General features: G+C 70.2%; 32 protein-coding genes and 1 pseudogene. 22 read left to right on the top strand and 11 right to left on the bottom strand.

The genetic code is table 11. The features are described 5' to 3' along the window. Nucleotides 1-170: 170 nt before the first annotated feature. From HUW62_RS15610 to HUW62_RS15595, 4 genes are all read right to left on the bottom strand, one after another. A complete protein-coding gene (locus tag HUW62_RS15610) occupies nt 171-1,229 on the bottom strand; it encodes an SMP-30/gluconolactonase/LRE family protein (protein ID WP_176434921.1) in 1,059 nt (352 codons plus the stop codon). A 197-nt stretch (nt 1,230-1,426) separates the two neighbouring features. Then, nucleotides 1,427-1,690: a hypothetical protein gene (locus HUW62_RS48750; protein ID WP_240356399.1), complete on the bottom strand. Its 264-nt coding sequence runs from the start codon at nt 1,688-1,690 to the stop codon at nt 1,427-1,429. A 241-nt stretch (nt 1,691-1,931) separates the two neighbouring features. Further along, a complete protein-coding gene (locus HUW62_RS15600; RefSeq protein WP_163866072.1) occupies nt 1,932-2,402 on the bottom strand; it encodes an NUDIX hydrolase in 471 nt (156 codons plus the stop codon). Further along, complete coding sequence (locus HUW62_RS15595; RefSeq protein ID WP_368670420.1) at nt 2,399-3,514, bottom strand: DUF2380 domain-containing protein; 1,116 nt, start codon at nt 3,512-3,514, stop codon at nt 2,399-2,401. Before HUW62_RS15595 ends, HUW62_RS15600 begins: the two co-directional genes overlap by 4 nt. Before the next feature lie 538 nt (nt 3,515-4,052). Between HUW62_RS15595 and HUW62_RS15590 the strand changes: the two genes are divergently transcribed. The 6 genes from HUW62_RS15590 to HUW62_RS15565 all read left to right on the top strand — a co-directional run bounded on the left by HUW62_RS15590 (nt 4,053) and on the right by HUW62_RS15565 (nt 10,011). Further along, nucleotides 4,053-4,937: a LysR family transcriptional regulator gene (locus HUW62_RS15590; RefSeq protein WP_176434919.1), complete on the top strand. Its 885-nt coding sequence runs from the start codon at nt 4,053-4,055 to the stop codon at nt 4,935-4,937. Nucleotides 4,938-5,045: 108 nt separating this feature from the next. Beyond that, nucleotides 5,046-5,681 (top strand): CHRD domain-containing protein, encoded by a 636-nt coding sequence (locus tag HUW62_RS15585; RefSeq protein WP_163866111.1) that lies wholly within the window; start codon nt 5,046-5,048, stop codon nt 5,679-5,681. A gap of 73 nt (nt 5,682-5,754) precedes the next feature. After that, a complete protein-coding gene (locus HUW62_RS15580) occupies nt 5,755-6,174 on the top strand; it encodes a DUF2809 domain-containing protein (RefSeq protein ID WP_163866112.1) in 420 nt (139 codons plus the stop codon). 51 nt (nt 6,175-6,225) lie between these two features. Next, entirely contained in the window at nt 6,226-7,827 is a 1,602-nt protein-coding gene (locus HUW62_RS15575; RefSeq protein WP_163866113.1) for an LVIVD repeat-containing protein, read from the top strand. Between the two features lie 219 nt (nt 7,828-8,046). Then, entirely contained in the window at nt 8,047-9,099 is a 1,053-nt protein-coding gene (locus HUW62_RS15570) for a hypothetical protein (RefSeq protein ID WP_176434918.1), read from the top strand. A gap of 171 nt (nt 9,100-9,270) precedes the next feature. Then, nucleotides 9,271-10,011, top strand: coding sequence for an SDR family oxidoreductase (locus HUW62_RS15565; protein ID WP_176434917.1), 741 nt, complete (start codon nt 9,271-9,273; stop codon nt 10,009-10,011). A gap of 23 nt (nt 10,012-10,034) precedes the next feature. On the opposite strand, the gene HUW62_RS15560 is transcribed toward HUW62_RS15565, so the two are convergent. Together HUW62_RS15560 and HUW62_RS15555 are read right to left on the bottom strand one after the other, a co-directional pair. Continuing rightward, nucleotides 10,035-10,703: a metallophosphoesterase gene (locus HUW62_RS15560; protein WP_163866116.1), complete on the bottom strand. Its 669-nt coding sequence runs from the start codon at nt 10,701-10,703 to the stop codon at nt 10,035-10,037. A 100-nt stretch (nt 10,704-10,803) separates the two neighbouring features. Beyond that, complete coding sequence (locus tag HUW62_RS15555; RefSeq protein WP_240356407.1) at nt 10,804-11,703, bottom strand: transcriptional regulator; 900 nt, start codon at nt 11,701-11,703, stop codon at nt 10,804-10,806. Between the two features lie 226 nt (nt 11,704-11,929). Here HUW62_RS15555 and alr point away from each other — a divergent pair, with 226 nt between their 5' ends. After that, the gene (gene alr, locus HUW62_RS15550; protein WP_176434923.1) at nt 11,930-13,147 is read left to right on the top strand and encodes an alanine racemase; all 1,218 of its coding nucleotides are present in this window, start codon (nt 11,930-11,932) and stop codon (nt 13,145-13,147) included. A gap of 7 nt (nt 13,148-13,154) precedes the next feature. Here alr and HUW62_RS15545 read toward each other — a convergent pair whose 3' ends face one another. Next, the gene (locus HUW62_RS15545) at nt 13,155-14,135 is read right to left on the bottom strand and encodes a lysophospholipid acyltransferase family protein (protein WP_368670421.1); all 981 of its coding nucleotides are present in this window, start codon (nt 14,133-14,135) and stop codon (nt 13,155-13,157) included. A 110-nt stretch (nt 14,136-14,245) separates the two neighbouring features. On the opposite strand from HUW62_RS15545, the gene HUW62_RS15540 reads away from it, so the two are divergent. Continuing rightward, the gene (locus tag HUW62_RS15540; RefSeq protein WP_176434915.1) at nt 14,246-17,005 is read left to right on the top strand and encodes a M1 family metallopeptidase; all 2,760 of its coding nucleotides are present in this window, start codon (nt 14,246-14,248) and stop codon (nt 17,003-17,005) included. A gap of 96 nt (nt 17,006-17,101) precedes the next feature. Here the strand turns inward: HUW62_RS15540 and HUW62_RS15535 are convergent, their stop codons facing one another. Together HUW62_RS15535 and HUW62_RS15530 are read right to left on the bottom strand one after the other, a co-directional pair. Beyond that, entirely contained in the window at nt 17,102-17,857 is a 756-nt protein-coding gene (locus tag HUW62_RS15535; protein WP_176434914.1) for an enoyl-CoA hydratase, read from the bottom strand. Between the two features lie 95 nt (nt 17,858-17,952). After that, nucleotides 17,953-18,849 carry a ribose-phosphate pyrophosphokinase gene (locus HUW62_RS15530; protein WP_163866120.1) on the bottom strand — a complete coding sequence of 299 codons (897 nt, stop codon included), beginning with the start codon at nt 18,847-18,849 and terminating at the stop codon, nt 17,953-17,955. A 142-nt stretch (nt 18,850-18,991) separates the two neighbouring features. On the opposite strand from HUW62_RS15530, the gene HUW62_RS15525 reads away from it, so the two are divergent. The 3 genes from HUW62_RS15525 (at nt 18,992) to orn (ending at nt 21,114) form a co-directional block, all read left to right on the top strand. Further along, nucleotides 18,992-19,678, top strand: a complete 687-nt coding sequence (locus HUW62_RS15525; RefSeq protein WP_163866121.1) for a phosphoribosyltransferase — start codon at nt 18,992-18,994, stop codon at nt 19,676-19,678. 57 nt (nt 19,679-19,735) lie between these two features. Continuing rightward, nucleotides 19,736-20,428, top strand: a complete 693-nt coding sequence (locus tag HUW62_RS15520; RefSeq protein ID WP_176434913.1) for a dienelactone hydrolase family protein — start codon at nt 19,736-19,738, stop codon at nt 20,426-20,428. Nucleotides 20,429-20,562: 134 nt separating this feature from the next. Then, nucleotides 20,563-21,114, top strand: a complete 552-nt coding sequence (gene orn / locus HUW62_RS15515) for an oligoribonuclease (protein ID WP_163866123.1) — start codon at nt 20,563-20,565, stop codon at nt 21,112-21,114. Between the two features lie 24 nt (nt 21,115-21,138). Here orn and HUW62_RS15510 read toward each other — a convergent pair whose 3' ends face one another. Continuing rightward, a complete protein-coding gene (locus HUW62_RS15510; RefSeq protein WP_163866124.1) occupies nt 21,139-21,531 on the bottom strand; it encodes a response regulator in 393 nt (130 codons plus the stop codon). 163 nt (nt 21,532-21,694) lie between these two features. Continuing rightward, nucleotides 21,695-23,233 (bottom strand): annotated as a pseudogene (locus HUW62_RS15505) (AMP-binding protein); the annotation flags it as partial. 168 nt (nt 23,234-23,401) lie between these two features. Here HUW62_RS15505 and HUW62_RS15500 point away from each other — a divergent pair. From HUW62_RS15500 to HUW62_RS15450, 11 genes are all read left to right on the top strand, one after another. After that, the gene (locus tag HUW62_RS15500; RefSeq protein WP_255203448.1) at nt 23,402-24,982 is read left to right on the top strand and encodes a DUF5722 domain-containing protein; all 1,581 of its coding nucleotides are present in this window, start codon (nt 23,402-23,404) and stop codon (nt 24,980-24,982) included. A gap of 188 nt (nt 24,983-25,170) precedes the next feature. Beyond that, the gene (locus HUW62_RS15495; protein ID WP_163866126.1) at nt 25,171-26,415 is read left to right on the top strand and encodes an HlyD family secretion protein; all 1,245 of its coding nucleotides are present in this window, start codon (nt 25,171-25,173) and stop codon (nt 26,413-26,415) included. After that, nucleotides 26,412-27,179 (top strand): ABC transporter ATP-binding protein, encoded by a 768-nt coding sequence (locus HUW62_RS15490; RefSeq protein ID WP_163866127.1) that lies wholly within the window; start codon nt 26,412-26,414, stop codon nt 27,177-27,179. Before HUW62_RS15495 ends, HUW62_RS15490 begins: the two co-directional genes overlap by 4 nt. 85 nt (nt 27,180-27,264) lie before the next feature. After that, nucleotides 27,265-29,685: an ABC transporter permease gene (locus HUW62_RS15485; protein ID WP_163866128.1), complete on the top strand. Its 2,421-nt coding sequence runs from the start codon at nt 27,265-27,267 to the stop codon at nt 29,683-29,685. A gap of 12 nt (nt 29,686-29,697) precedes the next feature. Further along, nucleotides 29,698-32,118, top strand: a complete 2,421-nt coding sequence (locus HUW62_RS15480; protein ID WP_176434911.1) for an ABC transporter permease — start codon at nt 29,698-29,700, stop codon at nt 32,116-32,118. A 12-nt stretch (nt 32,119-32,130) separates the two neighbouring features. After that, nucleotides 32,131-34,548: an ABC transporter permease gene (locus tag HUW62_RS15475; protein WP_176434910.1), complete on the top strand. Its 2,418-nt coding sequence runs from the start codon at nt 32,131-32,133 to the stop codon at nt 34,546-34,548. A gap of 7 nt (nt 34,549-34,555) precedes the next feature. Continuing rightward, nucleotides 34,556-36,964 carry an ABC transporter permease gene (locus HUW62_RS15470; RefSeq protein WP_176434909.1) on the top strand — a complete coding sequence of 803 codons (2,409 nt, stop codon included), beginning with the start codon at nt 34,556-34,558 and terminating at the stop codon, nt 36,962-36,964. A gap of 17 nt (nt 36,965-36,981) precedes the next feature. Next, on the top strand, nt 36,982-37,659 hold the full coding sequence (locus HUW62_RS15465) for an ABC transporter ATP-binding protein (protein ID WP_163866132.1): 678 nt from the start codon (nt 36,982-36,984) through the stop codon (nt 37,657-37,659). A 22-nt stretch (nt 37,660-37,681) separates the two neighbouring features. After that, a complete protein-coding gene (locus HUW62_RS15460) occupies nt 37,682-40,084 on the top strand; it encodes an ABC transporter permease (protein ID WP_176434908.1) in 2,403 nt (800 codons plus the stop codon). Nucleotides 40,085-40,125: 41 nt separating this feature from the next. After that, nucleotides 40,126-41,565 carry a sigma-54 dependent transcriptional regulator gene (locus tag HUW62_RS15455; RefSeq protein ID WP_176434907.1) on the top strand — a complete coding sequence of 480 codons (1,440 nt, stop codon included), beginning with the start codon at nt 40,126-40,128 and terminating at the stop codon, nt 41,563-41,565. Continuing rightward, on the top strand, nt 41,562-42,501 hold a 940-nt coding region (locus tag HUW62_RS15450; RefSeq protein ID WP_176434906.1), incomplete at its 3' end, for a PAS domain S-box protein. The genes HUW62_RS15455 and HUW62_RS15450, both read left to right, overlap by 4 nt.

Genomic DNA, 42,501 nt, shown 5'->3' with positions numbered 1-42,501 from the left:
CCCAGTCCCACTGTCCCCCTCCAACTCAGCCCACCGCCCATGTCGCCGTTCTCCCCCGGGCGAAAGCGTCCGCCCCCTGTCTTGGCAGCCAGGAGGTTGGGGAGGCTCTCAAGTCAGGACAAGCCGGTTGCGACTCGGGGGCGAAGGGCCGTTGGATTCCGACGACGCGCTCAGGGCAGCTCGCAGTCGAGGAAGTCCTTCTCGAACACGGGGCCCAGGAGCATCCGCTTGCCGAAGACCGCGGCGGTGGCCGTGCCGGCCGTCTGGCTTCCGTCATCCAGATACACCTCGGTGGCCTTCAGGTCCGCGCCCGTGCCCGTCACGCGCAGCACCTGTGCGGGCGCCCGGCTCTTGCCCGTCAGGTCGCCCGCATAGGAGGCGAAGTCGAGCATCTTGGGGTGGGAGGCAATCCAGAGGTTGCCGTCGGCATCCAGTTCGATGTTGTCCGGGCCGGACTTCAAATCCAGCGTGTTGAGCAGCGTCAGCGCGCCCGTCTCCAGGTTGCGCTCGTAGCTGCGCAGTGAGCGACCCACCGACTCCGCCAGGTACACGGTGCGCCCGTCCGCGGAGCGGTTGATGCCGTTGGCGTACTTCGTGTCCCGGATGACCTCCTGGAAGCGCTGGCCGTCGAAGTAGAGGACGTTGCCCAGGGCGAGTTGGAGGTAGTCCTCCAGCACCTGCCTCGCGCCCGGCGGGTAACCGTGGTCATTCGTCACGTAGAAGCGCTGCGCGTCCACGGCGACGACGTCGTTGGGGGACACGAGCAGCGCGTCGCTCAACGAGGCGCGGTGCACCAGCAGGCCGTCCTCGCCGACCTCGAAGCGCTCGATGCGCTGGCCTTCGGACCGGGAGTGGTTCACCACGAACAGCGTCTGCGCGCCGGACGACGGGTCCACGTGCAGGCCGATGCCGTGCGGATGGAAGTCGGGGGAGAAGCTTCCCGTCAGCAGCACCGGAGGCGTGGTGCCGGAGAGGTCATAGCGGTAGATGCCGCCGGGCACGGGGCGCCCCGCCAGCGTCGCGCGCCGGTCATCCGAGGAGACGTAGGCGTAGCCCAGGCTCGGGTGGAAGGTGATGTCCTCCGCGCCGGGCATGCCCGACACCGGCGTGCACTTGCCGGGCGCGTGGGGGGTGAGGTGCTTGAACTGTCCGGCGTCGGAGAGCGTCTTGAGGACGAGGCCTCCAAGCGCCACGAACAGCACACCCGCGATGATGAGGAGCTTCTTCATGGAGTCTGGAGCCTCGCCGGGAAAACGACGCGACGACGCTAGCAGGGTGCGAGGGGCGTCACATCTCCGGCCCATGACGCGGGCGGCCCGCGAGCCGACACGGCCGGCGCCAGGTGCCCTTCGGCGAGGACGTGACGGCGACAAGGCGACGTCCAAGGGACGTGGCGGACCGAGCCTTTCCCGCGCGGGCCTTCGGGCTACATCGTGAAGAGGGAGAGCAGGAAGGTGTTCGTGCCCGGCACGTGGAGCACCGTCCCGTGTTGGAGCGGAGGCCGGTAGAAGGCGGAGGCGTCATAGGCCCGGGCGCCCGCGAGGGACTTGCGCGTGGAGGCCGGCAGCCAGCCTCCGTCGTCCAGCGTGGGCGGTGCGAGGTCCGTGGGTTTCAGCGTGGCCAGGAGCGCCTGGGCCTCGGCCTCCGAGTACTCGAGGACGGCCAGCACTTCCCAATCGGTGGGGCCCATCCCCGGTGTTCCGCGAATGGCCTTTCGCCACTGGACGGATATGGGGCGACGGGGAAGGTTGACCACCTGCTCCAGGGACGCGAGGTCCGTGCCTGTCCTGGCGGGCTGGGTCGTGGGCGCGGGGCTCGAGTCCTTGCAACCGAGGCCACTCCATCCCAGGGCGAGGATTGCGACGAGGAGACGTGGCGTGGGCATTCGGGAAGGGCGTCGACCTGGCATTCTCGGTGTCTTCCTTCGCGGGTCAGGCTTCTTCGTCAGGGAGGAGCGTGCGGAGCAACTCGTCGTCAGGCCCGAGTGGACGCCAGCCGGCGGGGGGCGGATTCGCACGAAGAGCGGCCATGACTTGATCGGCTCGTTCCTCATACGAATCAGGAATGTAGGCCGACCATGAGCCAAGAGCCTTCCCAATCAGGAAGCGGGTTCCGTCATCCATCACTGCTGGCCACCCGTGCGGGAGGTTCTGGGATAGCAGGCGCACGAGAACATCGCGGACAAACCGTGTGGTGCTCTTGCGCTGCTCTGCCTCGGCGAGCAGCCCCTTCAGTACCTGCACACCGGCGATGTCATCCTCGCCAAGCTCCTCGGCCAGCTCCACCAACGGGACGGCCGGGCGTGCTTCGGCAAAGGCCGTAAGCGAATCGTACCCACGCTCGCGGACACGCTCATACAGGCGGGCCTTCCAGTTCCCCTGCCATGAACGTCCGTCTGTCATCGGCTTCTCCCCTTGGTGAACTTCATCGGGATGTCGTAGAGCTTCATGTTCTCCGCGACGATGTTCAGGATCTCGTTGCGGGTCAACGTCCGGCCCGTCTCTCTCTCGGCCTTGCCCAACAGCCGCATGATCATCCGGTTCCACTCATCGGGCCACATGCGCCCCAGCTTCCAGTTTCCCCCACCGTGAATCGCCTCGTGGTGGGCCTGTTCCAGCCGGACGCAGAACTGGTCGATGTCCATGTCCCCCTTGAAGCCGCGCTGCTCGAACCACTCGCGATGCTCCTTCGGCAGGACATGGTGCTTCGGCGCCTCCGACATGCCCGCTCCTGCCTTGCCCGTCACCCGCATGCCTCGCACTTCCGGGCTGTCGCCCAGCGCATCGCGGACCCCCTTGGGCAGGTCCTGGTGCGCTTGCGCCATCAGCACCTGTCCGCCGTGAATGCGGACGGCCGCGCTGACGGCGGGAACAGAGAGGACGCCCGCCTGCACGAGCCTTCGCATCATCTCCACCCACTCCGCGGAGACGACGATTCGCGAGCCCGCCATTACACCACCTGAACTCATCACCAGCCTCGCGCCGAGCGTCGCGGGAGCAGCGGGCGGCAGCCGAGGCAACGACATCTTCAGCGTGGAAATCAGGGCAAGCATCTCCATCGCCTGGGCCGCCGCCATGACCTGCCCGGCTACTTTCATGGCCTCGCGGGCATCTCGATGGATTGCATCGAACTCATGCGTCAGCTTCCCCATCAGCTCGGGCATCGAGGTCGCCGCCGCCTCGACCCGCTCAGGCTCCAGCGAAGTGAGCTCCTTCAGCGTGGGCTCCATCATTTCGCGCAATCGATGCAGGTCCACGAACAGCCTCTCGAAGCCGTACATGGGGCAGTCCCGGAGCACGGCTTCCGCGAGGTGAAGGAAGTCGACCCAGGTGGCCAGCAACAGGCTTCCGAACAGGACCGACTGGAGCCGAGGTCCCGTCATGCGGAGCAGGGCCAGCTCCATGTCCGAATCGTCGACTTCCGATGCCACTACCGTCAGCGCGGTGGCACGCCCCAGCGAACCACGAAGCGACATCAGTTGATGGGAGCCGTGGTCGAGATAGCGCGTGAACACGCCGTCGAGACTCCCTCGACCATGCGCCGGAGCACGCGCCGCGAGCGTGGAGAGCGCGGCCTCGCTCCCGTCCAATGAGTCCGCTACCTCGTCAATCGCTTGGAGGACTGCCTGCCGAGTCAGTGCGCCGCTTTGTCCCCCAGCTCCAGCCAGACGGCCTTGCCCGGCGTACTCAGTGACCGTATGCGGCGCGTAGTTCAAGGTCCTCCTCCGCCCAGGTGCACGCTCCACGGACGCGCACCCCGTGGACAGCAACAACACGAGCAACAGCAGGACGTCAGCGCGCATGGTCCAACCTCAGGTCCAACGGCTTTCCAGCCGCGTCAGGAATGCGCAGCGTATCCCCGACCCCTGCGCTCGAAGCGCCGCTCCACCACGCGGTAGGATTGCTCCGGAGCAACGACTCCACCTCGCGCGTCCATTGCTTCATGCGCGGTCTGTCGCGGCCCGCCTTGCGGTCGTGGAGGCGCCCGAGGATGCTCACTCGATGGGAGGCGTCTGGGTGGGGCTCGCGAGCCCTCACCGACGAGGCGAGAGCATGGACCTGGAAGAGTTGCGTGCCTTCGTGGGCGTCGCGGAGACGGGCTCGTTCCTGGCCGCGGCCGAGTCCCTCGCCGTGTCACGGACCACGCTGCGCAGACGCGTGGAGGCGCTGGAGGCTCGCGCGGGTGTGCCGCTCCTCACGAGCACTCCCACGGGCATCGTCCTGACGGAGGCGGGAGAGGTGCTCGCCCGTCGTGGCCGGCTGATGATGCAGGAGACGAGCGCGCTGGTGGCCTCGCTGCGCGAGGTGGGCCAGGCCCCCTCCGGCGTGCTGCGGGTGGTGCTGCCCGTGGGCTTGCCGCCACATCTGCTCGCGCCCCTCTTCGCGCTGCTGCGAGCCTCGTATCCGCTGCTGCGCGTGCACGCGAGCTTCAGTGACAATCCCCTGGCGGAGCCGCTCGACGACGTGGACGTGGTGGCGCACTTCGGAGAGGAGCTACCCCGTGGCTCCTGGGTGTCGCAGGTGGTGATGCGGGTGCGCGAGGGGCTCCTGGCCAGCGAGGACTACCTGCGCCAACGCGGCACGCCGGGCTCGGTGGAGGACCTCAAGGGCCATGAGCTGTTCTCCTGGCAGGCTCCGGGCGATGACGCGTCCCTGTGGCCCCAGCTCCGTGGACCTTCGTTCCAGGTGGAGCCCGCGCTCGTGTCGACGGACATCCACTTCATCCGGGTCTGCTGTCTGGCGGGACAGGGCATCGGCCTGATTCCCAGCGTGGCCCTCGCGGACCCGGGCGAAGAGGAGGGCGCGCTGGTGCCGGTGCTCCCCGACGTGGTGGGCCGCGAGCGTCCCCTGCGCCTGAGCGTCCCCGAGGCCCTCAGTGAGATTCCCAAAATCAAGCAGGTGCTCGCACACATCCGAGGCTTCCTCGCGCCCCTGTGAGTCGAGGCGGGCGGGGCGAATCCGGCCACCGGGTGTCCATCTTCGGCCATCCCCGGGCTGAAGCATCCACGCTACGGATGAAGGCGTTCTTCCGCGCCGGAGCCCGCCATGCGAACGCCGCTGCTCTTCACCCTCGCCACCACCACGCTGCTGACGCTGTCCGCTCACGCGAAGGACCCGGCGCTCGGCGCGACGACCTTCACCGTCTACGAGGCCTTCCTCAGCCCCGCGCAGGAGCCCGGCGAGGAGTCCGAGACGCCGAAGCTGCTGGAGAAGAGCCTGGGCGCCACCGCGCCCTCCACGCCTCGCGAGGCGCGCAAGTCCCGGGGCCATGGCGCGCTCAAGTTCACCAAGGACCTGACGCGGGCCTACGTCGAGTTCGAGATGAAGGGCGTCAACCCCGCCGACATCCTCATGTTCCACATCCACTGCGGCCCGCCCGGAGTGCTGGGCCCCGTGGTGGTGGACTTCGGGGAGCTGGGCAACCTGTCGAAGACGCTCTCGGAGGGAAAGCTGTCGGTGGAGCTGACCAACGCCAATGTCGTCTTCATCAAGGACATGAAGGGCATGAAGCCAGGGCTGCCGGAGAGCTGTCCCGCGGAGCTGGGCTTCCTGGCGCAGACGAAGACGCTCGCCAGCCTGGAGTCGCTCGCGCGCAAGGGCGTGCTCTACTTCAACCTCCACACCAAGGCGCATACCTACTACGGCGAGATGCGCGGGCAGCTCTACGCCGCCCAGCCCTGAGGCTCCGTGTCGCGGCTCGGGTAGGCTGGGGCGCGTGACGTCCACTCCGCGCTCCTCCCCTGGCTCCTCCTCCGTGCCTCGCACCCGTCTGCTCTCGCTGGGGCTGGCGGTGTTGGTGATACCGCTGGGGCTCGCGTCGCGCCGGAAGTCGCTGCCGTGGCCCGCCTTCTTCGCCACCTATGCGGGGGACACGCTGTGGGCGCTGCTCGTGTTCCTGCTCCTGCGCTTCCTCGCCCCACGCCGCTCCACGCTCGCGGTGGCCGCCGTCGCGCTCGCATTCTCCTTCGGCATCGAGTTCAGCCAGGACCTTCACGCGCCCTGGCTGGATGCCGCGCGCCGCACGCTGCCGGGCCGACTCGTGCTGGGCGCGGGGTTTCTCTGGAGTGACCTCGTCTGCTACTCCGTCGGCGTGCTCCTGGGCGTGGGGCTCGACGTGGCGCTGCTGACGCGGCGACGTCCGGAAATATCCGCACCCGCCAACGATATGGCCTGACTTCCACCACGTTGGTGAGGGGCCGGGGCCAACACCGTTGGATGGAGCATCATGACGAATGTCGTGAGAGGTGCGCTCGTTGCCTCGTTGTGCCTGGGTATCGGCAGTGGTTGTTCCCGAGAAGTCGCCGAAGTGGTGGAAGTGCCCGTCAACCTGGGACCCTCGCAGGTACTCGAGGACCATGGAGACTGGGCCCCGGAGCCCCTGGCCGCCTGTTCCCTGCTGCCCAGTGACGGCGCCGCCGCCGAGTGCGGTACCCCGGAGTCCTTTGACGTGTCGGCGTGTGAGCTCGGCTCGCTGACGGGCCTGGATGCCAATGGCCACTTCACCGTGCATGTTCTTGAAAAGCACCTCAGCGAGCTCCCCAACAACCATCTCACCGGCGCGCTGAACTTCGTGTCGGGGGGACAGGTGCTCTCCGGCGGCGTCCCCCTGCGCGAGGCTCGCGTGGAGGGGAGCACGTTCTTCATCACCCACTACGGCACGCTCCCGGATGGACGCACGTTCCGCTCATCCTTCATGGGGTGCAAGGCACCGAGCCCCAGCCGGGTGACGGGGTGCTACGTGTCGTGTGTGGCGGGGAAGCCCCTCTACGAGGCCACCTTCGAGGCGGAGAAGGTCCAGCGGCGCGCGGGAGAGGAGGAGGCCTCGGGGCTCACCCTCGTGGGAGAGGGCGTGGTGCCCCAGGGCATCGTCGCGGATGTCTTCGTCGCCAAGGGGCATGCGTATGTCGTCTCGTTGGAGCATGCGGTCGCGGGGCCTGGCGGCCTGTACGTCTTCGACTTGAGTGACCGCACCGCGCCCCGGCTCGTGAGCACCATCACCTATCCGGGCGACAGCTATTGGAATGGCGTGTGGGCCAAGGGCGATGCGCTCTATGTCGCGAGCGCGGCCCGGGGACTGCTCGTCTTCGACATCTCCGAGCCGGCCAACCCGAAGCTCCTGCGCTCGCTGCCCGATGGCCGCTCCATCAACGCGCACACCGTCCACGGCGACAACAACCGGCTCTATGTCATGTCCGCCTCGCCCACGCCGGAGACGCTCATCTTCGACGTGAAGAACGAGCGCGAGCCGGTGCTGCTCGGCCGCTACGCGGACCCGAGCGTGAATCCCCTGGTCGCCTCCTTCCCGCATGACGCCACGTCGTGGGGGCCGCGCCTCTTCCTCAATCACTGGGCCGCGGGGTTGCTGGTGCTCGACGTGAGCGACCCGACGAACGTGGTGAAGAAGGGCGAGTATGTCTATCCACGCGCCACCAGCCACACCAACCGCTGGCACTACGTGAACAACCGGCTCATCGTCTTCGAGGGCGGCGAGGACTGGGGGGCACATGTCCGCGCGCTCGACATGACGGACCTGGAGAACCCCGTGCTCATCGGCGAGTACCGCCTGTCTCCGGGCGTCTCCATCCACAACATGGAGCTGAAGGGCAACCTGCTCTACCTCGCCCACTATCAGCACGGGGTGCGCGTGGTGGACGTGTCCCGTCCCTCACAGATGCGCGAGGTCGCCCACTTCAACACCTGGCGGGGCACGGACCGGGCTCGCGGCACCTTGTTCCATGACGGCGCCATCGGCATGCGCGTCCCGGACGACGGCCATGTCTATGTCATCGACACCTCGCGCGGCCTGCTCATCTTCGAGGAGCTGTAGCCGGTAGGCGGAAGTCCTTCACCGGAGGCGGGCGGGCGCTCGCCTCCGGTGTTGAACGAATGGGCCGGGCGCCGGTACGAGGCCCGTCCGGACGCGTAGCCCTTTCCAGGCCATCTGCCATACGCTGCGGAGCAGGGTGCCGGTGGTCGAACATGGATTCCTCGGGGGATTGCCGCGGGCCGATGTCCCGGACGCCATCCTTCCGCAGGAAACGGAAAGATGGCCTCGATGCTTCGCAATGGGTGTTGGTCGTTGGTGTTGTTCGTGCTCGTCGGCTGCGGTTCGCAGCACCACGGTGCGAAGGTGCATGAGCGCCGCGCCGCCATCCGCGCCTCGCACGCGGAGAAGTACGGCTCGGGCGACGGCTTCCAGTCCACGTCCTGGGGCATGACGCGCGACCAGGTGCGGGCGATGTACCCCGGGACGGAGGAGACCTCCCGCGGGGACCTGGTCCTCACCACGAAGCTCGCGGAACACCCGGCCCAGGTGTTCTTCCTCTTCGCGGGCGGGCGCCTGGGCTCCGTCTTCGTGCGCTTCGCGACGCCGGCGAACGTCCGCGTCGACCACCAGGAGGTGGTGGCGCTGCTGACCGCCAAGTACGGCCGCGCTTCGAAGCGGGGCACGTCACGGCGCGTGCACAAGTACCGCGAGTCGCTCGACCTCGCATGGTTGCTCAACCAGAGCGCTCCTCTCGCGTCCACGAACTTCCCCGCCGCCACGGACTCTCGGGACGAGGAGTCCATGAGCGCCTCCGCGTCGACGGAGTCGGGAGCCCAGGTCGCCGAAGGTGCTCCGCCCGAGGGTGCTGTCACGCAGTCCGGTGGTGCCCAGGTCGCGGGGGCTCCGCCCGACGGTGCGCCCAATGAGTTCCCCGCACCCGCGCGGTCCGAAGCCCAGGTGTCCGAAGGACAGCCTCCGCTGGTCGAGGCGCGCCCGGATGGAGACTCGCTGGACGAGGACGGCTCGCGGGACACGGCGGTGGCCTCGGCGCCCGACGCGAGTGTCTCCGAGTCGAGTGTCTCCGAGTCGGAGGAGGAGGCCCCTCTGTTCGGCCCCATCTCCGAGCCCGAGGTGAACATCGCCCGTCGCGGCCTCGTGGTCGTCGCCAACTGGAAGGCGCCGGGGACGACCGTCCGCCTCGTGGGCTACCAGTTCCCCCGGGAGCGGCTGCTCACGCTCCACTACGAGAGCCCCGAGTACGCGTGGGAGATTCGCGACGGGCTGACGAGCCTCCTGAGGCAGCAGCGCCGCGCCCAGGCCCGGGACTTCTAGCCGTCCCCCGGTGCCCCTCGCTTGGACGGGAGGGGCACTCCAGGGCCTCCGCCTGGTCCGACTGTTCGTTCAGTAGGAACAGTGATGCCCATTTCCGGGCCATTATTTCGGCCGCGCGAAAGCACACTGTTCTCCCATGCCGGTGACGAACCGCCGGCCAGGAGGAACGACATGAACGCACAGACGCAGAAGGTGGCGCTCGTCACCGGCGCTGCTCGCGGCATCGGTGCCGCCATCGCGGAGCGGCTCGCCCAGGACGGCTTCGCCGTCATCGTGAACTACGCGGAGTCGGCCGGGCCCGCGGAGGCGCTCGTCCGGAAGATTGAGCAGGCGAGCGGCAAGGCGCTGGCCGCCAAGGCCGATGTCAGCAAGAGCGCGGAGGTGCGGCGCCTGTTCGACGCGGCCGAGACGGCCTTCGGCGGCGTGGATGTGCTCGTCAACAACGCCGGCATCATGAGCCTCGCCACGCTGGCGGACACCGACGACGCCACCTTCGAACGGCAAATCGCCGTCAACCTCCAGGGCACCTTCAACACCCTGCGCGAGGCCTCCCGCCGACTGCGTGACGGCGGCCGCATCATCAACCTCTCCTCCAGCGTGGTGGGCCTGCTCCAGCCGACCTACGGCGTGTATGCGGGCACCAAGGCCGCGGTGGAGGCGATGACGAGCGTGCTGGCCAAGGAGCTGCGCGGCAAGAACATCACCGTCAACGCCGTCGCCCCCGGCCCCACCGCCACGGACCTGTTCCTCAAGGGCAAACCCCAGGAAGTGGTGGACCGCATGGCGAAGCTCTCGCCCCTGGAGCGGCTGGGGCAGCCCGTCGACATCGCCGCCACCGTCGCCTTCCTCGCCAGTCCCGACGCGGGCTGGGTCAACGGTCAGGTGCTGCGCGCCAACGGCGGAATCATCTGAGCAAGCGATTGCGCGTCACGGCTTCACGGTGACGCATTCACATCCACGTACGCGCGGAGGGCCGGCACGGAGACGAGGCGGCCCTCCGGCATCACATAGGCCGTGAGTCGCCCGCCGTACACGCAGCCCGAGTCCAGGCCCACCGCATGCGGATGCCGCTGCACGCCGCGCATGGCGTCGTGGCCGAAGATGACCAGCTCCGGGCCCTTCCAGCAGCTCGCCCAGGGCACGCCGCCATCCACGCGCTTCGACGGCGTCCCGTCCGGGGCGATGCTGCGCAGGTTGAGCAGCTCGTCCGTGCGCTGCGCTTCCAAGGGGACACCGGGCACCAGTCCGCCATGCACCGCGAGGGCATTCAGGTCCGGGAAGCGGCGGTACAGCGGCTGCGCCTCCAGATATGTCCAGTCCTCGGGCGTCAGCGTCTCCAGCACCTGGCGATGCTCCTTGCCCAGCTTCTTGCCCTCGGGGGCCCGGCCCGCATGCCAGCGCAGCACGTGCGCGTCGTGGTTGCCCCTCACCGCGAGCAGCCCCTTCTCGCGAGCGCACCGCACCACGCCCGCCGAGTCCGGCCCCTTCGCCACCAGGTCGCCCACCAGCACCACGCGGTCGTCCGGCCGCCAGCCACATGCGGCCAGCAGCGCGTGCAACTCGTCCGCGCAGCCGTGGACGTCTCCGATGAAGAGCGTTCGCATCCCGCCTCTTCTTTAATTCGCTTCGACGCTCCGGGGAATCCTCTCGAAAGGGGCTCCCCTCTGCCCGCCTCCACCTCCAGGGAGGTGCGGGGCCCGCGCGTCAGTCCGCCTTCGAGCGCAGCAGGCGACTGAGATTCACGTCGAGCTGGCTGGAGATGAGGCGCAGCACGCTGTCGAGCTGGGAGCCGGTGAGGCGCAGTCGCTCGGTGAGCAGCCGCCGGGTCTCCTGGAGGAGCGAGTCCTGCGCGGACACCACCCAGCGCGCCGCGGTGGAGCGGTGCACGCCGTAGAGCGCGCCGAGCTGGTCGATGCTCAGCCCGTCCAGGTACTTCAGGCGCAGGAAGTTGCGCTGACGAGGCTCGAGGATGCCGAGCGCCGCGGAGAACGAGGTGCTGAACTCCGCGCGGTACGTGTTCTTGAGGTACAGCAGCTCCGGGTCGTCCCCCGGCGCCACGAGCATCGACAGGTCCCCGTCATCCGCCTGGGGATGTCCGCTGCGCTGGCGCTGCCAGTCGAGCGCGAGCCACAGCGCCGCGGCCCGCACCCACCCGCTGAGTGGACCCGTGCCCGGGTAGGCGGCCAACCGGGCGGGCGCGTCCTGGGTTCCCACGAGCATGCGCTGGCGCAGCAGCTGACGGACCTCGTCGAGCCCCGTGGGCGGCAGCTTCAGCCGCGCGACGGCCGCGTTCACCTCGGGGAGGAAGCTCGACTCGAAGGCGTTCAGCGCGGAGGGCAGTTGGTCCGCGGCGGCGCGGGCCAGGTACACGTCCGCGAGGTGGAGCTTCTCCACGTCCTCGGAGGGCGCCTGGGTGGGAAGCAGCCTCGCGAGATGGCCGACGAAGCGCACGCCGTCCAGCTCCACTCCGGGCCAGGCCGAGCGCCCGGTGGAGAGAGCGCGCGCCAGCCGCTCCTGAAGCAGGGGCAGCGACGGCTCCGGCGCGGAGGAGACGCCACGCGCCGCGATGAAGGCCTGGGCCAGGGAAACGTCCGGGGGGGACACGCCGTGGGACGATAGCACCCCCCTCGCGTAATCCGGATTCAACCATTTCCGAAGTGAACTCTTGTCTCCCTCGGTTCGCTGATGGAGGAGGGCTTTCGGGACGACAGGTGTGGCAAGGGGCGGGCCCGGGCGCCTGGTGCGCCTGCTCCGTCCACGGACGCCCGTGTCTCGTGGGCCGCGAAATCCATGGCCCGGCCATTGCTGGTATGGGGCGGGAGTCGACGTGTTGTCGGAGGTGAACGTGGAGTCCATTGGCGGCGGGCCCGGGGATGCGGCCCATACCTCGTGGTTGGAGCTGAGCGCGGGTGCGCTGCGGCACAACGTGGAGGTGTTCCGGGGGCTGGAGGGGCGGGACGGGACGTCGCCTCCGCTGGGCGTGGTGCTCAAGGGCAACGCCTACGGGCACGGGCTGGCGCAGGTGCTGCCGCTGGTCCACGGGCTGGTGGACATCCTCTACTTCATCGCGCCGCAGGATGCGCTGAAGGTGCGCGAGCACGAGCGGGCCCAGGGCCTGTCACCCCGGCAGGTGGTGGTGCTGGGCGCGGTGGCGCCGCACGAGGCGGTGGTGCTGGCGCGCGAGGGCGTGGAGGTGGTGGTGCCGGACCGTGGCTGGGAGGACGCGGTGCCGGTGCTGCGCGCGGCGAAGCTGGAGCGGCCCCTGCGGGTGCACGTCCACATCGACACGGGCCTGGGGCGCGAGGGCTTCACGCTGGAGCAGATTCCGCGTGAGACACAGTTCCTCGTCGACGCGCGGGACGTGCTGGAGGTGGTGGGCGCGCTGAGCCACTTCGCCAACACGGAGGACGTGACGGAGCAGGGCTACGCGCTCGCGCAGGTGGACGCGTTCGAGACGGGGCTGCGCCTCTTGGAGGGACAGCTGGGGCAGGGGCGCTTGCAGCGGCACATCGCCGCGAGCGCCGCGACGCTGGTGCTTCCCCGGGCGCGCTACGAGGCGCAGCGGGTGGGGATTTCGCTGTATGGGCTGTGGCCTTCGGCGGAGACGCGGCTGTCGGCGCGGCTGGTGCTGGGCGAGGTGCCGGTGCTCAAGCCGGTGCTGTCCTGGCGGTGCCGCAGCCAGGTGGTGAAGTGGCTGCCCGCGGACAGCTACGTGGGCTACGGCTGCACGTACCGGACGTCGGAGCCCACGCGCATCGCCGTGCTGCCGGTGGGCTACTACGACGGGTATCCGAGGCTGGCGTCGGGCAAGGCGCACGTGCTGGTGAACGGGCGGCGGTGCGCGGTGCTGGGGCGGGTGATGATGAACCACCTCATCGTCGACGTGACGCGCGCCACGCATGACGAGCGCCCGGTGACGGCCACGCTGATGGGACGCGACGGAGACGAGTCCGTCAGCGCCGAGGCGCTCGCCGGCTGGGCGCAGACGCTGCACTACGAGATTGTCGCGCGCCTGGGCACGCACCTGCGCCGCGTGGTGGTGGAGTAGGGGCTTCTCAGCGCTTCGCGTCCGTCGCGCTGGGGGGCTGCACCTTCCAGCGGCGGTGCAGCCACATCCACTGGTGCGGGTACTTGCGGATGCAGCGCTCCAGCGCCGCGGTGACGCGCGCGGTGTGCTCCGTAATCGGGTCCTCGCACTCGCCCGGCGCGGGCGGGAGGATGGGGCCTTCCACTTCCATCCGCAGGCGCGCGCCCAGCTTGCCGTTGCGCACGCCCATCACCACGAACACCGGCGCGCCCGTGCGCTGCGCGGTCACCGCCATGGCGGGCGTCGTGGACGCGAGCCTCCCGAAGAACGGCACGAACACCGCGGCCTTCGCCGGCAGCGCCTGGTCCAGCAGCATGAAGGGCGACTCGCCGCGCTCCACCGCTTCCGCGAGCTCCTGGATGGCGCCGCGCGGGTAGATGAGCCCCGCGGGAAGGCGCAACCGGTTCTCCGCGATGCGCGTGTTGAGCGCGCCCTTCAACGGACGCACCAGCGCATCAATCGGCACGCCCCGTCGCACCACCATGTCTCCCAGGAGCTCCCAGTTGCCGAAGTGCGCCGTCACTATCAGCGCGCCCTTGCCCGAGGCCACGCGCGCCTTCAGCGCCTCCCAGGCCTCCGTGCCCTCGATGCCCTGCTCGGCCCAGTCGGCCGGCAGCCGGTCTCCCGAGGGCAGCGACTCCAGCACCACGCGCGACATGTTGATGTACGCGCCGCGCGCGATGTCCCGCCGCTCCGCGTCGGTCTTCTCCGGCAGCGCGTGCGCCAGGTTGTCCAACACGACGCGGCGTCGGATGCCCAGCGTGTACGCGAGATTGCCCACGAAGCGAGCGATGGCGTCACGTGACGCGGGCGACAGCCACGTGATGAACGCGAAGACGAAGCGCGTCACGAACTTCACCACCGGGCCAGGCGGCGTGCCGATGATGCGGCGCAGATGCTCGGGGGGCAGCTTCGCGGCGTTCGCTTGCGGGACGGACTGGTCGGAAATGGGAGCGGGCGAGGACACGGCGGCACTCCACCCCGAAGTGAAGATTACGGCAAGAACACACTCATGCTCGGCGCTACCCTGGCTGCTCTTCATGGGCCACTATGCGCGCCATGCCCAACCTGCTCCGACCGGTGGTGATTGCCACCGTAGCCCTGCTCTCCGCGTGCGGTGCCCGGCAGAACCCTCCGGCCGCCGAGCCCGCAGCGACTCCTCCCGCTTCATCTTCCGCGGCGGCCCCGGCCGCTCCCACGCCGCCCACGCTGCGTCTGCCCAAGGACGTGCGTCCCAATGGCTACGCGGTGGAGCTGACGCTGGACCCGAAGACCTCCGCCTTCCAGGGCACGGCGGACATCGGGCTCGACGTGGCGAAGCCCACCTCCATCGTGTGGCTGCACGGAAAGAACCTCACCGTGAAGCACACCTCGCTGATGCAGGCGGGCAGCACCATCGAAGTGACGCCGCTGAAGAGCGAGAAGGGCGACTTCCTCGGCTTCTCGCTGGCGAAGCCGCTGGCCGTGGGCACCGCGAAGCTGCGCGTGGTGTACGAGGGCGCCGCCTCCGAGAAGGAGACGGATGGCGCCTTCCGCGTCAACGAGGGCGGTGACTGGTACATCTACACGCAGTTCGAGCCCATCGACGCGCGGCGCGTCTTCCCCTGCTTCGACGAGCCCGAGTTCAAGGTGCCCTGGCAGCTGACGTTCCACGTGCCCGCTGGCAACGTGGCCGTCACCAACACGCCGCAGCTCGCCGAGGAGGCCCGTCCGGACGGTGGCCGCACCTATCGCTTCGCACGCACCAAGCCGCTGCCCAGCTACCTCATCGCCTTCGGCGTGGGCCCGTTCGACTTCCTCGCCGCCGCCGACTCCGGTCAGAACAAGGTGAAGACGCGCATCATCACCCCGCGGGGCCGCGCCGCCGAAGGCGCCTATGCCGCGAAGGTGACGCCCGAAATCCTCGCCGCGCTGGAGGACTACTTCGGCATCCCCTACGCGTACGAGAAGCTGGACGTCATCGCGGTGCCGCTGCTCGGTGGCGCCATGGAGCACCCGGGTCTGGTGACGTTCAACTCGCGGACGATGCTGGCCAGGCCCGCGGAGGACTCGCTCAACCGGCAGCGCAGGTTCTCGGAGACGCAGGTGCACGAGCTGGGGCACCAGTGGTTCGGCAACCTCGTCACGCTGGCGTGGTGGGATGACTTGTGGCTCAACGAGTCCTTCGCGTCCTGGGTCACCCCGCGCATCGTCGAGACGTGGCAGCCGACGTGGGACGCGCCGGTGGAGCGCGTGCAGGACCGCAGCCGCTCGCTGGACTCCGACAGCCTCCTGTCCGCGCGCCGCATCCGTCAGCCCATCGACACGGCCAACGACATCCACAACGCCTTCGACGGCATCACCTATGGCAAGGGCTCCGCGGTCCTCTCCATGACGGAGGAGTGGCTGGGACGTGAGGTGTTCCGCAAGGGCATCCAGCGCTACATGCGCAAGCACGCGCACGGCAACGCCACGGCGAAGGACTTCCTGGACGCGCTGTCCGCCGAGGCGGGCCAGGACGTGACGGGCGTGCTGGGCACGTTCCTGGACCAGGGCGGCGCGCCGCTCGTCACCGCGACGCTGGAGTGTGGCGCGGGGCAGCCCAAGGTGGTCCTCACCCAGAAGCGCTACCCGCGCCTGGGCTCGCAGTCGACGGTGCCGCAGACATGGAAGGTGCCCGTGTGCGTGGAGTACGCGGCGGGCAACAAGGACGCACGCGCCTGCACGGTGCTGGAGAATGAGAGCGCCGAGGTGGCCTTGACGGAGGCGAAGACGTGCCCGGCCTGGGTGTTCCCCAACGCGGAGGGCGCGGGCTTCTTCCGCATGCAGTTGACGGGGGACGCGGCGACGAAGCTCCTGAAGACGGGCGTGGCGAAGCTGTCGCGCTCGGAGCGCGTGGCGCTGCTGGGCGACGTGAAGGCGCTGGCCCTGGCCGGAGCGCTGCCGGCCTCCGAGGCGCTGACGCTGGCGGCCCGCATGGCCCAGGACCCGGACCGGGTCATCGTCGAGACCTCCATGGACATGCTGGAGCTGTCGAGCGCGCGGCTGTTGCCGGAGGCGCGGCTGAAGGACAGGGAGCGCTTCCTGCGTGAGACGTACGGGCCCCGCGCCCGGGAGCTGGGCTTCGCCTCGCGCAAGGGCGAGAGCGAGGACACGCGCCTGCTTCGTCCGCGCGTGGTGCGGGTGGCGGGCCGCGACGGCGCGGACCCGAAGATTGTCGCGGAGGCCCGGACGCTCGCGGACAAGTGGCTTGCGAACAAGCAGGCCATTGAACCGGAGATGGTGGACGCGGTGCTCTCCGTCGCCGCGGCGCATGGTGACTCGGCCTTCCACCAGAAGCTCATCGCGGCGGTGCGCACGGAGAAGGACCGCGGCATCCGTCAGCGCCTGCTCGGGGCGCTGAGCAGCTTCACGGACCCGGAGCTGGTGAAGCAGGGCCTGCCGCTGGTGTTCGACAAGGCGTTGGACCCGCGCGAGTCGATGTGGATGGTCTTCGGCGCCACGCAGAACGTGCGCACGCAGGGCGTGGCGTTCGACTTCGTGAAGGAGAACTACGACCGGCTGGTGGGTGACTCGCCCGAGGCGCTCCTGCCGAAGGACGCGGCGGGCCGGCTGGCCTTCGTGGGCGGCGGCTTCTGCAGCCCGGAGCGGCGCAAGGAGGTGGAGGAGTTCTTCACGCCGCGCAACGCGAATGCGCCGGGCGGGCCTCGCATGCTGACGCAGCTCCTGGAGTCGATGGACCAGTGCGTCGCGCTGAAGGCGGCGCAGGCGGCCAGCATCGAGTCGTTCCTCACCGGCCGCGCCTCGCCGCGTCCGCCGCAGGCCCCGACGACGCGCTGACCGGTCCCTGAAGCCCGGACGTCCGGAAGCTCGAACGTCCGGAAGTGGGAGCCCGGGGCCGTGATGGCTCCGGGCCCGCCCGCGTGACTTGGGTGGCTACTTCTTGCTGCCGCGCGACATGAAGGCCATGAAGGCCTCCTGCGCTTCCTCGGAGCCCAGGCGCTCGATGAACTTCGCGCCCTCGCGCGCCAGCGTGGCGTGCGTCTCCTCGCGGCGCGGTCCGCGAATCAGCTCCTTCGTCACGCGCACGGCCTCTGCGGGACGGGAGGCCAGGGTGCGGGCGCGCTCGGCGGCCACCTCCTGGAGGCTCTCGGCGGGCACCACCTTGTTGATGATGCCGGCGCGCAGCGCGGTCGCCGCGTCGAACGGCTCTCCGAAGAGGAGCAGCTCGCTGGCCAGCGCGTAGCCGGCCATGCGCGGAATCAGCAGGCTGCTGGCGCCTTCCGCGCACAGGCCGAGCTGGACGAAGGGCATGTGGAAGCGCACGCGCTCGCTGGCCACGACGTAGTCACAGTGCAGCAGCATCGTCGTGCCGATGCCCACCGCGGGGCCGTCCACGGCCGCCAGCACCGGCTTGGGCGCGTCCACCAGCGCCTTGAGGAAGAGGAACACCGCGCTGTCCTCGCCCGCGGGCGGGTGCTCCATGAAGTCGCCGATGTCATTGCCCGCGGTGAAGACGTTGCCCGCGCCGGTGAGCAGCACCACGCGGACCTCGGCGTCCGTCGCCGCCTGCTTGAGCGCGGCGGTGGCCGCCTCGTACATCGCATGCGTGAAGGCGTTCTTCTTCTCGGGTCGGTTGAAGGTGAGGGTGAGGACCCCCGCTTCCCGCTTCGTCAGCAACGTGTCGGACATGGGCCAAGCCTAGACCGAGTCACCCCCGGACGAGGACTCAACTTGCATCCCCTCCGGGCCCTCGTGTGTCCACCCGCCCTACCTCGTCCACCCGCTCACGGCCGCAGCGCGCGGGCCACCAGCGGCGCGAGCGTCACCACCCGGTGCTCGAACGGCAGCCCCGAGGGAGGCTCCACGCTGTCGGTGCCGACGAGCAGCCGCACCGGCAGCGCCCCCAGCCGCTCCACCGCGGGCCCCACCAGCAGCGCGTGCGTCGTCACCACCGTCAGGTCCTCCGCGCAGCCCGCCGCGAGCAGCGTGTTGGCCGCCGCGACGAGGGTGCCGCCCGTGGACACCATGTCGTCCACCAGGATGGGCCGCTTGCCGCGCACCTCGCCCATGAGGCCGCTGGCGTGCACCTCGTCGCCGCTCAGCCGCACCTTGTGAATCACCGCCCACGGACGGCCCAACAGCCGCGCCAGCGCCTCCGCGCGCTTCACCGCGCCCAGGTCCGGCGCCACCACCACCGACGTGTCAGTCACCTGCGGTCGCAGCGCCTCCGCCAGCACCGGCAACGCCGTGAGGTGCTCCAGCGGCGCGCCGAAGCACCCCTCCAGCGCGGGGCTGTGCAGGTCCACCACCATCACCCGCGCGAAGCGGCCCTGGGACAGCATGTCCGCCACCAGCCGGCCACCCAGGGGCTCGCCCGGCCGCGCGCGCCGGTCCTGCCGCGCGTAGCCCAGGTACGGCACCACCGCCTCCAGCCGCGCGGCGCCTGCCCGCCAGCACGCGTCCGCCATCAGCAGCAGCTCCAGCAGGTGCTCTCCGGCTGGGGGTGTCAGGGACTGCAGCAGCACCACGGTGCGGCCGCGCACGGAGGCGGGGACCTCCAGGTGCATCTCTCCGTCGGGGAACCGCTCGAAGTGGCAATCGGTGGGCGCAATACCCAGGGCCTGGGCGAGCTCCCGTCCCAGGCGGGGACTGGCGGTGCCGATGAGGAGGATGGGGTCCATCTCCCAACCCTAGCGCGCCCGGTGGCCCGGGGGTGCGGCGCTCGCTGCCTCCCCCGCTGACATGCCTCCGGGAGAGCCGTTGCCCGCCCCTTCGCCGCCAGCGGGCCCGGCCGTGCTTTCCCTTGGGACAAGGAGAGTGACGATGCGCTTTCGCGACAGAGCAGACGCCGGGCGCCGGCTGGCGGCGGTGCTCCTGCCCTACCGGGGCTCGGAGGTCCGCGTGCTGGGGCTGGCCCGGGGAGGGTTGAGGGTGGCGTACGAGGTGGCCCGCGCGCTGGAAGTCCCGCTGGACGTCTGGGTGTCCAGGCGCCTGAGCATCCCAGGGCGGGTGCTGACGATGGGCGCGGTGTCCGAGGGCGGAGGCCAGTACCTCCTCTCGGATGCGCTGCGACTGGCGCCCCTGCCGAAAGGCGAGGTGGACTCGCTCATCCGTGAAGAGGCCAGCGTGGTGGACGAGCAGGTACGGCGGCTGCGCGGACATCCTCTTTCCGGGCTCGGCGGCCGCACCGTGGTGCTGGTGGATGACGGCGTGCTGACGGGCGCCTCCGCCGCCGCCGCGCTGAGGGCCCTGCGGCTGTTCCACCCGGCCCGGCTGGTGATGGGCACCCCGGTCGCCACGCCCGAGGGGCTGGCGGTGCTGCGGCCCGAGGCGGACACGGTGGCCTGCGTGGTGACCGAGCCGGGGATGCGCACGGTGGCCGAGGCCTATGACGACTTCCGCGCGTTCCCCGACGTGGAGCTGCGGAGCCTGGTCGAGCGCTCCCGTGAGCCGCCCTGGCGCTCGCAGGAGGTGGTGGAGTCCGCGGACTCGGGTGGGACCTGGATGTGAGGCCGTGAAGCCGTTTCGTTGTGACGACGTGCACCCGTGACACGAGGAGAGCGGCCCATGAGTCAGGACGACCCGAAGGACCTGGAGGTCCGCGAGGTGATGGTGCGCTCCGGACGCGCGGAGCTGGGCGGCAGCCTGGGCCTTCCTCCAGGCGCGCGCGGGCTGGTCATCTTCGCGCATGGCAGCGGAAGCAGTCGCTTCAGTCCGCGCAACCGCGCCGTCGCGCGCGGCCTGCGTGAAGCCGGCCTGGGCACGCTGCTGTTCGATTTGCTCGGCGCGGACGAGGAGGCGATGGACGCGGGCACCGGCGAGCTGCGCTTCGATATCCCATTCCTCGCGCGGCGGCTCATCGCGGTGACGCGGTGGGCGCAGGCCCAGCCGGAGCTGTCCGGGCTGGGGCTGGGCTACTTCGGCTCCAGCACGGGCGCGGCGGCGGCGCTGCTGGCGGCGGCGCTGCATCCAGAGTCGGTGCGGTCGGTGGTGTCCCGCGGCGGCAGACCGGACCTGGCCGGGCCCGCGCTGGCCCGGGTGCGAGCGCCCACGCTGCTGCTCGTGGGCAGCCTGGACGTGGACGTGCTGGAGCTGAACCAGGACGCGTTCGACGAGCTTTCCTCCGCCAAGTCCCTCATCGTCATCCCCGGGGCCACGCACCTGTTCGAGGAGCCCGGCACGCTGGAGGAGGTGGCGCGCCGCGCGGCGGACTGGTTCACCCGCCACCTGGAGGCGCCTCGACTGGAGGCCCGCGAATGAGCCCGGAGCCCGGGCCGACCGGACCGACGGTGCGCCGGAGCGCGGACGGACGGTGGACCACCGAATGCGAAGTGGAGGTCTGAAGCGGAGTATTGAGGCCCCGCATGGGCGCGCGGGCTGGTATAGGCATCGGCATGCGCTCGCGTGAACCCCGCTTTGTCTGGCTGGACCTGGAGATGACCGGGTTGGACCCCGAGTCCTGCGCCATCATCGAGATTGGCGTCATCATCACCGGGCCGGATTTGCGCCCGATTGCGGAGATTGAACGCGTCATCTGGCAGCCGGAGGAAGTGCTCCTGCGCATGGAGCCCGTGGTGCGGGAGATGCACACGCGCAACGGCCTGCTCGAGAAGGTGCGCGCCTCCAGCACGTCGCTGCGGGTGGCGGAGCGGGAGGTGACGGCGCTGGTGGCCGAGCACTGTCCGATGGGCGAGGGCGTGCTGGCGGGCAACTCCATCCACACCGACCGCCGCTTCCTGTTCCAGTACATGCCGCTGCTGGAGCGCTACCTGCACTACCGCATGGTGGACGTGACGAGCCTCAAGGTCCTCACGCGCGCCTGGTACCCGAACCTGGTGGAGCCGCGAAAGCCGCCCAGCGGGCACACCGCGCTCGCGGACCTGCGCTCCAGCATCAACGAGCTGCAGTACTACCGCGACACCCTGTTCCGCGCGACGCCGGGCTGAGTCTCCAGCCCGACGGCGTGGCTTTCAGCCCGCTGTCCCAGTGCTGCTCGGCGTGGGCCCGTTGGGGCCCCCGAGCAGCTCGGAGATGGTCTCCAGCAGCAGGTCGAGTTCGAAGGGCTTGGCCAGGAAGCGCGCGCTGGAGCGGCGCTCCTCCTCGGAGATGCGGCCCGCGCTCATCACGACGACGGGGATGGTGCGCAGCGCCGGGTCATCGCGCATGCGGCGCAGCATCTCCCGGCCGTCCATCACCGGCATCATCAAGTCCAACAGCACCAGGTCGGGACGCACCTCCGCCATCCGTTGCAGGCCCTCCGAGCCGTTGAAGGCCGTGAGGATGCCGTAGCCCTCCACGGAGAGGATGTCCTGGAGTGCCTCGACGATGGCCAGCTCGTCATCGACGATGAGCAGCCGCTTCATCGACTCACGCCCTCTCTTCGTCCACGGTCACCACCCGGGGTCTTGCTCAGCCGGGCCATTCCGGCTGCCGCCATCCCAGGGCGGGACGGTAGGACACGGGCCGGCGCAAGCCACGGAATTGAGCGCGGTGTGTTCGGAATGTTGCGGACCAGGAGTCTCACCGCAGTCGGGCTCTCAGCAGGTGTTTCTGGACCTTGCCCAGCGCGTTGCGAGGCAGCGAGTCCATGAAGACGACGCGACGGGGTTTCTTGAAGCTGGCGAGCCTGTCCTTACACCAATCCACCAGGGCCTGCGCATCCGGGGCGTGCATGCCGGGTGGGGGTACCACGACGGCCACCACCTGCTCGCCATAGTCCGCGTCCGGAAGGCCCAGCACGGCGACCTCGGCCACGCCCGGGTGCGTGGCGAGCACCTCCTCCACCTCGCGCGGGTACACGTTGAAGCCGCCGCTGATGATGAGCTCGCGCGCCCGCCCGGTGATGCGCAGGTAGCCGTCCGCGTCCAGCTCGCCCAAATCTCCGGTGCGGAACCAACCCTCCGAGTCGAAGGACTCCGACGTGGCATCGGGCCTTCGCCAGTAGCCCGCGAAGACGTGGGGGCCGCGGACCTCGATTTCCCCCATCTCGCCCTGGGGCAGGTGGCGGCGCGTGCGCACGTCGACGACGCGCGCCTCCTGGCCCGGGAAGGGGAAGCCCACCGTGCCCGGACGGCGCTCGCCGTCATACGGGTTGGTGGTGTTCATGATGGTCTCCGTCATCCCGTAGCGCTCGAGGATGCGCGTGCCGAAGTCCTTCTCGATGTCGTGGAAGAGCTGGGGACTCAAGGGCGCGGAGCCGGAGACCCACAGGCGCAGCTCGCGGGGCTTCACGCCCGTGCGCCGCGACTCCTCCAGCAGTCTGCCGTACATGGTAGGCACCCCGAAGAACATCGTCAGCGAGGCGTCATCGCGCAACGTCGCCAGCGCGTCCGTGGCCACGAAGCGTCGGTGCAGCTCCAGGCTCGAGCCGGTGTACAGCGTGCCGTGCAGGCCCACCATGAGGCCGTGCGTGTGGAACAACGGCAGGGCGAGCAGCAGCCGGTCCGCCGCCGTCCAGCGCCACGCCTCGGTGACGGCCTTCACGTTGGCCAGCAGGTTGCGGTGCAGCAGCATGGCGCCCTTGGAGCGGCCCGTCGTCCCGGACGTGTAGCCCAGCACCGCCAGGTCCTCCGGACGCGGCAGCGCGAGCGCCACCGGTGACGTCGCGCCCTCCTCCAGCAGCGCGTCGAAGTCGATGACCTCCAACGAGGCCGGCGGCGTGACGGTGGTCGGCTCCACGGTGACGAGCCATTGCAGCGACGGGAGCTGGTCCTTGAGCGGAATCAGCTCCGCCACCCCCGACGCGCCGGTGACGCAGGTGTGGACCTCCGCGTCCGCGAGGATGTGGGCCAGCTCCACCTGGCGATACGCCGTGTTGACGAGCACCACGACGCAGCCCGCGTGCTGCACACCCAGGTAGGCGACGATGAACTGCGGGCTGTTCTCCAGGAAGAGCGCCACGCGCTCGCCCGGCTGCAGGCCGCGCTGACGCATGCCCTTCGCGAAGGCCGCGATGTGCTCGGCCAGCTCGCCGTAGGAAGTCGATTCACGCTCGAACGTGAGGAACGGCCGCCCCGGCGCGCCGTGGGCGTGGTCCAGGAAGGTTTCGAGGAGGGACGAAGACATGAGCCGCGCAGACTACTTCCCTCACTTCCAAACTGGACAAGCTGTGAGTCAATTTTGACGGCAAAGAGTGGCTTTAACTGCATAGTCTGACTAACTCGTTGAGTTGGCCTGAGGACGCGAGACAGGGAGTGGGTCCTCGGAAGGCTCGACGCGCACGGGAGGTGTCACTTGCGTGAAGGACTGTGTGGTGGACGTTGGACGTTGGGGCCGGCATTGGCCGTGGTGCTGCTGGTGGCGGGGCTGTTGTCGCCAGCGCTCGCGGAGGCGAACCTGCCGTATCCGACGCGCACCGCGTATCGCCTGAAGGGTGTGCAGCCGGACTTCTGGCCCAGCTACGACGAGCTCGCGGGAAACAACACCGGCGGCGTGGCGATGAACCTGGTGTGGGCCTCGTGGGAGCCGTCGGTGCAGGCGCCGCCGTGTACCGGAGGGCGCGTGGAGTATGCGGGGCACTGCTTCGCGGTGGATGCGAGCGTGGACGCGGCCATCCGCGAGTGGACGGCGCGCGGCGTGGTGGTGACGGCGGTGGTGTACGGCGTGCCCGCGTGGGCGCGCGCGGGGCGCACGTGCACACCGGCGGCGGCGGGCTTCGACATCTTCTGCGCGCCCAACAACGCCGCGGACTACGGCCGCTTCGTGGGCCTGCTCGCGCAGCGCTACAACGGGCTCAACGGCCATGGCCGCGTCGCCGACTTCGTCATCCACAACGAGGTCAACTCCAACGACTGGTTCGACATCGGCTGTGGCCAGGGCGCGGGCGCGTGCAACACGGCGGCGTGGCTGGACACGTACGCGGCCAGCTACAACGCGGCCTATGACCAGGTGATGACGTGGCAGTCGGCGGCGAAGGTGCTCATCTCGCTGACGCACCACTTCGGCGTGGAGCTGGACGCGCCCGGCGCGAGCAGTCCGACGTTGTCCGCCACGACCTTCTTGAACGGCTTCGCGGCGCGCGTGGGCTCGCGGGCGTGGCGCGTGGCGTACCATCCCTATGCGCCGGACTTGTTCCGTCCCCAGTTCTCCGCGGATGACTATCCGCGCGTGACGTACGGCAACCTGGGCGTGCTGGCGGGCTGGCTGCGCAAGACGTTCCCCACCCGGCCGCACGCGTGGGAAATCCAGCTCACGGAGAGCGGCATCCACTCCGGCACGCCGCAGTCGTCGGAGGCCGCGCAGCAGACGGCCGTGTGCGACTCGTTCCGCAACGTGCTGGGGACGCCCGGCATCGAGAGCTACATCTACCACCGCATGCACGACAACGCGGCGGAGGGCGGACTGGCGCTCGGGCTGCGCCGGGTCGATGGAAGCGCGAAGCCGTCATGGAGCACGTGGGCGCTGGCCAACCGCGATGACTTGAATCCGCCCCAGCTCTCCTGCGGCTTCGAGGAGCTGCCGTACACGCGGCTGCGCCGGGGCTACCACGCCACGCGAGGCCACTGGGCGTCGTCGCGGCTGTTGCCTCCGGGCTTCCGGCAGGAGTCCTCGTGGCGGCTGTGGCGTGACGCCGTGCCGGGCACGCGGATGCTGTACGAGTGCCGCGTGGGCAACCACAACCTGCTCAGCCCGGACGTGGGCTGTGAGGGCCTCCTGCCCCTGGGGCCGGTGGGCTACATCCACACGACGCAGGTGGCGGGCACGGTGCCGCTGTACCGGTGCAACCTGGGCCAGGGGAAGGACCACTTCGTCTCCCCCGCGTCGAACTGCGAGGGCCAGGTGACAGAGCAGCTGTTGGGCTACGCGTTCCCCTGACGGTGAACCCGGTCCGGGTGCCTGGAGGCCGGGCGGGTTGATCCGCTCGGCCGGAGCGTTGTCCGCTTCTGGGACATCACTTCGCGGAACCGGGCACACCCAGGGGAGGGGGTAGGGGTGTTCCGAGCAATTCCCTGGGGTTGGGTCGCGTGAAACGGTTGGCACGCGGCTCGCTCTAGGGGTGGCCCGTGGACATTCCCAAAGCAAAAAAGCCTCGCCGCAAGCCCTGGTTGCTCGCCATTGGTGGTGCGTTCGCGCTCATCCTCGTCACCGTGGGTCTGGGTCGGCTGCGGCCGGCGGCGCCTTCGGTGGACCGGGCCTCGGTGTGGCTGGACACGGTGAAGCGCGGCCCCATGGTGCGCCAGGTGAAGGGCGCGGGCACGCTGGTTCCCGAGTACATCCGCTGGCTGACGGCGGACACGGCGGGCCGGGTGGAGCGCATCCACGTGCGGCCGGGCGCGACGGTGAAGGCGGACACGCTCCTGATGGAGCTGGCCAACCCGGACGTGCAGCTCCAGATGCTGGAGGCGGAGCGGCAGCTCGCCAGCGCCGAGGCGGAGTACATCCAGATGCGGATGACGCTGGAGACGCAGCGGCTGGCGCAGGAGGCCGCAGTCGCCACCCTCGTCGCCGAGTCCTCCAACGCCGAGCGCCGCGCCACCGCCGACGCCTCCCTCGTCGAGAAGGACCTCATCCCCGCGCTCGATGCGCGGCAGGCGGGCGAGCGGGCGGGCGAGATGACGCGCCGGCTGGAGCTGGAGCGCAAGAAGCTGTCCGTCGTCGCCGCCAGCATGAAGGACCAGCTCGTCGCTTTGCAGGGACAGGTGGAACGTTTGAAAGCGGTGGCCCGCTTCCGTCGTACCCAGGTGGAGTCCATGAAGGTGCTCGCCGGGGAGGATGGAGTGCTGCAGGAGCTTCCGCTGGAGCTGGGTCAGTGGGTGACGCCGGGCGTGCTGCTGGCGAAGGTCGTCAAGCCGGAGCGGCTCAAGGCGGAGCTGCGCATCGCCGAGACGCAGGCGCGCGACATCGTCCAGGGCCAGAAGGCGCTGGTGGACACGCGCAACGGGGTGGTGGAGGGCACGGTGGCGCGCGTGGCGCCGGCGGCGAGCCAGGGCACGGTGCGGGTGGAGGTGTCGCTCCCCGACGAGCTGCCCAAGGGCGCGCGGCCCGACCTCACGGTGGAGGGCACCGTGGAGCTCGAGCGGTTGGGCAACGTGCTGTCGGTGGGGCGCCCGGCCGGTGCGCAGCCCAACGGGACGATGTCGCTCTTCCGGTTGATGCCGGGCAGTGACGAGGCGGTCCGGGTGCCGGTGCAGTTGGGCCGGGGCTCGGTGAATGCCGTGGAGGTGCTGCAGGGCCTCGCGGAAGGTGACCAGGTGGTGCTGTCGGACATGGCCGCGTGGGATGCGGTCGAGCGGGTGAGGCTGCGATGATGACGACGAACAACAATGCGGAGACGCCTGCTTCCGAGGACGCGGCGGTGTTGGCGGGTGCGGCCAAGGTGGAGACGGGCAAGTCCCTCATCACGCTGGAAGGATTGACGAAGGTCTTCGAGACGGAGGAGGTGGAGACGCACGCGCTCTCCAACATCCACCTCAACATCCGCCAGGGTGAGTGGGTGGCGATTGTCGGTCCCTCGGGCTCCGGCAAGTCCACGCTGCTCGCCGTGCTGGGGTTGCTCGACACGACGACGCGGGGCACGTACCTGCTCGACGGCAAGAGCGTGCTGGACTTGTCCGCGTCGGACCGGGCGCTGGTGCGCAACCGGCACATCGGCTTCATCTTCCAGAGCTTCAACCTCATCGGCGATTTGACGGTGTTCGAGAACGTGGAGCTTCCCCTGACGTACCGGGGCATGCCCGCCGCCGAGCGCAAGCAGCGGGTCGAGAAGGCGCTGGACAAGGTGGGCATGGCGCACCGCGCGCGGCACATGCCGGGGCAGCTCTCCGGCGGTCAGCAGCAGCGTGTCGCCGTGGCGCGCGCCGTGGCCGGAGACCCGCTCATCCTCCTGGCGGACGAGCCCACCGGTAACCTGGATTCGAAGAACGGCGAGGCGGTGATGCAGTTGCTGTCCGAGCTGCACAAGGCCGGGGCCACCATCTGCATGGTGACGCACGACCCGGCGCACGCGCGAGTCGCCACGCGCACGGTGAGCCTCTTCGACGGTCGCGTCGTCCAGGACGAGCAGCGCCGCTAACCCTTCTCCTCTCGCGGGCCTCGCCCGGGTCGCTCCTGGCGGGGCGGCCCTCGGGAGGCGTGCGTCCTGAATCACCGGAGTCGTCGTGGAAACCTTCCTCCAGAATGTCCGCTACGCGGTGCGCTCGTTGCGCAAGAGCCCGGGCTTCACGCTGATGGCGGTGCTGGCGCTGGCGTTGGGCATCGGCGCGAACAGCGCGGTCTTCAGCGTGGTGAATGGCGTGCTGCTCAAGCCGCCGCCCTTCGCCCAGCCGGAGCGGTTGGTCCACCTCTGGGGCAACTACGCCAAGGCGAACATCAAGGACATCGTCGTGTCGGTGCCCGAGTACCGGGACTACCTCACGATGCCCAGGGCCTTCAGCTCGCTGGCGGCCTTCGATGCGAGCAACGTCACGCTCACCGGGGGCGACGCGCCGGAGCGGCTCCAGATGACGCTCTCCACGGCCTCTCTGTTCCCCACGCTGGGCGTGGCGCCGGTGCTGGGCCGCGGCTTCACCGAGGAGGAGGAGACGCTGGGGCGCGACAAGGTGCTCGTGTTGACGCACAAGACGTGGCGCACGCGCTTCGCGCAGGACCCGGGCGTGCTGGGCCGTGAGCTGCGGCTCGACGGGGACACGTACACGGTGGTGGGCGTGCTGCCGCCCGGCGTCGAGTACCCGGCGGACACGGACCTGTACGCGCCCCTGGCGCCCACGCAGGAGCGGGCGTCGGCGGTCTCTCGCGGCTACCGCTTCCTCAGCGTGGTGGGGCGGCTGAAGCCAGGCCTGACGCTGGAGGCGGCGCAGGCGGACATGGACCGGCTGGGGCGGGAGATGGAGACCCTGTACGAGGAGTATTACAAGGGCTACGGCTGGACCATCTCCGTGAAGTCGCTGGAGGACGAGGTGGTGGGCCGGGTGCGCGGGACGCTGTGGCTCCTCCTGGGCGCGGTGGGCTTCGTGTTGCTGGTGGCGTGCAGCAGCGTGGCGAACCTGCTCCTGGCCCGGGCGACGGCGCGTCAGCGTGAGGTGTCCATCCGCGCGGCGCTGGGCGCGGGGCGGGGACAACTGGTGGCGCAGTTCCTCGCCGAGAGCCTGGTGCTGGCGGCAGCGGGCGGTGGGCTGGGGTTGCTCCTGGCCATCTGGGGCACGGACGCGCTGGTGGCGATGGTGGGAGACGGGCTGCCTCGCGCGGCGGCGGTGGGACTGGACGTCTCCTCGGTGCTCTTCACCGCGGGACTCTCCGTGCTCACGGGCATCGGCTTCGGGCTCGTGCCGGCGCTCCAGGCGAGCCGCGTGGACCTGAGCTCGACGATGCGCGAGGGCTCTCGCGGGACGGAGGGTGGCAAGGCGGGCCGGCTGCGCGCGGGGTTGGTGGTGGGGCAGGTGGCGTTCGCGCTGGTGCTGCTGGTGGGCGCGGGTCTCTTCCTCCGGAGCTTCCAGGCGCTGACCCATGTGGAGGCGGGCTTCGTGCCGGAGGGAGTGCTCACCGGCCGGCTCGCGTTGCCGGCCACGAGCTACGCGAAGCCGGAGGACCAGCGGGCCTTCCAGCAGGAGCTGCTCCGCCGCGTCCAGGCGCTGCCCGGCGTGGAGTCCGCGGGAGTGACGAACCTGTTGCCGCTGGGCGGCAAGACGAACATCAGCTTCGACGTGGAGGGGCGGACGCGGGCGGCGGGGGAGATGTGGCCCGCGGTGGAGTCGCGCTTCGCCAGTGCTGACTACCTGCGCACGCTCAAGGTGCGGCTGCGCGACGGGCGCATGCTCCAGGAGACGGACGGACCGGACGCGGCGTGGGCGGTGGTCATCAATCAGACGTTCGCGGACCTCTACTGGCCGAAGGGGGACGCGCTGGGCCAGCGAGTGAAGCTGCATCAGTCCGACGCCCAGTGGACCACGGTGGTGGGCATCGTCGACGACCTGCGCGAGTGGGGCCTGGACACGCCCGCGCGCCCGACGGCGTACTACTCGGCGCTGCAGGTGCCCCTCACCCACATCTACCTGGCGGTGCGCGTGAAGGCGGGCGAGCCGGAGTCCCTGCGCACGGCGATTGAGTCCGAGGTGCGCGCGCTCGACGGCAACCTGCCCCTGTTCAAGGTGACGTCCATGGTGCGGTTGGTGGACGAGTCCATCGTCTCGCGCAGGCTGACGGCGCTGTTGATGGGCCTGTTCGCGGGCACGGCGCTGCTCCTGGCGGCGCTCGGAATCTCGGGCGTCATTGGCTACTCGGTGGCGCAGCGCACGCGGGAGATGGGCATCCGGATGGCGCTGGGCGCGGCGAAGTCGGACGTGCTGGTGCTGGTGCTGCGCCAGGGCGTGAAGCTGGCGGCGTTGGGCGTGGGTCTGGGCCTGGTGTTGTCGCTGGTGCTGGCGCGGCTCCTGAGCACGATGTTGTACGGCGTGACGGCGTATGACCCGTGGACCTTCGCGGGAGTGGCGGCGCTGTTGAGCGCGGTGGCCCTGGGGGCGACGTGGCTGCCGGCGCACCGCGCGACGCGGGTGGACCCCATCATCGCCTTGAAGGCCGAGTAGGAGCGCGCGTCGATGGAGACCTTCCTTCAGGACCTGCGGTACGCGCTGCGCACGCTGGGCAAGAGCCCCGGCTTCACGCTGGTGGCGGTGCTGGCGCTCGCGCTGGGTATCGGCGCGAACAGCGCGGTCTTCAGCGTGGTGAACGGCGTGCTGTTGAGGCCACCGCCCTTCGCCGAGCCGGACCGCCTGGTCCATGTGTGGGGCAACTACCTCATGGCGGATGCGAAGGACATCCCGGTGTCCGTGCCCGAGTACCTGGACTACCGCGAGATGCCGAAGGTCTTCGCATCGGTGGGGGCCTACGTCGAGGACGACGTCACGCTCACCGGGGGCGATGTGCCGGAGCGGCTCCACATGACGCTCTCCACGGCCTCGCTCTTCTCCACGCTGGGCGTGTCGCCGGTGCTCGGTCGCGCCTTCACCCAGGACGAGGAGACGCCGGGCCAGGAGCGGGTGGTGGTGCTGACGGACAAGACGTGGCGCACGCGCTACGCGCGGGACCCGAAGGTGTTGGGCCGCGAGCTTCGGCTCGACGGCCACGCGTACACGGTGGTGGGCGTGCTGCCGCCCGGCGTGGAGTACCCGGTGGGCACGGATGTGTACGTGCCCTTTCCTCCGAACGCGGAGCAGTCCTCGCAGGCGGCGCGCGCCAATCACTTCCTTGGCGTGGTGGCGCGGCTGAAGCCAGGCATCTCGCTGGAGACGGCGCGCGCGGACCTGGCGCGGGTGGCTCGGGAGATGGAGGCCTTGCACGCGAAGGACTACCAGGGCGGAGGCTGGGCCATCACCGTGAAGTCGCTGGAGGACGAGGTGGTGGGCAACGTGCGCGGCACGCTGTGGCTCCTGCTGGGCGCGGTGGGCTTCGTGCTCTTGGTGGCGTGTGGCAGCGTGGCGAATCTCCTGTTGGCCCGAGCGGCGGCCCGAGAGCGCGAGGTGTCCATCCGCGCGGCGCTGGGCGCGGGCCGTGGACGGTTGGTGGCGCAGTTCCTCACGGAGAGCCTGCTGCTGTCCCTGGCGGGCGGCGCGCTCGGGCTGCTGCTGGCGATGTGGGGCATGGACGTGTTGCTGGCGTTGGTGGGTGAGAGCCTGCCGCGCGCGGCGGACGTCAGCCTGGATGCGCGCTCGCTGGTGTTCACCGGTGGGGTGAGCCTGCTGTCGGGACTGCTCTTCGGACTGGTGCCCGCGCTCCAGGCGAGCCGCGCGGACCTGAACGCGACGATGCGCGAGGGCTCGCGAGGCACGGCGGGGAGAAGCTCGGGACGGCTTCGCTCGGGGCTGGTGGTGGGCCAGGTGGCCTTCGCGCTGGTGTTGCTCGTGGGCGCGGGCCTCTTCGGCAAGAGCTTCCTGGCGCTGAGCGACGTGGAGGCGGGCTTCACGCCGGAAGGAGTGCTCACCGCGAGCATCGCCCTGCCTCGGGAGACCTACTCGGAGTCACGCCGGAGCGAGACCTTCACGCGCGAGCTGCTGGGCCGCATCCACGCGCTGCCCGGCGTGGAGTCCGCGGGAGTGACGAACAAGCTGCCCCTGGGCGGCCGGACGGACATCGGCTTCGACATCGAGGGACGCACGCGGGCGCCGGACACGGTGTGGCCCGCCGTGGAGACCCGCTTCGTCAGCGAGGACTACCTGCGCACGTTGCGAGTGCGGCTGCGAGATGGGCGCATGTTGCAGGCGACGGACAGCTCCGAGGCGCCGTGGGCGGTGGTCATCAACAAGACCTTCGCGGACCTCTACTGGCCGCGAGGAGGGGCGCTGGGGCAACGCCTGAAATTGCGGCGGACAAACTCCCAGTGGACCACGGTGGTGGGCGTCGTGGATGACGTGCGCGAGTGGGGCCTGGACAAGCCCGCGCGCCCGACGGCGTACTATTCGGCGGCGCAGGTGTCCCTCAACAACATCAACCTGGTGGTGCGCGCGAAGGACATCCACGCGGAGTCGCTTCGCACGGCGCTCGAGTCCGAGGTGCGCGCGCTCGACGGCAACCTCCCGCTGTTCAACGTGACGCCGATGATGAAGCTGGTGGATGACTCCATCAGCTCGCGGCGACTGTCGGCGCTGTTGATGGGGCTGTTCGCGGGCACCGCGCTGCTGTTGGCGGCCTTGGGGATTTCCGGCGTCATCGGCTACGCGGTGGCGCAGCGCACGCGGGAGATGGGCATCCGGATGGCGCTGGGCGCGACGCGGCGGAATGTGCTGGCGCTGGTCCTGGGCCAGGGCGTGCGGCTGGCGGGGCTGGGCGTGGTGGTGGGCCTGCTGCTCTCGCTGGGGCTGGCGCGGCTGTTGAGCACCCTGCTGTTCGGCGTGACGGTGTACGACCCCTGGACCTTCGTGGGAGTGGCGACGTTGTTGGGCGGCGTGGCCCTGGGAGCCGCATGGCTGCCGGCGCACCGCGCGACGCGGGTAGACCCCATCATCGCCTTGAAGGCGGAGTAGGAGCGCGCGTCGATGGAGACCTTCCTTCAGGACCTGCGGTACGCGCTGCGCACGTTGGGCAAGAGCCCTGGCTTCACGCTGGTGGCGGTGCTTGCGCTGGCACTGGGCATCGGCGCGAACAGCGCGGTCTTCAGCGTGGTGAATGGCGTCCTCTTGAGGCCGCCGCCCTTCGCCGAGCCGGACCGGCTGATGGACGTGTCGAACGACTTCGGCCGGGCGGGGCGCAAGGGACTGTCGTCCTCGGTGGTGGAGTACCGGGAGTACGCGGAGCTGCCGAGCGTCTTCTCCTCGGTCGCCGCCTTCGCCGATGACGACGTGACGTTGACGGGCGTGGACACACCGCAGCACCTGCGCGTGGTGGAGGCCACCGCGACCTTCTTCCCGACGCTGGGCGTGCGGCCCGCGCTGGGGCGCGACTTCACGCGGGACGAGGAGACGGCTGGCAACGACAGGGTGGTGATGCTCACGCACCAGACGTGGCGCACCCACTTCTCGCAAGACCCGGGCGTGCTGGGGCGCACGCTCCAGCTTGACGGCGAGCCGTACACGGTGGTGGGCGTGCTGCCTCGCGGCGTGACGTACCCGGCGGGTACGGACCTCTACAAGCCCTTCGCGCCCTCGGCGGACCTGGCCTCCGAGGACAAGCGCGACACGCGCTTCCTGGAGGTCATCGCGCGGCTGAAGCCCGGCGTGACGATGGAGACCGCGGCGACGGATTTGGCCCGTGTGTCCCAGGCGCTGGCGCGGACGCATCCAAAGTACGCACAGGGCAAGCGCACCATCGGCCTGAAGTCGCTGGAGGACGAGGTGGTGGGCGACGTGCGCGGCACGCTGTGGCTCCTCCTGGGCGCGGTGGGTTTCGTGCTGCTGGTGGCGTGTGGCAGCGTGGCCAACCTCCTGCTGGCGCGCGCGGCGGCCCGTGAGCGCGAGGTGTCCATCCGCGCGGCGCTGGGCGCGGGCCGTGGACGGTTGGTGGCGCAGTTCCTCACCGAGAGCCTGTTGCTGTCCCTGGTGGGCGGCGCGCTCGGGCTGCTGCTGGCGATGTGGGGCACGGACGTGTTGCTGGCGCTGGTGGGAGAGAGCCTGCCGCGCGCGGCGGACGTCAGCCTGGACACGCGCTCGTTACTGTTCACCGGTGGGGTGAGTCTGTTGTCGGGGTTGCTCTTCGGGCTGGTGCCAGCGCTCCAGGCGAGCCGCGCGGACCTGAACGCGGCCATGCGCGGGAATTCTCGAGGCACGGCGGGGGGACGCTCGGGACGGCTTCGCTCGGGGCTGGTGGTGGGGCAGGTGGCCTTCGCGCTGGTGCTGCTGGTGGGCGCGGGCCTCTTCGGCAGGAGCCTGTTGGTGCTGCTGTCGGTGGACCCGGGCTTCAAGCCGGAGGGTGTGCTCACCGCGCAGCTCTCGCTGCCGGGCACGAGCTACGACACGCCCGAGCGCCAGGGCACCTTCCAGCGCGAGCTGCTGGGGCGGCTCCAGGCGTTGCCCGGCGTGGAGTCCGTGGGCTTCACGAATCTCCTACCCCTGGGGCGCTCGATGACGTTCGGCTTCGCCATCGACGGCCGCACGAAGGGGCCCGACGAGGTGTGGCCCGCGGTGCAACTGCGCACCGTCAGCCCCGACTACCCGCGCACGCTGGGCCTGAAGCTGCGCGAGGGACGCCTGCTGGAGGAGACGGACGGTCCGGGCGCGGCGTGGGCGGTGCTCATCAACAAGACCTTCGCGGACGGGTACTGGCCCCAGGGCAACGCGCTGGGGCAGCGACTGCGACTGAACCGTCCCGATGCGCAGTGGGCCACGGTGGTGGGCATCGTCGAGGACGCGCGAGAGTGGTCCTTGGACAAGCCGATGGTGCCCATGGCGTATTACTCGCTCGCGCAGCTCGGTGGCGCGAACCTGGCGCTCGCCATCCGCTCCAAGGCGGGCAACCCGGAGTCGCTGCGCGGCGGTGTCGAGGCGGCGCTGCGCGAGGTGGACCGGAACGTTCCGCTGTTCGGTGTCGCGCCGCTGACGCGACTGGTGGACGAGTCCATCGGCTCGCGACGGCTGGCCGCGTTGCTGATGGGCCTGTTCGGGGGCACGGCGCTGCTCCTGGCGTCGCTCGGGCTGGCGGGCGTCATCGGCTACTCGGTGGCGCAGCGCACGCGGGAGATGGGCATCCGCATGGCGCTGGGCGCGGCGAAGTCGGACGTGCTGGTGCTGGTGCTGCGCCAGGGCGTGAAGCTGGCGGGGCTGGGCGTGCTGCTGGGCCTGGGGCTGTCGCTGGGACTCGCGCACCTGTTGCGGACGCTGCTGTACGGCGTGACGGCGTATGACCCGTGGACCTTCGCGGGAGTGGCGGCGCTGCTGAGCGCGGTGGCGTTGCTGGCGACGTGGCTGCCGGCGCGACGTGCGACGCGCGTGGACCCCATCATCGCCCTCCGGGCGGACTAGGCACGGGATGGAAACGCTCCTTCGAGACCTTCGCTTCACCCTGCGCTCGCTGCGCGCGAGCCCGGGCTTCACGCTGGTGGCGGTGCTGGCGCTCGCGCTGGGCATCGGCGCCAACAGCGCGGTGTTCAGCGTGGTGAACGGCGTGCTGCTCACGCCGCCCCCGCTCGCGGAGCCCGAGCGCCTGGTCACCCTGTCCAATGACATCCAGGCGGCGGACCTGGAGGGCATCTCCATCTCCACGCCCGAGTACCGGGACTTCAGCACCCTGCCGAGCGTCTTCAGCTCGGTGGCGGCGTACACCTGGCGGGACATGACGCTGACGGGTGGCGGCGCCGCGCAGCGCTTCGGCGTGGTGCATGGCACCGCCACGTTGTTCACCACGCTCGGCGTGACGCCGATGCTGGGGCGAGGCTTCACCGAGGCGGAGGCCTCACCCGGTGGGGACCCGGTGGTGGTGCTGACGCACAAGGTGTGGCGCGCGAACTTCGCGGAGGACCCGGGGGTGCTGGGCAAGACGATGCAGCTCGACGGCAAGCCCTACACGGTGGTGGGCGTGCTGCCCCGAGGCGTGGCGCATCCAGAGAGCACTGACCTCTACGTGCCCTTCACTCCGCCGCCGGAGCATGCCTCGCAGCGCACCATGCGCTACCTGTTCTCTCTGGCGCGGATGAAGCCGGGTGTGACGCTGGAGCAGGCGCGCGCGGACATGGCGCGAGTCGCCCGCGACATGCAGGCGGTGGAGCCTCGCTACAGCGGCATCGGCTGGTCCATCCGCGTCACCTCGCTGGAGGACAAGCTGGTGGGCAACGTGCGCGGCACGCTGTGGCTCCTGCTGGGCGCGGTGGGCTGCGTGCTGCTGGTGGCGTGCGGCAGCGTGGCGAACCTCCTGCTGGCCCGAGCGGCGGCCCGTGAGCGCGAGGTGTCCATCCGCGCGGCGCTGGGCGCGAGCCGAGGCCGGCTGGTGGCGCAGTTCCTCACCGAGAGCCTGGTGCTGTCGCTGGTGGGCGGAGCGCTGGGGTTGCTCCTGGCGCTGTGGGGCACGGATGCGCTCCTGGCCTTCATGGGAGACGGGCTGCCGCGCATGTCGCACGTGAAGCTGGACGTGACGTCGGTGCTCTTCACGATGGGCGTCTCCGTGTTCACCGGCCTGGTGTTCGGCCTGGTGCCCGCGCTCCAGTCGAGCCACGTGGACCTGAACGCGACGATGCGCGAGGGCTCGCGCGGCACGGAGGGCGGGCGCTCAGGGCGGCTGCGCTCGGGGCTGGTGGTGGCGCAGGTGGCCTTCGCGCTGATGCTGCTGGTGGGCGCGGGCCTGTTCATGAAGAGCCTGCTCGCGCTGCGCGGCGTCGACGCGGGCTTCAAGCCGGTGGGGGTGCTCACCGGTCAATTGGTGCTGCCGGACGCGCGCTATTCGGAGCCCGCGCGCAAGCTGGCGTTCCAGCGGGACTTGCTGGAGCGCCTGGAGGCCCTGCCCGGCGTGGAGTCGGTGGGGCTCACGAATCTCCTGCCCCTGGGAGGCATCTCCACGAGCGGCCTGGAGTTCGAGAGCCGGCCCGAGGTGAAGGGCGAGCTGTTGCCCGCGGTGGAGTTCCGGCTGGCGAGCCCGGGCTACCTGAGCACGCTGGGCGTGAAGCTGTACCAGGGCCGCCTGCACCAGGGCCTCGGCGAGGTGGGCGGGATTCCAGAGGTCGTCATCAACAGGCGCTTCGCGGACGTGTACTGGCCGAAGGGCAACGCGCTGGGCCAGCGGCTGTCGCTGGAGCCGATGACGCAATGGTCGACGGTGGTGGGAATCGTCGAGGACATGCGCGAGTGGGGCCTGTCCTCGCCCGCGCGGCCCGCGGCCTACTGGTCGCTGCCCGCGGCGCCCGCGTCGTACCTGAGCCTGGTGGTCCGGGCGAAGGCAGGAGCCCCGGAGGCGCTGCGCGCGTCCATCGAAGCGGAGCTGCGCGGGGTGGACGCGGACGTGCCCCTGTTCAACGTGGCGCCGCTGACGCAGTTGGTGGACGAGTCCATCAGCTCGCGCAGCCTGTCGGCCCTGTTGATGGGATTGTTCGCTGGCACGGCGCTGTTGCTGGCCGCGCTGGGCATCGCCGGCGTCGTGGGCTACTCGGTGACGCGGCGCACGCGGGAGATGGGCATCCGCATGGCGCTGGGGGCGGCCAGCTCCGACGTGTTGGTGATGGTGTTGCGACAGGGCTTGAAGCTGGCGGGGCTGGGCGTGGCGGTGGGGCTGGTGATGTCGCTGGGCCTGGCCCGCTTCCTGGGCAGCATGTTGTACGGCGTGACGGCGTATGACCCGTGGACCTTCACGGCGGTGGCGGTGCTCCTGGGCGGAGTGACGTTGCTGGCGACGTGGCTGCCGGCGCGGCGAGCCTCTCGCGTGGACCCCATCGTTTCCTTGCGCTCCGAGTGAGCACGAAAGCACCTCTCATGTCCTCACCTCTCATCTCCTTGCGTCAGGTCGAGAAGTCCTACCCGCTGGCCGGGGGCCGCAGCTGGGTGCTGCGCAACATCGACCTGGATATCCAACCGGGCGAGTTCGTCACGCTGATGGGCCCGTCCGGCGCGGGCAAGTCCACGCTGCTGGCCGTGCTGGGCATGCTCGACGCCGAGTGGAAGGGCGAGTACGTGCTGGACGGTCAGGCCGTGCACGCGATGAAGCCGAAGGAGCGCGGCGAGCTGTCCCGGCGCACCATCGGCTTCGTCTTCCAGCAGTACCACCTGCTCGACAACCTCACGGTGGCGGAGAACCTGGAGGTGCCGCTGTCCTACCGCAACCTCAAGCGCGGCGAGCGCGAAGCGCTGGTGGGGGACATGCTGGACCGCTTCCAGTTGGTGGGGAAGAAGGACCTGTTCCCCTCGCAGCTCTCCGGTGGACAGCAGCAGCTGGTGGGAATCGCCCGCGCGCTCATCGCCTCGCCAAAAATCCTGCTGGCGGACGAGCCGACGGGCAACCTCCACTCACAGCAGGCGAAGCACATCATGGAGGTGTTCCAGACGCTCAACAAAGCGGGCACCACCATCATCCAGGTGACGCACTCGGAGGCCAACGCGGCCTTCGGCCACCGCATCATCCAGCTCGCGGACGGCTGGCTCCAGAAGACCTGAGCAGGGCGAGGGGAGGGACACCATGCTGAGCGACGTGTTGATGGACGTGCGGTACGCCCTGCGGACGATGCGCCAGTCGCCCGTCTTCACCGTGGCGGCGGTGCTGGTGCTGGCCCTGGGCATCGGGGTGACGACGGCGCTGTTCAGCGTGGTGGACGGGGTGCTCCTGCGTCCGCTGCCCTTCCCGGAGCCGGAGCGACTGGTGGTGATGTCCTCGGAGCAGCCCCGGCGGGTGCCGCCGCGCTACAGCCTGCCCAGCTACGAGGACCTCGCGAAGCGGATGACGCAGGTTCGCTCGTTGAGCGCGTACACGGGCCACCTCTTCAACCTCACCGGCGAAGGGGACGCGCAGCAGGTGCGAGGCGCGTGGGTGGTGGGAGACTTCTTCGGCGCCTTCGGGACGAAGCCCGTGCTCGGAAGGACCTTCGCTCCTGAGGAGCGTGAGGCCCGCGTGGTGGTGCTCTCCCATGCGCGGTGGCAGAAGACCGGAGGGAGTCCTGGCGTGCTCGGTCAGACGCTGACGCTGGATGGACAGCCCTACACGGTGATTGGGGTGATGCCGCCGTCCTTCACCACGTTCGGCTTCACCACGGAGGTCTGGGCCCCGTTCGACAGTCAGCCGGGCGCGGCGCTGTCGGAGGAGCGTCTGGAACGGGGCGACCGGGCCTTCATCGTGGCGGGCCGGCTGGCGCCCGGGGCCACGCTGGAGTCCGCGCGGCACGAGCTGAAGGCCATGAGCGAGGAGATGCTCGCGTTGGACCGCAACCTGTCGCTGTGGCTGGTGACTTATGGCGAGCAGCTCACGTCGAACGTGAGCCTGCTGTTGTGGGTGCTCCTGGGCGCGGTGACGCTGGTGTTGATGCTGGCGGCGGCCAACGTGGCGCACCTCCAGCTCGCGCGTTCGGCGGCGCGTCAGCGGGAGCTGGGCATCCGCGTGGCGCTGGGCGCCGGACGGGGCCGGCTGGTGCGGCAGTTGCTCACTGAGAGCGTGTTGCTGGCGCTCCTGGGCGGCGTGGCGGGCGTGCTGCTGGCGCTGTGGGCCACGGACCTGGTGTTGATGCTCGGAGGCAACCGGCTGCCGCGCTCGGATGAGGTGGTGGTGCACGGCCGCGTCCTGCTCTTCGCGCTGGGAGTGACGCTGACGACGGGTGTGGGCGTGGGGCTGGTGCCCGCGCTGCAACGCAGCCAGTTGTCTCCGGGCGTGGTGTTGGGACGGGGCGCGACGGAGGCGTCGCGGGGGCGCACGCACGCGGTGCTGGTGGTGGCCGAGGTGGCGCTGGCGCTGATGCTCGTCACCGGCGCGGGGTTGATGCTCAAGAGCTTCTGGCGGATGCACCAGGCGGACCCGGGCGTGGATGCGTCGGGCGTCTTCGTGGCGCGGCTGTCGCTGGGGACGGAGCGCTACGGCGACACCGAGCGGGCGGCGAACTTCCATCGCGAGCTGACGAGGCGTCTGGCCGCGCGTCCCGAGGTCGCCGCGGTGGGCGTGGGGCAGAGCCTTCCGGCGGGAGGCGACATCCGCCGCTCGGGGTACTGGCTGGAGGGGACCGAGGACCCGCCGGTTCGCCCCAACGCGCTGGTCAACACCGCCACGCCGGGTTTCCTGGAGGCGCTGCGTGTGCCGCTGCTCGCGGGCCGCGGGCTGGCGGACTCGGACGGGCTGAACGCGCCGCTCGTCATGGTGGTGAGCGAGCGCTTCGCGCGGGACGTCTTCCCCGGCCAGGACGCGGTGGGCCGACGGGTCTCCTTCGGCGGTGACGACGCGGACGGCAACCCGCTCTGGGTCACCGTGGTGGGCGTGGTGGGCGACGTCGCATACGCGGGCATCGAGGCGGGCCATGAGCCCACGGTGTACAGGCCCATGGCGCAGGAGCCGTACGGGGGTGGGCAGCTCGCGGTGCGGGCGGCGGCGGGCCTCGTGCCCCAGGCGCTGGAGGCGGTGGTGCGCGCGGAGCTGCGCGCGGTGGACTCGCAGGTGGCGCTCGCGCAGGTGGCCACGCTGGAGGAGCGGCTGTCCATGGACCTGGGGCAGCCGCGCTTCCGGGCGGTGTTGCTGGGGGCCTTCGGCGTGCTGGCGCTGGTGCTGGCCGCGGTGGGCATCTACGGCGTGATGTCCTACTCGGTGACCCAGCGCGCGCAGGAGATGAGCATCCGGATGGCGCTGGGCGCACGCGCGGCGGACGTCCTGCGACTGGTGGTGGGACAGGCGCTGCGGCGGGTGGGCCTGGGGCTGGTGCTAGGGCTGCTCGGGGCGCTGGCGGCCCACCGCATCATGGAGGGCCTGCTCTATGGGATGGGCGCGTTGGATGTTTCGGTCTTGGCTTCTGTCTCGCTGCTGCTATTGGGCACCGCCTGGCTGGCGAGCTGGCTTCCGGCGCGCAGGGCGGCCAGCGTTGACCCCGCCTCCGTCCTGCGGCGCGGCTGAGCCTCTTCGTTTCTGGCACTCTTTCTTCCGGGATGTCCTCCGTGTCCGACCCTCTTGCTGTCGCTGTCATCAACCCTGCTCCTGTCTCCCCGCCCGTCGCCGCCGCGCGTCCCTCGCGCATCCTCATCGCGGATGACCAGGCTGACGTGCTGGAGGCCCTGCGCCTGCTGCTGAAGCGGGACGGCCACACAGTCGTCACCGCGCAGTCGCCCGCGGGAGCGCTCGCCACGCTGGAAGCCGAGGACGTGGACCTGGTGCTGATGGACTTGAACTACGCGCGGGACACCACGTCCGGGCGGGAGGGCATGGACCTGCTTGGCCGCATCCGCGCGCAGGACGCCTCGCTGCCCGTCGTGGTGATGACGGCGTGGAGCAGCGTGGAGGGCGCGGTGGAGGCGATGCGCGGCGGCGCGCGCGACTACGTGCAGAAGCCGTGGGACAACACGCGCCTGCTCGCCACGCTGCGCACGCAGCTGGAGCTGGGACGCGCGCTCAAGCGCAGCCGCCGGCTGGAAGAAGAGAACCAGCACCTGCGGCGAGGACAGGGTGGCCTGCCCACCATGGTGTCCGAGTCGCGCGCCATGATGCCGGTGCGCCGGATGATTGAGCGCGTGGCGCCGTCCGGGGCGAACGTGCTGGTGACGGGCGAGCACGGCACGGGCAAGGAGGTGGTGGCGAGGCTGCTTCATGCGTCCTCGACGCGCGCGGACCGGGCCTTCGTGGCGGTCAACTCCGGCGGACTGTCCGAGGGCGTCTTCGAGAGCGAGCTGTTCGGCCACGTGAAGGGCGCGTTCACCGACGCGAAGGCGGACCGTATCGGCTGCTTCGAGCTGGCGGACGGCGGCACGCTGTTCCTGGATGAGATTGGGAACATGCCGCTGTCGCAGCAGGCGAAGCTCTTGCGCGTGCTCCAGACGGGTGAGTTGCATCCGGTGGGCTCGTCCAAGACGCGGCGGGTGGACGTGCGGGTGGTGAGCGCCACCAACGTGGACCTGTCCAAGGCGGTGACCGAGGGCCGCTTCCGCGAGGATTTGCTGTACCGCCTCAACACGGTGGAAGTCCCGCTGCCGCCGCTGCGCGAGCGTCGTGAGGATATCCCCCTGCTCGCGTCGCACTTCCTGGCCGAGCACGGCAGGCGCTACGGGCGCAACGCGGCGCGGCTGACGTCCGGGGCGCTGGAGGCGCTCCTGGCCTATCCGTGGCCGGGCAACGTGCGCGAGCTGGAGCACGCGGTGGAGCGCTCGCTGCTGATGGCGGCGGGGGACGAGGTGTCGGCGGAGGACCTGCTCCTGCGCAGGGCGGGGCGTGAGGGCATGTCGCGGCTGGAGGAGATGACGCTGGAGGAGGTGGAGCGCTACCTCATCGAGCGCGCGCTGGCGCGGCACGAGGGCAACGTGAGCGAGGCGGCGAAGGGACTGGGCCTGTCGCGCAGCGCGCTGTACCGTCGGCTCCAGTACTACGGAATCAAGGGAGCCCGGTGAGACGTACGCGCAAGCCCTGGCCACATGACCTGCAGGTGCTGGCCCTGACGTGGCTGGCGGGCCTGCCCGGGGGAGTGGCCTCGCTCGCGCTGGTGTGGACGGGAGACTTCTCGTCCAAGGTCCGCTGGACGTTGACGACGCTGGTGGTGGGCGTCTTCCTCGGCGTGGGGCTCCTCGTCCGCGAGCGGGTGATGCGGCCCCTGCACGCGCTGGCGAACCTGTTGGCGGCGCTGCGCGAGGGTGACTACTCGACGCGCGGGCGTGGCGCGCGGGTGGGCGATGCGCTGGGCGAGGTGCTCCTGGAGGTGAACGCCCTGGGCGACACCTTGCGTGAGCAGCGGCTGGGGGCGCTGGAGGCGGGAGCGCTGCTCGAGCAGGTGATGGAGGAGATCGACGTCACGGTGCTGGCCTTCGATGTCGCGGGCACGCTGCGGCTGGTGAATCGCGCGGGTGAGAAGTTGCTGGGCCAGTCACGCTCGCAGTTGATGGGCAAGGGTGCCGGCTCGCTGGGGGTGTCGGACCTGTTGGAAGGCCCGGCGCCTCGGAGGTTGTCGCGCTCCTTCGCGGAGGAGGGCGGGCCGTACGAGCTGCGGCGCGGTGGCTTCCGTCAGGGAGGACTGCCGCATCACCTGGTGGTGCTGGCGGACCTGCGGCTGGCGTTGCGCGAGCAGGAGCGCGAGGCGTGGCGCCGGCTGGTGCGCGTGCTGAGTCATGAAATCAACAACTCGCTGGCGCCAATTCAATCCATCGCGGAGGCGCTGCGCGACACGCTGTTGATGGAGCCGCGTCCCTCGGACTGGGAGGACGACGCGAAGAGCGGCCTGGGCATCGTCGCGAGGCGCTCCGAGGCGCTGGCGCGCTTCATGTCCGCGTATGCGCGACTGGCGCGCCTGCCGCCCCCGGTGCTGGCGGGGGTGGAGGTGGACGGCTGGGTGC

The organism is Myxococcus sp. AM011 (assembly GCF_013372595.1).
Classification (GTDB): Bacteria; Myxococcota; Myxococcia; order Myxococcales; family Myxococcaceae; genus Myxococcus; species Myxococcus eversor.
The sequence above is the reverse complement of the archived record's forward strand: the minus strand, read 5'-3'. Positions and strand labels throughout refer to the sequence as shown.

Excerpts from the sequence above, each read along its gene's own strand:
- HUW62_RS15610 (WP_176434921.1), bottom strand. The coding sequence starts at position 1,229 with ATGAAGAAGCTCCTCATCATCGCGGGTGTGCTGTTCGTGGCGCTTGGA.
- HUW62_RS48750 (WP_240356399.1), bottom strand. The coding sequence starts at position 1,690 with ATGGGCCCCACCGATTGGGAAGTGCTGGCCGTCCTCGAGTACTCGGAG.
- HUW62_RS15600 (WP_163866072.1), bottom strand. The coding sequence starts at position 2,402 with ATGACAGACGGACGTTCATGGCAGGGGAACTGGAAGGCCCGCCTGTAT.
- HUW62_RS15590 (WP_176434919.1), top strand. The coding sequence starts at position 4,053 with ATGGACCTGGAAGAGTTGCGTGCCTTCGTGGGCGTCGCGGAGACGGGC.
- HUW62_RS15585 (WP_163866111.1), top strand. The coding sequence starts at position 5,046 with ATGCGAACGCCGCTGCTCTTCACCCTCGCCACCACCACGCTGCTGACG.
- HUW62_RS15575 (WP_163866113.1), top strand. The coding sequence starts at position 6,226 with ATGACGAATGTCGTGAGAGGTGCGCTCGTTGCCTCGTTGTGCCTGGGT.
- HUW62_RS15570 (WP_176434918.1), top strand. The coding sequence starts at position 8,047 with ATGGCCTCGATGCTTCGCAATGGGTGTTGGTCGTTGGTGTTGTTCGTG.
- HUW62_RS15565 (WP_176434917.1), top strand. The coding sequence starts at position 9,271 with ATGAACGCACAGACGCAGAAGGTGGCGCTCGTCACCGGCGCTGCTCGC.
- HUW62_RS15560 (WP_163866116.1), bottom strand. The coding sequence starts at position 10,703 with ATGCGAACGCTCTTCATCGGAGACGTCCACGGCTGCGCGGACGAGTTG.
- HUW62_RS15540 (WP_176434915.1), top strand. The coding sequence starts at position 14,246 with ATGCCCAACCTGCTCCGACCGGTGGTGATTGCCACCGTAGCCCTGCTC.
- HUW62_RS15535 (WP_176434914.1), bottom strand. The coding sequence starts at position 17,857 with ATGTCCGACACGTTGCTGACGAAGCGGGAAGCGGGGGTCCTCACCCTC.
- HUW62_RS15530 (WP_163866120.1), bottom strand. The coding sequence starts at position 18,849 with ATGGACCCCATCCTCCTCATCGGCACCGCCAGTCCCCGCCTGGGACGG.
- HUW62_RS15525 (WP_163866121.1), top strand. The coding sequence starts at position 18,992 with ATGCGCTTTCGCGACAGAGCAGACGCCGGGCGCCGGCTGGCGGCGGTG.
- HUW62_RS15520 (WP_176434913.1), top strand. The coding sequence starts at position 19,736 with ATGAGTCAGGACGACCCGAAGGACCTGGAGGTCCGCGAGGTGATGGTG.
- orn (WP_163866123.1), top strand. The coding sequence starts at position 20,563 with ATGCGCTCGCGTGAACCCCGCTTTGTCTGGCTGGACCTGGAGATGACC.
- HUW62_RS15510 (WP_163866124.1), bottom strand. The coding sequence starts at position 21,531 with ATGAAGCGGCTGCTCATCGTCGATGACGAGCTGGCCATCGTCGAGGCA.
- HUW62_RS15490 (WP_163866127.1), top strand. The coding sequence starts at position 26,412 with ATGATGACGACGAACAACAATGCGGAGACGCCTGCTTCCGAGGACGCG.
- HUW62_RS15480 (WP_176434911.1), top strand. The coding sequence starts at position 29,698 with ATGGAGACCTTCCTTCAGGACCTGCGGTACGCGCTGCGCACGCTGGGC.
- HUW62_RS15475 (WP_176434910.1), top strand. The coding sequence starts at position 32,131 with ATGGAGACCTTCCTTCAGGACCTGCGGTACGCGCTGCGCACGTTGGGC.
- HUW62_RS15470 (WP_176434909.1), top strand. The coding sequence starts at position 34,556 with ATGGAAACGCTCCTTCGAGACCTTCGCTTCACCCTGCGCTCGCTGCGC.
- HUW62_RS15465 (WP_163866132.1), top strand. The coding sequence starts at position 36,982 with ATGTCCTCACCTCTCATCTCCTTGCGTCAGGTCGAGAAGTCCTACCCG.
- HUW62_RS15460 (WP_176434908.1), top strand. The coding sequence starts at position 37,682 with ATGCTGAGCGACGTGTTGATGGACGTGCGGTACGCCCTGCGGACGATG.